Source organism: Arthrobacter sp. 05L417, from assembly GCF_056397865.1.
In genome coordinates this window covers 284,723-340,918 of sequence record NZ_JBFTOG010000001.1, presented here as the reverse complement: position 1 = coordinate 340,918, position 56,196 = coordinate 284,723, and the positions used below count along the sequence as shown (strand labels likewise).

The 56,196-nt window shown below is 62.2% G+C and carries 56 protein-coding genes (2 of these 56 only partly in view); 33 read left to right on the top strand and 23 right to left on the bottom strand.

Going from position 1 to position 56,196, the window contains the following annotated elements:
* The 6 genes from rpsE to map all read left to right on the top strand — a co-directional run.
* Positions 1-284 carry the final stretch of a 30S ribosomal protein S5 gene (gene rpsE, locus AC1DJW_RS01565; RefSeq protein WP_171983517.1) on the top strand. 388 nt of this gene lie to the left of the window's left edge, so only the last 284 of its 672 coding nucleotides appear in the window; the start codon falls outside the window, past its left edge; the stop codon is at positions 282-284.
* Between the two features lie 2 nt (positions 285-286).
* Positions 287-493: a 50S ribosomal protein L30 gene (rpmD, locus tag AC1DJW_RS01560; RefSeq protein ID WP_059387371.1), complete on the top strand. Its 207-nt coding sequence runs from the start codon at positions 287-289 to the stop codon at positions 491-493.
* A complete protein-coding gene (gene rplO, locus AC1DJW_RS01555) occupies positions 493-987 on the top strand; it encodes a 50S ribosomal protein L15 (protein ID WP_284755150.1) in 495 nt (164 codons plus the stop codon). The genes rpmD and rplO overlap by 1 nt, the downstream gene beginning before the upstream one ends.
* A 189-nt stretch (positions 988-1,176) precedes the next feature.
* The gene (gene secY, locus AC1DJW_RS01550; protein ID WP_059387373.1) at positions 1,177-2,487 is read left to right on the top strand and encodes a preprotein translocase subunit SecY; all 1,311 of its coding nucleotides are present in this window, start codon (positions 1,177-1,179) and stop codon (positions 2,485-2,487) included.
* A gap of 5 nt (positions 2,488-2,492) precedes the next feature.
* Positions 2,493-3,062, top strand: a complete 570-nt coding sequence (locus AC1DJW_RS01545) for an adenylate kinase (RefSeq protein ID WP_284755208.1) — start codon at positions 2,493-2,495, stop codon at positions 3,060-3,062.
* Between the two features lie 223 nt (positions 3,063-3,285).
* A complete protein-coding gene (gene map / locus AC1DJW_RS01540) occupies positions 3,286-4,113 on the top strand; it encodes a type I methionyl aminopeptidase (RefSeq protein ID WP_476900562.1) in 828 nt (275 codons plus the stop codon).
* A gap of 82 nt (positions 4,114-4,195) precedes the next feature.
* On the opposite strand, the gene AC1DJW_RS01535 is transcribed toward map, so the two are convergent.
* The 5 genes from AC1DJW_RS01535 to AC1DJW_RS01515 all read right to left on the bottom strand — a co-directional run bounded on the left by AC1DJW_RS01535 (position 4,196) and on the right by AC1DJW_RS01515 (position 9,946).
* Complete coding sequence (locus AC1DJW_RS01535) at positions 4,196-5,545, bottom strand: ABC transporter substrate-binding protein (RefSeq protein WP_390278701.1); 1,350 nt, start codon at positions 5,543-5,545, stop codon at positions 4,196-4,198.
* 59 nt (positions 5,546-5,604) lie between these two features.
* Positions 5,605-6,492: a carbohydrate ABC transporter permease gene (locus tag AC1DJW_RS01530; RefSeq protein WP_476900587.1), complete on the bottom strand. Its 888-nt coding sequence runs from the start codon at positions 6,490-6,492 to the stop codon at positions 5,605-5,607.
* Between the two features lie 47 nt (positions 6,493-6,539).
* On the bottom strand, positions 6,540-7,490 hold the full coding sequence (locus AC1DJW_RS01525; protein ID WP_476900561.1) for a carbohydrate ABC transporter permease: 951 nt from the start codon (positions 7,488-7,490) through the stop codon (positions 6,540-6,542).
* 239 nt (positions 7,491-7,729) lie between these two features.
* The gene (locus tag AC1DJW_RS01520; RefSeq protein ID WP_476900560.1) at positions 7,730-9,190 is read right to left on the bottom strand and encodes a chlorohydrolase family protein; all 1,461 of its coding nucleotides are present in this window, start codon (positions 9,188-9,190) and stop codon (positions 7,730-7,732) included.
* 36 nt (positions 9,191-9,226) lie between these two features.
* Positions 9,227-9,946, bottom strand: a complete 720-nt coding sequence (locus tag AC1DJW_RS01515) for a FadR/GntR family transcriptional regulator (protein ID WP_476900559.1) — start codon at positions 9,944-9,946, stop codon at positions 9,227-9,229.
* A 97-nt stretch (positions 9,947-10,043) separates the two neighbouring features.
* Here AC1DJW_RS01515 and AC1DJW_RS01510 point away from each other — a divergent pair, with 97 nt between their 5' ends.
* The 15 genes from AC1DJW_RS01510 (at position 10,044) to AC1DJW_RS01440 (ending at position 23,144) form a co-directional block, all read left to right on the top strand.
* Positions 10,044-11,135: a sugar phosphate isomerase/epimerase family protein gene (locus AC1DJW_RS01510; RefSeq protein WP_476900558.1), complete on the top strand. Its 1,092-nt coding sequence runs from the start codon at positions 10,044-10,046 to the stop codon at positions 11,133-11,135.
* On the top strand, positions 11,132-12,019 hold the full coding sequence (locus AC1DJW_RS01505; protein WP_476900557.1) for an ABC transporter permease: 888 nt from the start codon (positions 11,132-11,134) through the stop codon (positions 12,017-12,019). Before AC1DJW_RS01510 ends, AC1DJW_RS01505 begins: the two co-directional genes overlap by 4 nt.
* Before the next feature lie 9 nt (positions 12,020-12,028).
* Positions 12,029-13,045, top strand: a complete 1,017-nt coding sequence (locus AC1DJW_RS01500) for an ABC transporter permease (RefSeq protein ID WP_476900556.1) — start codon at positions 12,029-12,031, stop codon at positions 13,043-13,045.
* Positions 13,045-14,100, top strand: coding sequence for an ABC transporter ATP-binding protein (locus tag AC1DJW_RS01495; protein ID WP_476900555.1), 1,056 nt, complete (start codon positions 13,045-13,047; stop codon positions 14,098-14,100). The genes AC1DJW_RS01500 and AC1DJW_RS01495 overlap by 1 nt, the downstream gene beginning before the upstream one ends.
* A complete protein-coding gene (locus AC1DJW_RS01490) occupies positions 14,097-14,942 on the top strand; it encodes an ATP-binding cassette domain-containing protein (RefSeq protein ID WP_390278718.1) in 846 nt (281 codons plus the stop codon). The genes AC1DJW_RS01495 and AC1DJW_RS01490 overlap by 4 nt, the downstream gene beginning before the upstream one ends.
* Position 14,943: 1 nt before the next feature.
* Positions 14,944-16,563, top strand: coding sequence for an ABC transporter substrate-binding protein (locus tag AC1DJW_RS01485; RefSeq protein ID WP_476900554.1), 1,620 nt, complete (start codon positions 14,944-14,946; stop codon positions 16,561-16,563).
* Positions 16,564-16,650: 87 nt separating this feature from the next.
* Positions 16,651-17,691 (top strand): sugar phosphate isomerase/epimerase family protein, encoded by a 1,041-nt coding sequence (locus AC1DJW_RS01480; protein WP_476900553.1) that lies wholly within the window; start codon positions 16,651-16,653, stop codon positions 17,689-17,691.
* A 108-nt stretch (positions 17,692-17,799) separates the two neighbouring features.
* A complete protein-coding gene (locus AC1DJW_RS01475) occupies positions 17,800-18,750 on the top strand; it encodes a P1 family peptidase (RefSeq protein ID WP_284755167.1) in 951 nt (316 codons plus the stop codon).
* Positions 18,751-19,007: 257 nt separating this feature from the next.
* On the top strand, positions 19,008-19,229 hold the full coding sequence (gene infA, locus AC1DJW_RS01470; RefSeq protein WP_009358723.1) for a translation initiation factor IF-1: 222 nt from the start codon (positions 19,008-19,010) through the stop codon (positions 19,227-19,229).
* Between the two features lie 74 nt (positions 19,230-19,303).
* Positions 19,304-19,417 (top strand): 50S ribosomal protein L36, encoded by a 114-nt coding sequence (gene rpmJ / locus AC1DJW_RS01465; protein WP_011775570.1) that lies wholly within the window; start codon positions 19,304-19,306, stop codon positions 19,415-19,417.
* 191 nt (positions 19,418-19,608) lie between these two features.
* Entirely contained in the window at positions 19,609-19,986 is a 378-nt protein-coding gene (rpsM, locus tag AC1DJW_RS01460) for a 30S ribosomal protein S13 (RefSeq protein WP_011775569.1), read from the top strand.
* Positions 19,987-20,037: 51 nt separating this feature from the next.
* Positions 20,038-20,439: a 30S ribosomal protein S11 gene (rpsK, locus tag AC1DJW_RS01455; RefSeq protein ID WP_028265083.1), complete on the top strand. Its 402-nt coding sequence runs from the start codon at positions 20,038-20,040 to the stop codon at positions 20,437-20,439.
* A 144-nt stretch (positions 20,440-20,583) separates the two neighbouring features.
* Complete coding sequence (locus AC1DJW_RS01450; protein ID WP_011692778.1) at positions 20,584-21,594, top strand: DNA-directed RNA polymerase subunit alpha; 1,011 nt, start codon at positions 20,584-20,586, stop codon at positions 21,592-21,594.
* Between the two features lie 66 nt (positions 21,595-21,660).
* Positions 21,661-22,221 (top strand): 50S ribosomal protein L17, encoded by a 561-nt coding sequence (rplQ, locus tag AC1DJW_RS01445; protein ID WP_390278728.1) that lies wholly within the window; start codon positions 21,661-21,663, stop codon positions 22,219-22,221.
* A 32-nt stretch (positions 22,222-22,253) separates the two neighbouring features.
* Positions 22,254-23,144, top strand: coding sequence for a tRNA pseudouridine synthase A (locus tag AC1DJW_RS01440; RefSeq protein ID WP_476900552.1), 891 nt, complete (start codon positions 22,254-22,256; stop codon positions 23,142-23,144).
* A 150-nt stretch (positions 23,145-23,294) separates the two neighbouring features.
* Here AC1DJW_RS01440 and AC1DJW_RS01435 read toward each other — a convergent pair whose 3' ends face one another.
* From AC1DJW_RS01435 to AC1DJW_RS01400, 8 genes are all read right to left on the bottom strand, one after another.
* Positions 23,295-23,456 carry a Flp family type IVb pilin gene (locus AC1DJW_RS01435; RefSeq protein WP_476900551.1) on the bottom strand — a complete coding sequence of 54 codons (162 nt, stop codon included), beginning with the start codon at positions 23,454-23,456 and terminating at the stop codon, positions 23,295-23,297.
* Between the two features lie 60 nt (positions 23,457-23,516).
* Positions 23,517-24,392: a type II secretion system F family protein gene (locus tag AC1DJW_RS01430; RefSeq protein ID WP_284755179.1), complete on the bottom strand. Its 876-nt coding sequence runs from the start codon at positions 24,390-24,392 to the stop codon at positions 23,517-23,519.
* 12 nt (positions 24,393-24,404) lie between these two features.
* Entirely contained in the window at positions 24,405-25,106 is a 702-nt protein-coding gene (locus tag AC1DJW_RS01425; RefSeq protein ID WP_476900550.1) for a type II secretion system F family protein, read from the bottom strand.
* Positions 25,107-25,354: 248 nt separating this feature from the next.
* Positions 25,355-26,683, bottom strand: a complete 1,329-nt coding sequence (locus tag AC1DJW_RS01420) for a TadA family conjugal transfer-associated ATPase (RefSeq protein WP_284755210.1) — start codon at positions 26,681-26,683, stop codon at positions 25,355-25,357.
* 149 nt (positions 26,684-26,832) lie between these two features.
* Positions 26,833-28,038: a CpaE/TadZ family protein gene (locus AC1DJW_RS01415; protein ID WP_284755182.1), complete on the bottom strand. Its 1,206-nt coding sequence runs from the start codon at positions 28,036-28,038 to the stop codon at positions 26,833-26,835.
* Positions 28,035-28,802, bottom strand: a complete 768-nt coding sequence (cpaB, locus tag AC1DJW_RS01410; protein ID WP_284755183.1) for a Flp pilus assembly protein CpaB — start codon at positions 28,800-28,802, stop codon at positions 28,035-28,037. Before cpaB ends, AC1DJW_RS01415 begins: the two co-directional genes overlap by 4 nt.
* Positions 28,803-28,841: 39 nt before the next feature.
* Positions 28,842-29,816 (bottom strand): TadE/TadG family type IV pilus assembly protein, encoded by a 975-nt coding sequence (locus AC1DJW_RS01405; RefSeq protein WP_476900549.1) that lies wholly within the window; start codon positions 29,814-29,816, stop codon positions 28,842-28,844.
* Positions 29,804-30,118, bottom strand: coding sequence for a TadE family protein (locus AC1DJW_RS01400; protein WP_476900586.1), 315 nt, complete (start codon positions 30,116-30,118; stop codon positions 29,804-29,806). The genes AC1DJW_RS01405 and AC1DJW_RS01400 overlap by 13 nt, the downstream gene beginning before the upstream one ends.
* On the opposite strand from AC1DJW_RS01400, the gene AC1DJW_RS01395 reads away from it, so the two are divergent.
* Positions 30,072-30,389: a hypothetical protein gene (locus AC1DJW_RS01395; protein ID WP_476900588.1), complete on the top strand. Its 318-nt coding sequence runs from the start codon at positions 30,072-30,074 to the stop codon at positions 30,387-30,389. The two genes, AC1DJW_RS01400 and AC1DJW_RS01395, sit on opposite strands and share 47 nt — an antisense overlap.
* Here the strand turns inward: AC1DJW_RS01395 and AC1DJW_RS01390 are convergent.
* From AC1DJW_RS01390 to AC1DJW_RS01380, 3 genes are all read right to left on the bottom strand, one after another.
* On the bottom strand, positions 30,294-30,491 hold the full coding sequence (locus AC1DJW_RS01390) for a Flp family type IVb pilin (RefSeq protein WP_284755186.1): 198 nt from the start codon (positions 30,489-30,491) through the stop codon (positions 30,294-30,296). The two genes, AC1DJW_RS01395 and AC1DJW_RS01390, sit on opposite strands and share 96 nt — an antisense overlap.
* 41 nt (positions 30,492-30,532) lie before the next feature.
* Positions 30,533-30,733 (bottom strand): Flp family type IVb pilin, encoded by a 201-nt coding sequence (locus tag AC1DJW_RS01385; RefSeq protein WP_284755187.1) that lies wholly within the window; start codon positions 30,731-30,733, stop codon positions 30,533-30,535.
* Between the two features lie 268 nt (positions 30,734-31,001).
* Positions 31,002-31,655 carry a prepilin peptidase gene (locus AC1DJW_RS01380; protein WP_284755188.1) on the bottom strand — a complete coding sequence of 218 codons (654 nt, stop codon included), beginning with the start codon at positions 31,653-31,655 and terminating at the stop codon, positions 31,002-31,004.
* A gap of 295 nt (positions 31,656-31,950) precedes the next feature.
* Here AC1DJW_RS01380 and rplM point away from each other — a divergent pair, with 295 nt between their 5' ends.
* Positions 31,951-32,394 (top strand): 50S ribosomal protein L13, encoded by a 444-nt coding sequence (rplM, locus tag AC1DJW_RS01375; RefSeq protein ID WP_024817563.1) that lies wholly within the window; start codon positions 31,951-31,953, stop codon positions 32,392-32,394.
* Positions 32,395-32,431: 37 nt separating this feature from the next.
* Positions 32,432-32,938, top strand: coding sequence for a 30S ribosomal protein S9 (rpsI, locus tag AC1DJW_RS01370; protein ID WP_284755190.1), 507 nt, complete (start codon positions 32,432-32,434; stop codon positions 32,936-32,938).
* A gap of 286 nt (positions 32,939-33,224) precedes the next feature.
* Here the strand turns inward: rpsI and AC1DJW_RS01365 are convergent, their stop codons facing one another.
* From AC1DJW_RS01365 to AC1DJW_RS01355, 3 genes are all read right to left on the bottom strand, one after another.
* Positions 33,225-35,153, bottom strand: a complete 1,929-nt coding sequence (locus AC1DJW_RS01365) for an ArnT family glycosyltransferase (RefSeq protein ID WP_284755191.1) — start codon at positions 35,151-35,153, stop codon at positions 33,225-33,227.
* Positions 35,119-36,753: a glycosyltransferase family 39 protein gene (locus AC1DJW_RS01360; RefSeq protein ID WP_476900585.1), complete on the bottom strand. Its 1,635-nt coding sequence runs from the start codon at positions 36,751-36,753 to the stop codon at positions 35,119-35,121. Before AC1DJW_RS01360 ends, AC1DJW_RS01365 begins: the two co-directional genes overlap by 35 nt.
* 251 nt (positions 36,754-37,004) lie before the next feature.
* Positions 37,005-38,243, bottom strand: coding sequence for a bifunctional glycosyltransferase family 2/GtrA family protein (locus AC1DJW_RS01355; RefSeq protein WP_284755192.1), 1,239 nt, complete (start codon positions 38,241-38,243; stop codon positions 37,005-37,007).
* Between the two features lie 160 nt (positions 38,244-38,403).
* Here AC1DJW_RS01355 and glmM point away from each other — a divergent pair, with 160 nt between their 5' ends.
* Entirely contained in the window at positions 38,404-39,768 is a 1,365-nt protein-coding gene (gene glmM, locus AC1DJW_RS01350) for a phosphoglucosamine mutase (protein ID WP_390278762.1), read from the top strand.
* A gap of 100 nt (positions 39,769-39,868) precedes the next feature.
* On the opposite strand, the gene mscL is transcribed toward glmM, so the two are convergent.
* The 3 genes from mscL to coaA form a co-directional block, all read right to left on the bottom strand.
* Positions 39,869-40,258: a large conductance mechanosensitive channel protein MscL gene (gene mscL / locus AC1DJW_RS01345; RefSeq protein ID WP_476900548.1), complete on the bottom strand. Its 390-nt coding sequence runs from the start codon at positions 40,256-40,258 to the stop codon at positions 39,869-39,871.
* Between the two features lie 88 nt (positions 40,259-40,346).
* On the bottom strand, positions 40,347-41,210 hold the full coding sequence (locus tag AC1DJW_RS01340; RefSeq protein ID WP_476900547.1) for a M15 family metallopeptidase: 864 nt from the start codon (positions 41,208-41,210) through the stop codon (positions 40,347-40,349).
* 5 nt (positions 41,211-41,215) lie between these two features.
* Positions 41,216-42,226, bottom strand: coding sequence for a type I pantothenate kinase (coaA, locus tag AC1DJW_RS01335; protein ID WP_284755196.1), 1,011 nt, complete (start codon positions 42,224-42,226; stop codon positions 41,216-41,218).
* 133 nt (positions 42,227-42,359) lie between these two features.
* On the opposite strand from coaA, the gene glmS reads away from it, so the two are divergent.
* From glmS to AC1DJW_RS01295, 8 genes are all read left to right on the top strand, one after another.
* Positions 42,360-44,252: a glutamine--fructose-6-phosphate transaminase (isomerizing) gene (gene glmS / locus AC1DJW_RS01330; protein ID WP_284755197.1), complete on the top strand. Its 1,893-nt coding sequence runs from the start codon at positions 42,360-42,362 to the stop codon at positions 44,250-44,252.
* 4 nt (positions 44,253-44,256) lie between these two features.
* Entirely contained in the window at positions 44,257-44,604 is a 348-nt protein-coding gene (locus tag AC1DJW_RS01325; protein WP_284755198.1) for a holo-ACP synthase, read from the top strand.
* A gap of 14 nt (positions 44,605-44,618) precedes the next feature.
* Positions 44,619-46,163, top strand: a complete 1,545-nt coding sequence (locus AC1DJW_RS01320) for an NAD(P)H-hydrate dehydratase (protein WP_390278772.1) — start codon at positions 44,619-44,621, stop codon at positions 46,161-46,163.
* Between the two features lie 74 nt (positions 46,164-46,237).
* Entirely contained in the window at positions 46,238-48,598 is a 2,361-nt protein-coding gene (gene glgX / locus AC1DJW_RS01315; protein WP_476900546.1) for a glycogen debranching protein GlgX, read from the top strand.
* A complete protein-coding gene (gene treY / locus AC1DJW_RS01310) occupies positions 48,595-50,913 on the top strand; it encodes a malto-oligosyltrehalose synthase (RefSeq protein WP_476900545.1) in 2,319 nt (772 codons plus the stop codon). Before glgX ends, treY begins: the two co-directional genes overlap by 4 nt.
* A 59-nt stretch (positions 50,914-50,972) precedes the next feature.
* Positions 50,973-52,736, top strand: coding sequence for a malto-oligosyltrehalose trehalohydrolase (treZ, locus tag AC1DJW_RS01305; protein WP_476900544.1), 1,764 nt, complete (start codon positions 50,973-50,975; stop codon positions 52,734-52,736).
* Between the two features lie 78 nt (positions 52,737-52,814).
* Positions 52,815-53,852, top strand: a complete 1,038-nt coding sequence (gene mgrA / locus AC1DJW_RS01300; protein WP_476900543.1) for an L-glyceraldehyde 3-phosphate reductase — start codon at positions 52,815-52,817, stop codon at positions 53,850-53,852.
* Positions 53,853-54,017: 165 nt separating this feature from the next.
* Positions 54,018-55,103 (top strand): inositol-3-phosphate synthase, encoded by a 1,086-nt coding sequence (locus AC1DJW_RS01295; protein ID WP_284755206.1) that lies wholly within the window; start codon positions 54,018-54,020, stop codon positions 55,101-55,103.
* A 157-nt stretch (positions 55,104-55,260) separates the two neighbouring features.
* On the opposite strand, the gene AC1DJW_RS01290 is transcribed toward AC1DJW_RS01295, so the two are convergent.
* Positions 55,261-56,196 carry the 3' portion of a DUF559 domain-containing protein gene (locus AC1DJW_RS01290; protein ID WP_459341117.1) on the bottom strand. The gene runs 24 nt beyond the window's last position, so 936 of the gene's 960 nt are visible here — the last part of the coding sequence; the start codon falls outside the window, past its right edge; the stop codon is at positions 55,261-55,263.

Sequence of the window (56,196 nt, the reverse complement as noted above, 5' to 3'; positions counted from 1 at the left end):
GTGAGGCCGCAGCAGGCGTTGTCATGCTGCGTCCGGCTTCCCCGGGTACCGGTGTTATCGCCGGTGGTCCGGTCCGCGCGGTACTGGAATGCGTCGGTATCCACGACGTTCTCTCCAAGTCGCTCGGTTCCTCGAACGCCATCAACATCGTTCACGCGACTGTTGACGCCCTGAAGCGACTGGAAGAGCCCGCTTCCGTGGCAGCCCGCCGTGGCTTGCCGCTGGACGAGGTTGCTCCTGCTGCTCTGGTGCGCGCACTCCAGAACCAGAAGGCAGGTGTTTAGTCATGGCTAAGAACCTGACTCCCTCCGACGCTCAGTTGGAGATCACCCAGATCAAGGGCGTCATCGGCGCCAAGCAGAACCAGCGTGAAACCCTGCGGTCCCTCGGCCTCAAGCGCATCGGACACACTGTTGTCCGTACCGCTGACGCCGTGACTGTTGGAATGCTCAACACGGTTCCGCACCTCGTGAATGTAGAGGAGGCGAAGTAATGGCTGAGAACAAGACTGCCGATAAGGCAGAGAACGTGGCTGCCGACAAGCAGAACGCCCTGAAGGTCCACCACCTGCGTCCTGCCCCCGGTGCCAAGACTGCCAAGACCCGTGTTGGTCGTGGTGAAGGCTCCAAGGGTAAGACCGCCGGTCGCGGTACCAAGGGTACGAAGGCCCGCTACCAGGTCAAGGCTGGCTTTGCCGGCGGCCAGCTGCCGCTGCACATGCGCCTGCCGAAGCTTCGCGGCTTCAAGAACCCGTTCCGGGTTGAGTTCCAGGTTGTAAACCTGGACAAGCTCAACGAGTTGTTCCCGGAAGGTGGCGCTGTCACCGTCGAGTCCCTGGTTGAGAAGGGCGCCGTTCGCAAGAACCAGCCCGTCAAGGTGCTGGGCACCGGCGACATCACCGTCAAGGTTGACGTCACCGCCCACGCTTTCTCCTCCAGCGCAGCTGAGAAGATCGCAGCAGCAGGCGGAACCACCACTGCCCTCTAAAGGGCTCTGGGGCTATCGCCCGCTGTGAAAGGACTCCCGGTGTGGAGGGCTTCGGCCCCTCGCACCGGGAGTTTTTTCACATGGCGCGCACCCCTCGATTGTTCGCATGGCGCATCAAACCGTTAGACTCGGGTGTTGGGTTTCAATGACCCCTTTCGACACCCTTGGACTTTTAACTCAGGAGGACGCTTGCTAAGCGCATTCGGCCGGGCATTTCGGACGCCTGATCTGCGACGCAAGTTGTTGTTCACGCTGGGAATCATCACAATCTTCCGCTTGGGAGCTTTTATCCCCTCGCCTGGTGTGAGCTACCAAAATGTTCAGCAATGTTTGTCAAGCAATCAGGACCAGGGCGGCCTCTACCAGCTCGTCAACCTGTTCAGCGGTGGTGCACTGCTGCAGGTTTCGATCTTTGCCCTGGGGATCATGCCGTACATCACGGCCAGCATCATCGTGCAGCTGCTCCGCGTGGTCATTCCGCGGTTCCAGCAGCTCTATGACGAAGGTGCCTCTGGCCAGTCGAAGCTGACGCAATACACGCGTTATCTGACCATTGCGTTGGGCCTTCTGAACGCCACTACTTTGGTGTCCCTGGCGCGCTCCGGGCAACTGCTGCCCAACTGCCAGCTGCCGATCATCCCCGACACGAGCATCATCGCCACGATTCTTGTAGTCATCACTTTGACGGCCGGTACGGGCCTCATCATGTGGATGGGCGAACTGGTTACCGAGAAGGGCGTGGGCAACGGCATGTCGCTGCTCATCTTCACTTCCATCGCTGCCGGCTTCCCAACCTCGCTTGGTGCCATCTGGAACTCCAAGGGACCGGGCACCTTCTTCACGGTCTTGGCGATCGGCCTCGTGACCGTCGCACTCGTGGTCTTCGTCGAGCAGTCCCAGCGGCGCATTCCGGTCCAGTACGCCAAGCGTATGATCGGCCGGCGCACCGTGGGCGGCACCAGCACCTACATCCCTATCAAGGTGAACATGGCCGGCGTCGTGCCCGTCATCTTCGCATCCTCCATGCTCTACCTGCCGGGGCTGATTGCGCAGTTCAACCAGCCGAAGGCCGGAGAGTCCATCGCCCCGTGGGTTGAGTGGATCAACAACAACCTCACCAAGGGCGACCACCCCATCTACATGGCGCTGTACTTCGTCATGATTGTGTTCTTCACCTACTTCTACGTCGCGATCACCTTCAACCCTGAAGAGGTCTCGGACAACATGAAGAAGTACGGCGGGTTCATTCCGGGCATCCGGGCGGGCAAACCGACCGCGGACTACCTGCAGTACGTGCTTTCCAGGATCACCCTCCCCGGCGCCTTTTACCTGGGCTTCGTGGCGTTGATTCCGCTGGTCGCACTCGTCCTGATCAGCGCCAACCAGAACTTCCCGTTCGGTGGCACATCAATTCTGATCATGGTGGGTGTGGGCCTGGAAACCGTCAAGCAGATTGATGCGCAGCTACAACAACGTCACTACGAAGGGCTTTTGCGATGACGAGAATGCTGATCATTGGACCTCCGGGTTCTGGCAAGGGAACCCAGGCTGAGCGGATTTCCGAGCGCTTGGGCGTAGTCGCCATTTCCACGGGCGACATCTTCCGTGCGAACGTCAAGGGCGAAACCCCGCTGGGTATCGAAGCCAAGAAGTACATGGATGCCGGAGATTTCGTTCCGGACAGCGTCACGAACAAGATGGTCCGTGACCGCCTGAGCGAGAACGACGTCGAGAACGGCTTCCTGCTCGACGGGTACCCGCGCACCACGGCCCAGGTGGAATACCTGGACCAGATCCTCGCCGACACGGAAGAGAAGCTCGACGTCGTGCTTCAGCTGACGGCCGACGACGAGGAACTTGTTTCGCGCTTGCTGGGCCGTGCCAAGGAGACCGGACGCTCGGACGACAACGAAGGTGTCATCCGCCACCGCCTGGACCTCTACCACGAGCAGACCGAGGCCGTTGTGGCCAAGTATGCCGAACGCGGCATCCTCACCCAAGTCGATGGCATTGGCGGCATCGACGAGGTCACGGATCGTGTGTTGCTGGCCATCGAGGCGGCCAAGGCGGTCTAGTCAGCTGCATGACTGTTGAAAGGGTGTGTCCCGCGCCGGAGCGAACTGCTCCCAGGCGGGACACACCCTTTTCTGTTCCCCTTCTGCCGGACCGAGACCAGTGACGCTTCCGTGTCGTTCCCGGCTCCGGTTTCGGGCATGGCCGCTGATGCGGGAAAATAAGAGATCAAAGGGTGATCTGGTTCCGCAGCCCACCATAAGCAGTGCACGACAAGAGGAGACCATGGCGTTCGGCCAGCCCCGCATCGAATACAAGACCAATGAGCAAATGCGCAAGATGCACGAGGCCGGCTTGGTCCTCAGCAGAGCGCTCGACGCAGCCGTTGAGGCAGCGAAACCGGGCGTGACCACGCGTGAGATCGACGCCGTGTTCGCGGCGGTCCTCATCGACGCTGGGGCAAAGTCGAATTTCCTCGGGTACCACGGCTTCCCGGCCACCATCTGCACTTCCGTCAACGAGGAAGTAGTCCACGGCATCCCCGGCGACCGCGTCCTCCAGGACGGGGACATCATTTCGATCGATGGCGGAGCGATCGTTGATGGTTGGCATTCCGACTCCGCGCGCACCGTGATAGTCGGTGCGGCCGATCCTGAAGACCAGCGGCTCTCGGATGTCACCCAGGCCGCTATGTGGCGTGGAATTGCTGCCTTGGCCAAGGGAAAGTTCGTGGGCGACATCGGCAACGCCGTGGATGACTACGTCTCCTCCGTCCCGGGAAAGCCGCTGGGTATCCTGGAAGACTACGTAGGCCACGGCATCGGTTCCGAGATGCACATGGCCCCTGACGTGTTGAACTATCGCACCACGCACCGCGGCCCGAAGATCAGGCCGGGGCTGTGCCTTGCGATCGAGCCCATGCTCGTCCGTGGCAACATCGAAACAGCAACCCTCGACGACGACTGGACCGTGGTGACCACCGACGGGAAGCGTTCGTGCCAGTGGGAGCACTCGGTCGCCGTCCACGAAAAGGGCATCTGGGTGCTTTCCGCGCCCGACGGCGGTGCGGAGCAGCTGGTGCCGCTCGGCGTCGTACCCGTTCCGATTCCCTGACCCCCAAACTGGGAGCCGATACAGAAAATCCCTGGCGACACCGGAATTCCGTTGTCGCCAGGGATTTTTCGTTTCGGGAGCTTTAGCTAGCTTTGAGCTTGGGCTTCACGTCCTTGGTGTAGATGCCATCGAGGGTTGCCTTGAGGTCCGTCATGGTGGCCTTCACGTCGCCCTGCTGCGTGAGGATCTTCGCGGCAGCCTTGGCCATTTCCTGGTCGGCACCGGGCAGGAATACGCGGGCGTTGTCCTGCACCTTGGTGACGGCGAGCTGGTCCATGGCCGTCTTGATCTGCGGAGTCTTGGCGAGGACTGCCGTCATGTCGGCGGAGACGCGCGTGGGCATGTAGCCGGTCGCGGCGGAGAATGCCGCGGTGTTCTCCGGTTCGGTCATGAATTTCAGGAAAGTGGCAGCCGCGAGCTGGACTTCCTTGCTGACACCGCTGGGAATCCCGAGTCCCGCGCCGCCGGTGGGGCAGACGTTGGTCTCGGCCTTGGGGCCGCCCGGAAGGAAGCCGACGCCGACGTTGAACTTGGCGGACTTCAGCACGCCCAACAGGTCTCCCGTGGAGGAGATCGTGGTGGACGTGATGCCTGCGGAGAAGTCGTCCGCAGCGTTCTTGGAGGAGACGCCGGCCCACTTGTCCTTGTAGATGGAGTCCTGGGCCCACTGCAGGGCCGTAACGGACTCGGTGGAATCGCAGTTGAAGGTCCAGCCGTTGGACCAGCTGCCGCCCCAGCCCCACAGGTTGTTCTGCAAGGTCCAGCCGGCGTATCCGGCAAGGGCAGGGTAGATGTAGGCGTACTTCGCGCCCGAGCTGGCCTGGAGCTTGGGGGCCCACTCGGCGAACTCCTGCCAGGTCTTGGGAGCCCGGTCCGGAAGGCCAGCGGCCTTGAAGTGGTCCTTGTTGTAATAGAACAGCGGGGTGGAACGGCCGTAGGGGAGTGCCCACTGCTTGTTGGCGTATTGGTAGTCCGCTACGAGGGACTTCTGGAAGTCGTCGATTTTGACGTCCAACTGCTTGATGAGTCCGTCCAACGGAATGATGTTGCCGTTGGTGTAATAGCGGAACCACCAGACGTCGGAGAGCACTACGAGGCCGGGGAGGGCAGACTTCGCTGCCTGCGAGGTCTGGAACTTCTGCGCGATTTCCTCGTAGTTGGCGCCTGCCGTCACGAGGTTCACCTTGATGTCCGGGAACTTCGCCTGGAACTTGTCGATGATGGATTGCTCGACGGCCTGGGACTGCCCGGGGTGGCTGGTCCAAAAGTCGAACGAGCCGGCCGGCTTGACGCCCGTGAAGTCGATGTCCGAAGGGCTGGTGCTCGCTGCACTGCCGCTCGTCGACGGACCGCCGCATGCTGCCAGGGCGGCTGCGCCGACTCCGAGTCCGGCGAGCCCCAGGAAGTTTCTGCGATCAAGATTCATTGCCATGGTTGGTCCTCTCAAGGATGCAAAGGTGGTGATGGGGGTTGTGTGGAAGTGCTGTGTTATTAGCCGGTGACGCTGCCCTGGGTGAGCCCGGCAACTATGTAGCGTTGCAACGCTGCGAAGACCAGGAGGATGGGGATGATCACCAGGACGGCTCCAGCCATCAAGATCCCCCAGCCCGCGCCGTTGCCTTCAGAGTTCTGAAGCAAGGTCAGGCCGACCGGGAGGGTCATGGTTTCCGGCCGGTCCGTGATGATCAGCGGCCAGATGTAGTCGTTCCATTCGCTGACCACAGTGACGAGGGCAACCGTGGCGATGGAGGGGAGTGATACGGGGACGACCACTTGCCACAGCCTGCGCCAATGGCCCGCGCCGTCGATTTCCGCGGCCTCGAGGATGGACCCCGGAAGGGTCTTGAAATGCTGGCGAAGGAGGAAGGTCCCAAAGGCCGTGCCGAGTCCCGGAAGGATGATTCCCCACAGGGTGTTCTTCCCGCCGATTCCCGCAATCAGGATGTAGTTGGGGAGGATCGACACCTGCGGCGGCACCATCAGGGCCACGAGGATCACGACGAAGATGATGTTCTTGAACGGGAAACGGACGAAAACCAGGGCGTACGCCGTCAGGATCGCCAGGATCACCTTGACCGTGGAACCGACCGTGGTGACGATCAGGCTGTTCAGGAAGAACTGTGCGAACGGCACTGTGGTCATGGCCGTGTGGTAGTTCTCCAGGTTCAGGCCCTGCGGAAGGATCCTGAGGTCCGTGGTGACGATCTCGCCGGGCTGTTTGAAGGAACTAAGCAGCATCCACAACAGCGGCAGGACCACCACGAGGGTGGCCACGATCAGCGGGATGTAGCCGCCTGCCAGTGTCTGGACAAGGTTCGAGCGGGAGAGCGGCTTGTCGCGCCGCGCCGGGAGCTCCGGACCGGCGTCGGGAGCTTTCAGGGTCCCGACGCCGCTTGCGGAGTTGGGGCTGACGGGGGAGAGCGTGCTCACGAGTAGTGCACCTTCCGTTCGACGAACCGCAACTGGAGCACGGTGATGATGAGCAGGATGGCGAAGAGCACTACCGAGATGGCGGCGGAGTATCCCGCGCGGTTGTAGGCTCCGAAGGCCTGCAGATAGGCCTCGTAGATCAGCGTGCTGGTGCCGTTGCCCAGCGGCGTCATGATGCGGATCAGGTCGAAGGCTTGAAGCGAGCTGATCATCGTGGTGATCAGCAGGAAGAACGTGGTGGGCGAAAGCAGGGGAACGGAGATGCTCATGAAGCGGCGGAAGCCGTTGGCGCCATCCAGGGAAGCCGCCTCCATGACGTCCTTCGGGAGCGACTGGAGCCCGGCGAGGTAGACGACCGCGCAGTAGCCCAGGTTCTTCCAGACGTAAACGATGATGACCATCACGAGGGAGAGTTGTGGATCGTTGATCCACTGGGGGCTTTGCTGGCCGATGCCCCGGAGCAGCCATGACAGCACGCCGTATCCGGGGTCGAAGATGAACAGCCACACGAGGCCGACGCCTACGCCGCTGAGGACGTAGGGGGCGAAGACAGCAGAGCGCGCAAAGGTGGTGCCCCGGACCTTCGCGTTCAGGGCCAGGCCCACCAAGAGGCCCAGCACCATGGAACCGCCGACAGTGACGACAGTGAAGATAAGGGTGGTGCCGAGTACTTGGGGGGCGTCGGAACTGGTGAAGAAGGTGACGTAGTTGTCGAGGCCCACAACGGTGGCCGAGGTGGAGCCCAAGGTCCAGTCAAGGGTTGAGTAATACATGTTGTTGATCAGGGGCAGATACGTGAATACCGCGATCAGCGCCAGGTTCGGCAAAGCCAGTGCCAGGAACACAAAGAAGTCGCGTCGGGTTCGGCCGGACCAACGTCCCCGGCGCTGAAGGGCCGGGAGAGCCTGCGCGGGGGCCGCAGGGCTGCCAGTCAGTTGTCTTGTCATGGGAGGTCTCTAACGGTTCGCAGATATCGGGGCGCCCCGGACCCGAACTGTTGGGTCAAGGGGGGCGGCTAGTTTTACCTCACCACACGGAAACACCTGTCAAGTCAAAAAACGGACCGTTCGCGGGATTGTTGGACAAGCCTTCTGCGTTCGTTTACTCGATGTTTCGTGGCGGATAGGGCCGTGTTTACATTCGAGGCACGACTACCGTTTGTGCGGAATCCGCATGCTGTGCTCGTTCAGCGCAGGGGAAAGCTGGGTGGAAGGAGTTCGTGGATGGGGCGCCGGGCGTAATCCGAGGCGGTCAGGGACGCAATGTAGTGGTCCAGGAAATCCTGGGCGCGTTCCCGGTAGTCGCTCGTATCCACGGTGACGATTTCTCCCTTGTCAACGATGGTCCGTCCGGCCACCGCCACCCGCGTGATGTCCCGTCCGTCCGTGTTCATGATCAGGGTGCGGATGGGGTCGGCGTGCGGGCCGATGTGACTGCGAGTCAGGTCCAGGATGAAATAGTCGGCCTGCGCCCCCGGCGCCAGGCGTCCCAGGTCGGAACGGTCGAGCGATTCGGCCGGGTCCAGGGTGGCCGAGCGAAACAAGTCCGCGGCCTGGGCGCTTGTACGGTCCCCCGTGAGGGTCTTGGTCATTCCCATCGCCAGGTCCATGGCCCGGATCATGTTGGGCGGGGCAGAGTCGGTGCCCAGTACGATCCGCACTCCGCGCTCTCGGTAGGAGTCATAGTTGTCGAGCATCCCGCCGTAGTGGGCCATGGGGATGGGACAGAGCAGGACCGACGTTCCGGACCCGGCGAGCAACGCCAGGTCGTCCCCCGCGCCCGCGGCCGCAGGCATGTGAGGATGTCCGGGGATGGTCCACGCGTGGGGAATGTAGGTGCGTTCCGCGAGGAAACCGAGATCGGCCAAATAGGGGAGTGGACGCCGTCCCGTGCGGGCGATCACGGTCTCGACTTCGAAGAGCCCCTGGGCGGCGTGCAGGCGCACCGGAACCCTGAGCTCATCGGCGGCTTGCCGGGTGAGGCGGAGGGTCTGTTCGGTCTGCGTTTCGATCCGGGCGGGTAGCAGGGCCGTCCTGATCAGCCCTTGGGCCCGCCCTTCGTAATCCTGGGCGAAGCGGACAGCTTGATCCAGGCCATCGAGGCCGCGCCGTTCGTCCTCGTGGAGCATCACCCGCTTGCCGTCCGTATAGGGGACCGCGGTGCGGTAGCTCGGCCCCAGGTAGGCCCGGAGGCCGAGGGCCTCCACGGCGGCAGCGGTGTCGGCAAGGTCCTCGTAGTCCTCGCACCATTCGTGATAGCTCTCGGACGCAATGGGCATGAGCGTGGTGATGCCGTTGCGGACCAATTGCGATAGGGCAAACTCACGTCGGAACCGTGCCTGCTCGCGGGTGAACACGGCTCCGTGGTTCCGTAGGTAGGACTCGGACCAGACGAGGCCCAGGCGCCGATCGGGATCCGGCCACGAATCGAAGAGAGCGTGGTCGATATCGGCCAAGGCGTTCAAGTCGATGAATCCGGGGGAGACGATTGCCTGTCCGGCGTCGACGTCGATGTCCACGACTCCGGGGTAGTCCCGTCCCACGAAGACAATGGTTCCGTCTTCGTGGACCAGTTCCGCGTCGGGCAGGATGCAGTGGTCGCCGTCGGCATAGCCAATGATGAAGGCGGCTTTGATGCGCGTGATCACGGCTCTCCTTGAGGGTGTTGTCGCGGTTCGGAGATCCTAGGTGCCGGTGGAGCCCGCGGCCTTGCCCTCCAAATCCGAAGCCTGGTTGTCCAGGATCGCTCCAGCCACAAGCATGGCGTCCTGTGTGGAGCGGTCGCGAATGGCGTCAAAAAGCTCGTTATGGCTATCGTGCTCGGCGTGGGCAGCACGGTTCAGGCCCTCGGGCGATGTCCAAGAACCGTCGATGCTCTCCGCGAGGGAACCATAGATGCCGGCCAGGAGCTGGTTGTGCGCGGCGCCCACCACGGCCCGGTGGAAGTCGATGTCTGCCAGCCGGAATCCGTCTTCGTCGTGGGCTTCCGCGGCGGCGCGGCGTCGATCGAGCGCGTCCTGGAGCTTGTCGAGGTCCTCCTGGTCCCGGCGCTGCGCCGCGAGGGCGGCCGCAGGAATGTCAAGGCTGCGGCGGACTTCGATGGCCTCGAGCCTGTCCGCTCCCTGGAGGCCTTTGCGCAAGGCGACTTCTTGCTCGTCCACGGCGGCGACGAAGGTTCCGTCACCTTGACGCGTCACCAGAAGGCCTGCGTGTACCAAGGCGCGGAGGGCTTCCCGGAGGGGTGCCCGGCTGAGGCCCAAGGCCTTTCCAAGCTCCGGCTCGGGGGGAATGCGGTCTCCGAGGCCCCATTCGCCCTCCCGGATCCGCAGGCGGATGTCATCGATCGCATCGTCGACGACGCTGCGCCGGCCATTCACCGTCATGGTGCCCTCCTTGCTAGGCATGCTGTTCGCCGATCCACTTCCGTCAACGAAGCGTCTCACATGGTGTTCGAAAAATCTACTCTTTCGTAAGACGTCTTACGAGTGTATCTTGGCCAACATGACCCAGATCACACACCTGCTACCTGATTCACGGGCCGTCGGCACCGGCGAACTGCCCGAGACGCGGCTGGGAGTCCAGTTCACCCGCTACCCGGGCCATGAAGACCGGCCACTGGTCGAATCGCTGCGGGCCGCCTTGGAAGATGGCTTCACCCTCGTGGTGCTCAACAGCATCGCGGCGGAACTTTCCGGTGAGGCTCCTGACGAACTGAACGAGGTGGCGGAGGAAGCCCGGCGCGCAGACGTCGAGCTCCAGCTTGGCCTGGGCTGCGCGGGACCGTTCGATGATCCCGCCAGGATTCGGGCCGGGCTGAACAGGACCCTGGCCCGCGGCCTGGAACTAGGCGTCACTGAGTTCTTTGTTTACACACGATCAGTTCGCGAAGGGGCCGTGGAACAAGGCAGGTTCCTCGACCACCCTGCCCAGCTCCGGCTTATCCGCGCGAACCTAGAGGCACTCGCACCCGCGGCGCGTGACGCCAAGGTCCGCATCAACGTCAAGACGCACGAAGACTTGGCTTCACCGGAGGTGCAGACGCTTGTCCAGGCATTGGATCCTGCAGTCTTCGGAATCGGATTCGATGTAGCCAACCTGGTGGTTCGGGGAGAAGACCCGGTCGAGGCAGCCCAGGTGCTTGGACCTCAGGTCAGGATGACCCATTTGGAGGACGCGGTCCTGTTCCCCTTGCCGCACGGCTACCGGCGTCGCTTGCGGGCAATCGGCGAGGGGGTCTTCGATTGGGAAGCGATCCTTGGCCACCTGTTCCGTGCCGGGGTACGCGACTTCACCCTGGAACAGCACCGGGGAAAGTTCGACGCTCCGGTTTTCGACCGTTCGTGGTTCACCCACGAACCCCACCTCGACGCCGCGGGGCTGGGCCAGTTGGCCCGGCTCGGTGTTGCGACGCATGACGGCGTGGCGCGCGGGCATATCCCGGCGCTCGCCGATTGGGACGACGAACCCGCCCCTGCCGAGCGCCGTCGCCAACTGCTCCACAGTGCCGCCACCGTGCGGACGATCCTCACATCGATCGGTGCCGGCGTGAAAAAGCCGGCCACGATCCTTTCCGGAGAGGAAGGACTCTCATGACAGCCATTGCCGCCCCACAGATCGTTGTCCCGGCCAGAAGGAGACCCTTCAGGAGCTTCCTTCGGCGGGACAGGGCGTTGACCTTGACCTTGTCGTTCTTGGCCGCCCTCATTATGGCCACCCTGATTGGCCCCTTGGTCTGGCGCGTCCAGCCCGATGCCATCAACCTCGGCGCCGTCCTTCAGGCTCCCAGCCTGGGACATCCCATGGGCACGGACGACACAGGCCGTGACGTGTTGGCCCGCGTCCTGGCTGGTGGCCGGACATCGATCCTGGCGGGCCTGACCATTGCGTTGATCGGCGCGGTCGCCGGGTGTATCGCGGCCCTTTTGGCGGGATCCATGCGCGGCTGGGTGGACACACTCTTCACGTGGCTGACCAACTCCATCCTCTGCTTCCCGGCCATTCTTCTGGCAATGGCGATCGCGATGGCACTGCAGCCGGGCGTGACGGCGGTGGTCATCGGGCTTTCGCTGCACTCGTTCCCCTGGTACATGCGGACCCTTCGCGGCGAGGTGATGCGCTTGTACGGCCAGGATTTCGTTCGCTCCACCGTCGCACTCGGAGCACACCCCGCCCGCGTGCTGTTCCGCCACGTTTTCCCGCACCTGGTCCCGATCATGATCCTGCAGATGGCCGCCGTCTTCGGCGCGGCGGTGCTCTCCCTGGCTGCCCTCGGCTACCTGGGCCTCGGTGCGCAACCCCCGACGGCCGAATGGGGAGAAATGATCACCGACGGCCAACAATTCTTCCTGACCGGTCAATGGTGGATCGCGGGTTTCCCCGGCCTGGGCCTGCTCCTTGCCGTCAGCCTGACCACCATGATCGCCGACAGGGCCCGGGAAGTCCTGGACCCACGCGGTGAATTTATCCAGGCGAAATGAGGTTTCCCGATGATTAACACCATTTTCAAACGGCTCGGAGTAGCACTGGCCACGGTCTTCGGGGCTTCGATCTTCGCCTTCATCCTCCTTCGCAAGGTTCCCGGCGACCCGGCCCGCGCCATTGCCGGCGATGCGGCCACCGACGACGCCATCGCCGCGCTGCGCAAGTCGATGGGACTGGATGACAACCTGTTCGTCCAGTACGGCAACTACATGGGCTCGCTCCTCCGCGGCGACTTCGGTTTCTCGTACAGCACCGGCAACAGCGTGGGCAGCCTCCTTGCCCAACGGCTGCCGGCGACGATCGAACTGGGGCTGCTGTCGGTCATCATTGCCATTGTGGCGGCGGTCCTCGCCGCGAGCATCGCCGTCTACTCACGACGCCGCTGGCCGGACCGGTTTCTTCGAATCGCTTCCTCCCTGGCCATGGGATCGCCACCCTTCTGGATCGCCCTTCTCGCCTTGCTGGTTCTCTCGATCCAGCTCGGGATATTCCCGGGTCCCGAGGGCCGACTGTCACCAGGGACCCTCCGTCCGCCGAACGTCACCGGCATGTTTACCGTGGACGCCCTGCTTGCGGGACAGTGGGGAACCTTCGTCAATGCGGGCTGGCACCTGATTCTGCCCGCGATAATTATCGCCCTGGGTCCGTTCGCCTTCCTCAGCCGGCTGTACCGGAACCAGCTCCGCGGCACGCTGCGCGAAACTTTCGTCACCGTCGCCCAGAGCCATGGCCTGCGCAGGTTCCCGGTCTATTCCCGCCACGTGGCTCCGCACGGGCTGTTGGCACTGTTACCGGCTGCTTCGCTGTTGTTCGCCGATCTCCTGGCGGGAAGCCTGCTGGTCGAGAAAGTGTTCGGGTGGCCGGGCATCGGTTCCATGACCGCAGACGCCATCATCCAGAAGGACTTTGCCGTGGTCCAGGCCGTGCTCCTGCTGGCCGCCATCCTCTACGTGGTGGTCAGCCTTGCCGCGGACCTCATCATGACCGCGGCAGATCCCCGCACCCGAGTAGGAGCCCGCTAATGTCGCACACCAACGCACTTCCTTTTCCTTCCCGGAGCATGGCCCGCGACGTGATCACGGACCAGGCGCCCGTACTGAGCGTCAACGGACTAACCACCAACTTCGATACAGCCTCGGGAACCGTCCACGCGGTGCGGGAGGTATCGTTCGACCTCTACAAGCGGCAGAGATTGGCGATCGTCGGTGAATCGGGCTCCGGGAAATCCGCCCTCGCCATGTCCCTCGTGGGGCTCGTTCCGCCACCGGGACGCATTGTCGGCGGCAGCGTCAAGCTCAACGGGACAGAGCTCGTGGGCCTTGACGACGCCGGGATCTCCAAGATCCGGGGCCGCGACATCGGCTTGGTGTTCCAAGACCCGATGGCTGCCCTCGATCCCCTCAAGACCATCGGAACCCAGTTCGTGGAAACCATCCGGGTGCACCAGGACGTGTCCGCCAAGGTGGCCCGGCGGATGGCCTGCGAACTCCTCGCCGAAGTGGGCGTCAACGATCCCGAACGGAGGATCGCCGACTACCCACACCAGTACTCCGGGGGCATGAGGCAGCGCGTGCTCATTGCCATGGCCATCGCGAACGACCCCGCCGTGGTCATCGCCGACGAACCCACCACGGCCCTGGACGTCACCACGCAGGCGCAAGTCCTCGACCTCCTGGCCAAGATCTGCGACGAACGCGGCAATGCGCTGGTGATGATCACCCACAACCTGGGGATCGTGGAAGAACTCTGCGACAGCGTCAACGTCATGTATGCGGGACGGTTCGTCGAATCCAGCAGCACCCGGTCCCTTTTCGGCTCGCCGGCGCACCCCTACTCGAAGGCGCTCCTCGACTGTGTCATCGACCCCGCCACTGCCAAGCGTGGAGCGTTGCCGGCCATCCCCGGCTCGCCCCCGGACCTTTCCGTGGATGAGCCCGGATGCCCCTTTGTGTCCCGATGCCCGATCGGCCGGGACGAACTACGGTGCGCAACTGAACGGCCCGAGGCGCGCGCCTTGGCGGGCGGCGCCGTCGTCCGCTGCCATTTCGCAAGCGACACTCCAGGAGATGCAGCATGAGCAACGCAGCCACAGCCCCGCTCTTGCGGGTGGAGAACCTCAATAAGTCCTACGGCAGGGGTGTCGGTTCCCGGAACCGGACACAGATCCTGCGGGATGTCTCCTTCGAACTGCGCCGCGGACAAACACTGGGGCTCGTGGGGGAATCGGGCAGCGGCAAGTCCACCACGGCTGCGTGCGTCATGGGCCTGACCGCAGTAGACAGCGGACTGATCGAGTTCGACGGCGTCGACCTCACGTCCTTGTCGAAGCCGGAGATGCGGCGGATGCGCAAGCGCATCCAGATGGTGTTCCAGGACCCCAACGGATCCCTCGACCCCCGCTTCACAGTTGCCGACCTCGTGGAAGAGCCGTTGGTCATCCACGGCGTCTCGGACCCGGCGGAGCGCTCGCGCCGGGTCGAGGAAGTGCTTGACCGCGTGGGGATCACCCTCAAGCAGGCGCAACGCTATCCGTTCGCGTTCTCCGGCGGTCAACGCCAGCGGATCGCGATTGCCAGGGCACTGGTCCTCAATCCGGACCTCGTGGTCTTGGACGAACCCGTGAGCGCGCTGGACGTCTCCATCCAGGCCCAGGTCCTCAACCTCCTGAGCGACCTCCAGGATGAGCTCGGGTTGACCTATTTGTTCATCGTCCATGACCTGGCGGTGGCGCGGCTCATGAGCCATCACATCGCCGTCATGAATTCGGGACAGATCGTCGAGGCCGGAACTTCAGCGGACGTCTTCGACAACACCACCCATCCCTATACCCGTGCGTTGCTTGACGCGGTGCCGGGCGCTCGCCGTCGGGCAAATGCGCTTGCGGCGGCCGGGACGGCCGCAGCCATGGAAGGAAAGTGAAATGAGGACCCTGCCCTCCCTGCGCACCCTGACGAAGAGGACGACGGCGTTCCTCGCCGCGGCGGGCCTGCTCGCCCTGGCGGGCTGTGCCAGTCCGGCTGCTTCGTCGGCCCCGAGCAGCCGGCCCTTCACCGTAAACTGGGCCACGACGCTGACCAACATTGATCCGGCTTTCGTCTGCGCGGGCAATGAGAACAGCTTTGCTAGCAACTTTTACGCCCGGCTGGTCAAGCTCGACGAGGATCAACAGCCCGACGGCACGCTCGTGGCCAATACTGATCCTGCCCGCGTCAAAGGGGACTTGGCCACATCCTGGACGGTTTCCCCCGACGGGAAGGCCTACACGTTCTCCTTGCATCCGGGAGCCAAATTCGCGAACGGCAACCCTTTGGACGCCGAGGCCGTCCGGTACTCGATCATGCGGAACCTCACCATCGGAGGGTGCGGATCCCTTGGCCTGCAGATCGGCCTGACGGACCCGCCCCTGATTAGCAGCGTCGTCGTGGTGGACCCAGAGACTGTCCGGCTCCAGCTATCACGTGCATACCCCGCGATCCTGGTGACGTTGGCGCAGAGCCGCGGGTCGATCTATGACCCGAAAGTCATCAAGGAACATGGCGAGGACAAGAAAGGCGTGCCGAATCAATGGTTGTCCGCGCACACAGCCAGCAGTAGCGGCCCCTACGTCCTGGACGAGTACGTGGCCAACAACTACGCGGTCCTCAAGCGCAATCCGAACTACTACGGCCAAGCCGCCAAGGAACCGGTGGTCCGCGTCAACTTCATCACCTCGATCCCGACCCTGATGCTGCAGGCCCGCCGTGGAGAGGCGGATGTGACCCTGGGGCTGCCACCCTACGTGGTTCACGAACTAAGCCAGAACGACTGCTGCACGGTCACCGCGGCCCCGGCATTTGCTCCGGTCACGGTGTCATTCGACAACTCCTCCGGCGTGACGTCGAATCCAAAATTGCGGGAGGCGCTGACGTACGCGGTGCCGTACGAACAAATCAAGGCCAGCGTGGCTTACGGATACGCGGACAGCTACTACGGTCCCTTCGTTCCAGGAACACCCGGCTTCGACGCGCACCGCTCGGCCGCGCGCCCGCTCGACAAGGACAGGGCACGGGCCTTGGTCAAGGAGTCGGGCCTGGTGAACCCCCAGATCGACCTCATGATCAACCCGACATCGCCAGGGGTCTCCACGCTTGCGACGATCCTGAAAGCCTCGTGGGAAGACATAGGGGTCACGGTCAACATCGACTCGCAGACGCCCACGGCCTTTGCCACGAAGTTCAACACGGGCAAATACCAGTCTGCGCTGCTTTTCGAGAGCGCCGGTGCGGTGGCTGCCTACGAACTCCGCAAGAAGATGACCTGTGGCAGCAGCTTCAACAACCAGCACATCTGCATTCCAGGCACGCCGGATCTCATGAAGAAGCTCGACAACGCCCCGGATCTCCAGGCGCAGCAGCCGTACATCAATGCCCTGGTGGACGCGTGGCGGGCCAGTTCGCCCACCATCATCCTCTACCGTGCGCAGTTCACGGCGGTGCTGGCCCACTCGGTAAAGGCCTTTGACTACGCCTCGTCAACCACTTTCTACAACTGGGGACGCTAGGGGCGACCTCTCTGGGTACCGCTCGGGGCTCCGGAGAGCACCCGCGGCGGACAAGACAAACACGAAGAACTAGCTAAGGACGCGAAAATGCGAATTGGTGTCGATGGAAGCAAAATCCCCCACGAAGCGGACGACTCGGCGATCCGTATCCTTGAGCGGGCGCACGGCATGGGGATGGAAGGGGTGTATTTCCGTAGCGTCATGGACGTCTCCCCAACCCTGGACCGCGGCTTGCTCGCAGAAGTCCGGGACTGTGCGGACTCACTCAACCTGTACCTCCAGATGGGTCTGGCCAAGGTCAACCCGTACGCGACGGCCGAAGCGCCCCAGGTTCGCAGGCTCGGCGACGGCGACTACACGCGCGGCATGATCAAGATGATCGAGGCCGCCCACGAAGCCGCCGGAGTGACCGACTTGTGGGTGGCGTGTGCCAACTACCAGCGCGGCATGCCGGGCTACTACGTTTTCGACCGCTTTCGGACCGACGCACCGTGGGCCGACCAGCTCGTGGCGATCGAGAAGTTCCTGCGGCTGCTTGCGCCGGTGGCCCGGGATCACGGCGTGCACATGAACATCGAGACCCACGAAGAGATCACGAGCTACGAAATCGTCCGCTTGGTGGAAGCCGTGGGGCCGGACGTCCTCGGGGTTACCTTCGACACGGCCAACGTGGTGGTGCGCGGGGAAGACCCTGTGGCCGCTGCGCGTCGCGTGGCACCGTACACCCGGGCCACGCACTTGCGGGACTTTGTCCTGGGCGAACAAGACGGCGTGTTCGGGCGGGTCTTCGCACCGATCGGCCAGGGCTCGATCGATTGGGATGCGGTTCTCGGCATCCTGCGCGCCGAAAACCCGGACCTGCCGCTCTCCATCGAGAACGCAGGCCCCACCCTGCACTTGCCGATCGGCATCGACGATCCTGAATGGATTGCCATGCACCCTGACCTGGACCCCGAAGAGGTGGCCAGCATCCGGAACATGGCTGCGGACTACGCGGAACGCGCGGAACGGGGCGACGCGCCGCGGCTCGGCGACTTGCGCGCCGCCCCGTACGACGGCGCGCACTTCATCGACGTCTCGGCGAAAGCCTTGAGGGACGCGCTGTCCCGGATCGGAGCAGCGGTGTAGGCACGACTGCACCGTTCACACCCAACTGGCTCGCAGTTGTTGTCGTTATGAGCCGCCATAACGACAACAACTGCGAGCTACTTGGGTGGGGAGGAGCAGAATAGGCCCATGACTTCCAAGATCACTGATGTGCCAGGAATCCGGGTGGGACATGTCCAGCGGATCGGCGGTGGCTGGCTGAGCGGGGTGACCGTTGTCCTTCCGCCGCCGGGGACGGTGGGATCGGTGGATGTGCGTGGCGGCGGCCCCGGCACGCACGAGACGGACGCCCTCGACCCCACCACGCTGGTGCCCACGGTCGACGCCGTTGTGCTCACCGGCGGTAGCGCCTTCGGTTTGGTCACGGCCCACGGCGCCCAGCGATGGTGCGAAGAACAAGGGCGCGGTTTCGCCGTGACCGGGGGAGTAGTACCGATCGTCCCGGCCGCCGCGATCTTCGACCTGGGTCGCGGCGGTGACTTCGCAGCCCGCCCCGACGAAGCCATGGGTTACGAAGCCGCCGGTGCGGCTGCGGCGTCAAGCGAGCACGCCGACGTCGTGCGCGGAAACGTCGGTGCCGGTACCGGTGCCGTGATTGGGCGCGGCGCGTTCAAAGGGGGAGTTGGCACCTCGTCCATCACCCTGGACAGCGGCGTGGTGGTGGGTGCGCTCGCAGTGGTCAACGCTCTGGGAATGCCTTTCGGCACATCGTCCCGTCGGACGGAATCCGGCAGCTCCGAACCGGCGGGGCCTCCGGCGCTGAACACCACGCTCGTCGTCGTCGCCACCAACGCGGTCCTCGACCCGGCCGAATGCAAGCGCACCGCGAGTGCCGCACACGCCGGCCTCGCCCGGGCGCTGAGTCCTTCCCATACCCTCGCCGACGGCGACACCGTGTTCGCGCTGGCGACCGGCGCCGTCGGGCTTGACCGCAGTTCGGAACAAGCAAGGCAGGTGTCGCTCATCACCCTGCAAAGCGCAGCGGCAGACGCCGTCCGCCTGGCTGTCCTCGACGGTGTCGCGGCCGCGGAATCCATCACGACGGCGGCAAGCACCTTCCCTGCCTACGGCGCGGTTTAGCGGGATCCAAGGCAGTTCCCCGGCCAGGGGAAGGGTGACACCGTGCCGGTGTCTGCGCTAGCATGGGCGGATTTAACTTTCGCGCCGTCTTGGCGTAGAGTTGTCTGTTGGTTGTCTGCACAGCCACGCCCATTTAACAGGTCGCGAGTCCTGCTTCGTGGAGTGGCAGGAGCCGGACGGCCAAACAAACAAAAAACGTCCGCAGATTTTCCGGTGCCTAACCGGAGGGCTGCGGCAAACAACAGTTAGCGGAGGATATGGCCAAGAAGGACGGGGTCATTGAGATCGAGGGCGTTGTGACTGAGGCGCTGCCCAATGCGATGTTTCGCGTTGAGCTCACCAACAAGCACATCGTTCTTGCACACATCTCGGGGAAGATGCGACAGCACTACATCAGGATTCTCCCTGAGGACCGCGTAGTGGTGGAGCTGAGCCCTTACGACCTCACACGTGGTCGCATCGTCTACCGCTACAAGTAATTGCTGGGCGGCAGCCTCGGGAAACCCGGGTATAGCCGTTTCAGCCGACCAACTGCAACACGCAAAGGAACGCCATGAAGGTCAAGCCGAGCGTTAAGCAGATCTGCGACAAGTGCAAAGTGATCCGCCGTAATGGCCGGGTCATGGTGATCTGCGAGAACCCGCGCCACAAGCAGCGCCAGGGCTAATTCCCCGCAAGGGAACTAGCGCCCGCGAGGGCAACCTGGGTTGCTAACCCACGCAAGTAAATAAAGGCAGCACAAGCTGAATTGGGACGTATGGAGCCCGGACAGCTAACCCCCGGTCGGAGGCTGGGGCCGCACTGAAAGTGCGGGTGTACTGCCTACGACCTCCGGTTTATTCAAGGAGTACTGCCACTATGGCTCGTCTCGCTGGCGTAGACATTCCCCGCGAAAAGCGGTTGGAAATTGCGCTTACTTACATCTACGGCGTGGGCAAGACCCGTGCACACGAAACCCTGGCTGCCACCGGCATCAGCGCTGACGTTCGCGTCAAGGACCTGACTGACGCCGAGCTGGTCCAGCTGCGTGACTACATTGAAGGCAACTACAAGGTTGAGGGTGACCTTCGCCGCGAAGTAGCAGCAGATATCCGCCGCAAGGTTGAAATCGGCAGCTACGAAGGCCTGCGTCACCGCAAGGGCCTGCCCGTACGCGGTCAGCGTACGAAGACCAACGCTCGTACCCGCAAGGGCCCGAAGCGTACCGTCGCCGGCAAGAAGAAGGCCGGACGTTAATCCCTTGGGATTAGCTCGGTTTTCCCCCGATAACTTTCTGTAGGAGAAATAATGCCCCCGAAGACTCGTGGCGCGGTTCGCAAGCCGCGTAAGAAGGACAAGAAGAATATCGCGCTTGGCCAAGCGCACATCAAGAGCACCTTTAACAACACCATCGTGTCCATCACGGACCCGAACGGTGCTGTAATCTCCTGGGCTTCCGCCGGTGAGGTTGGATTCAAGGGCTCCCGCAAGTCCACCCCGTTCGCCGCCCAGATGGCTGCTGAGGCCGCTGCAAAGCGTGCCCAGGAGCACGGTCTGCGCAAGGTTGACGTGTTCGTCAAGGGACCGGGATCCGGACGCGAGACCGCAATCCGTTCGCTGCAGGCCGCTGGCCTCGAGGTTGGCTCCATCCAGGACGTCACCCCCAGCGCCCACAACGGTTGCCGCCCGCCGAAGCGCCGCCGCGTCTAATTGGATTCTTGGCCTTTGCCGGCCGGGTTCGCCACGGAACAGTCTGACTGTTCCGTGGCGCCCCGGCCGGCAAAGCCGGAACCAAGCCGATTTCCACCACCTGTGTTGCGTCATATAGCGGATGCTCGCCGAAAGGAAACCTAAGTGCTTATTGCACAGCGCCCCACTCTGTCTGAAGAAGTAGTCTCCGAGAACCGCTCGCGTTTCATCATTGAACCGCTGGAACCGGGCTTCGGTTACACCCTCGGAAACTCCCTCCGCCGTACCCTGCTCTCCTCCATCCCCGGTGCCGCTGTAACCAGCATCCGGATCGATGGCGTGCTGCACGAGTTCACCACGGTTCCGGGTGTCAAGGAAGATGTCACTGAGATCATCCTGAACATCAAGAACCTCTCCGTGTCCTCCGAGCACGATGAGCCGGTTGTTGCATACCTGCGCAAGCAGGGCCCCGGAGTCGTCACCGCCGCGGACATCGCTCCGCCGGCCGGCGTCGAATTCCACAACCCGGATCTGCACATTGCCACGCTGAACTCGAAGGGCAAGTTCGAACTCGAACTGACCATCGAACGCGGTCGCGGCTACGTTTCGGCAGCTCAGAACAAGTCCGGCGACTCCGAGATCGGCCGTATCCCGGTCGACTCGATCTACTCGCCGGTCTTGAAGGTTACCTTCCGCGTGGAAGCTACCCGTGTTGAGCAGCGCACTGACTTCGACAAGCTGATTGTCGACGTCGAGACCAAGCAGGCTATCGCCCCGCGCGACGCTGTTGCTTCGGCAGGCACCACGCTGGTGGAACTGTTCGGTCTTGCACGTGAGCTGAACACCGCAGCTGAAGGTATCGAGATTGGCCCGTCGCCGACGGATGCTGCCCTGGCAGCTGACATGGCACTGCCGATCGAGGATCTGGACCTCACCGTCCGTTCCTACAACTGCCTCAAGCGTGAGGGCATCCACACCGTGGGTGAACTCGTTGCCCGCTCCGAGGCTGACCTGATGGACATCCGTAACTTCGGTGCGAAGTCCATCGACGAGGTCAAGGCAAAGCTGGTTGAACTGGGTCTGTCCCTCAAGGATTCCCCTCCCGGTTTCGATCTTGCAGCCCGCGCCGCAGCCATCGAAGAGGACGACGCCGCGTTCAGCGACGACGAGCTCTAACAAGCAGATCTTGGCCACCGAGTCCACGTTCGGACCCGGACGGCCTTCATTACAGGAGAAATTACTATGCCTACCCCCACTAAGGGTCCGCGCCTCGGAGGCGGTCCGGCTCACGAGCGCCTGATGCTCGCGAACCTGGCAGCATCGCTGTTCGAGCACAAGCGCATCACCACCACGGTCACCAAGGCCAAGCGCCTGAAGCCGTACGCAGAGCGCCTCGTGACCTTCGCCAAGCGCGGCGACCTGTCCTCCCGCCGTCGCGTGCTCGGCCTGATCAGCGACAAGGGCATCGTCCACGAGCTGTTCACCGACATCGCCGGCGCCGTTGCCAACCGCGATGGTGGCTACACCCGTATCACCAAGATCGGCAACCGCAAGGGCGACAACGCTCCCATGGCTGTCATCGAGCTGGTTCTTGAGCCGGTTTCCCCGAAGCAGGCTGTAGTTGCCGAGGCAACTGCTGCTGCCAAGAAGGACGCTGAGAAGGCTGCTCCGGTTGCCGAAGAAGCCGCACCGGTTGCCGAGGAAGAGGTCGTTGAGGCTGAAGCCGCAGAGACCGAAGCCGAGGCTCCTGAAGCTGAAGCTGCTGAAACCGAAGAGGCTCCGGCCGCTGAGGAAAAGAAGTAATTCACTGAATTCTTCACAGTAGACTTAAGTCTATGAACGAACGAAAACCCGCTGCCCCCGTTTTGGGGGGCGGCGGGTTTTTGCGTGTCCGGATGGATCTTTCGTACGACGGCGGCCCTTTCAACGGGTGGGCGCTCCAGCCCGGTCTTCGCACAGTGCAAGGATCGCTGGAAGAGGGGTTGGCGCTGATCGTCCGGCGCCCTGTCCGGGTCACCGTGGCGGGGCGGACAGACGCCGGCGTCCACGCCCGCGGACAAGTGGCGCACATTGATCTCTCGGAGGCCGAGTGGGGTGGACTGCCGAGGGGCCACGAAATCGACCCTGCTGCGGCGCTGCTCCGGAGGCTTCGCGGAGCCTTGAGCCGGGTCCTGCATGATGAGACCGGCGCCATCGAGGTGCACGACGTCGGACTGGCGGCTGACGGTTTCGACGCTCGCTTCTCAGCGTTGTGGCGCCGCTACAGTTACCGGATTGCCGATGGCCCCGAACGCTGGGATCCCGTCTTGCGCAGGCTCACCCTTTGGCACAAGGCGGAGTTGGACGAGGACGCGATGAATTCCGGGGCGGCGTCGCTCCTTGGGCTTCAGGACTTTCGCGCCTATTGCAAGCCTAGGGAAGGTGCCACGACTATCCGCGAGCTGCAGCGGCTTGAATTCGTCCGCGGCAGCGACGGTGTATTGGTCGCCAACGTCCAGGCCGACGCATTCTGCCACAACATGGTGCGGGCCCTGGTGGGATCGGCATTGCGCGTGGGGGAGGGCCTGGAGAGTCCGGAGTGGCTGCATGAGCGCCTGCTCGCTGGGGTCAGGGACGCCAAGTCGGTCCTCGCCGCGCCACACCCCTTGGTGCTTGAGGAAGTGGCCTATCCCTCTGACGACCAACTGTTTGCGCGGGCTGAACTGACCCGGGCCCGGCGGGAGTAGGTTCGGGGGCCGTCCAAACGTTCCACCCTTGGAACGTTTGGACGGCCCCCTCCCGGCTCTGGGTACCGTGGAGGGGGCCTGCGAAGACCACCCGCGGTTCTGGGTTCGCGGGTGGCCGGTCGGTAGCGCCCCAGATGCGCCGGTCCTGGATTATGGCAGTCCCAGAGCGGTTTTCACTCCGGTGACCAGGGTGTCGAAGTAGCCGTTCAGGGCAGTCCCGAACAATCCGACTCCTGCCACGATGACCATCGCGACGAAGCCCACCAAAATTGAGTACTCAGTGGCCGTAGCTCCGTGTTCACTGGCCAACATCCTGATTAGGTGCTTGAACCTTCTTTTCATATCGATCACCGTCTGTTCGTTAGGGTGACATTAGGAAAACGCAGCGATGATGTTCATGACGGCTGGTCCCAGGAGGATGATGAACAGCGTTGGAAAGATGCAGAAGATCAGCGGGAAAAGGATTTTCACTGGAATCTTCATTGCATACTCCTCGGCCCGCTGACGGCGCTTGGTCCGCATTTCCTGAGCTTGGGCTTTGAGGACCTTGGCGATGGCGATGCCGTAGGCGTCCGCCTGGACAACCGCCCTGATGAAGCTGCGAACGTCTGGAACATCTACGCGCTGGGACATGTCCTCGTAGGCGTCCTTGCGGCTGCGTCCCACCTGAATGTCCTGGAGCGTCCGGATGAACTCGTCTGCCAGCGGCCCTTTACCGTTCTCGGCGGTTCGTGCCATCGCCGCTTCGAAGCCCAGGCCTGCCTGGACGGAAATCAGCATCTGATCGAGCGAGTTTGGCAGTTCTAGCCTGATTGCGTCCCGCCGTTTCTGAGCATTGGAACGAATGAGGATGTCCGGTACGAAATAGGCGACTCCGATGACGGCGATGCCAAGAATGAACTTGCCAACTGATGGATCGCCGAGGAACAACAGCAATCCGAAGACGCCGCCACCGAGTGCCAGCAGTGGTTTGATCATCAGGATCCGGCCCAGAGGCCAATCCTTGGGACGACCAGCCCCCGCCAGTTGCTTGTCGAGCCAAGCGACGTAGCCCCCAGGTGCAAGTTGGCGTGAAATGCTCGTCAGACGATCGCCAAGGTTGCTGGATTGTGTCGCAACTGCCGTGCGGACACCGAGATTCGTCCGAATGTTGCGTATTCCTGCTCGGTCGCCGGTGAAAGCGAGCCAAACCATCCAAGACACTGGGGCCACTATGGCCAGCATGGCTGCGTATGCGAAGAATTGCATGGCGGATCCCTCCTAGTACTTCGGCTTGATGAGTCGGCTCAGCCAGAATGCACCAAGGCTGAGCATGACAACCGCCGCCGCGAGCATCAGATAGCCGGGCAGAGTGGACGTGAAGGTATGGGCGTAGCTCGGGTTAATGAACAGGAGCGCGATGAACATAACCACGGGCAGGGCGAGAAGCACGAGCGCGGACATCCGCCCTTCGGCGCTCAGCGCCTTGACCTGACGACGGATCTGGTTCCGGTCACGGATGGTTTCGCCAACGTGATCCAATACTTCCGCCAGGTCTCCGCCAACTTCCCGGTGGATCTCGATCGCCTGTGCTATCCAACTGAAGTCCTCGCTCCTGGTCCGTATGGCGACATCGCTCAGGGACTCACCAAGATCGCGCCCGATCCGGGTTTCGTTGACGATCCTGCTCATCTCCTCGGCCATCGGCGCCTCGCTCTCCTGGGCGACAGCGTCCACCGCCCTCAAGAGGCTGTGCCCTGCCCGCATCCCTCCGCTTAACATCTGGAGGGCATCGGGCACTTGTTCGTCGAATTTCGCCGTCCGCCGGGCGGTGAGAACGCTCAGGAATGCCACCAGGGAAACCACAGCGATGAGGCACATCAGGATCGTGAAGACGAGGCCACCGAGAAGGAAGCCGATCGCGCCGGCAAAAACCACCACGATTCCAGCAATCAAGATGTAGTCGGCCGGTTGCTTCTTCAAACCCGCCGCATCCAGCCTCGCCCGCGAAAGATACCCGCCAGATCGCGAATGAACGCGTGTTTGGATGGCATCTCTCGCGCCATCAGTAAGCCGCGTCAAGGCAGACGTCCGGATCAGTGATTCCGGGCGGCGCCTTTCGGCATCGAGGGTTCTTTTTGACTTTAGTACCACCAACACGAGCAGAAGCAAAGCAACGTACACCAAGCCCAAGCCCGCCGCCAGAAAAACGGACTGCGCCCCCGATTCGCTCATCGCAAGCCTCCCACCATCGGGGCGCCGAACACTGCAGGAGAGATGGGAATCCCCAGTTCTGCGAAGCGGTCTGTGAAGCGGGGACGTACTCCCGTGGGGATCGGCTTGCCCAGGAACCGGCCGTTGGCATCGACGCCGGCCGAGTAGTCGAACACGAAGGCGTCTTGGAGAGTCACGATGTCGCCTTCCATGCCCTGGACCTCGGTGATGTGCGTGACCCTGCGTGTTCCATCCCGCAGGCGGCTGATGTGCACGATCAGGTTCACGGCGGATGCCACTTGTTCGCGGATGGCCCTGAGTGGAAGGTCCATTCCGGCCATCAGCACCAGGGTTTCGAGGCGTGCAACCGCGTCCCGTGGGGAGTTGGCGTGGACCGTGGAAATGGAACCGTCGTGGCCTGTGTTCATGGCTTGAAGCATGTCGAGGGATTCTCCTCCACGAACTTCGCCCACCACGATGCGGTCAGGACGCATACGGAGGGAGTTGCGCACGAGATCCCGAATGGTGACCTCACCGCGTCCCTCTATGTTGGCTGGCCTGCTCTCCAGGCGCACCACATGCTCTTGTTGGAGCTGCAGTTCGACGGCGTCCTCAATGGTGACGATCCGGTCCTCTACGGGAATGAACGACGAGAGGACGTTCAACAGGGTCGTCTTCCCGGTGCCGGTACCGCCGGACACGATGATATTCATCCGAGCTAGGACACAAGCCCTCAGCAGCTCCGCCATTTCCGGAGACAGGCTGCCAAACTCGATGAGTTTGTTCACCGTGAGTGCTTCGCGGCCAAACTTTCGTATGGTCAGCGAAGGTCCATTGACGGCGAGCGGCGGAATGATGGCATTCACACGGGAACCGTCGGGGAGCCGTGCGTCGACGAGTGGAGACGACTCGTCGATTCGCCGCCCGACCCTGGACACAATGCGTTCAATGATCCGCCGTAGGGCCTCGTCTGAGGAGAATTTGGCCTCGGTCTTGTACAGCCGGCCATACCGTTCAACGTAGATGCTGTCGTACCGGTTAACCATGACTTCCGTAATTTCCGGATCGTCCAGGAACCGCTGGATAGCGCCATGGCCGAGGACGTCGTCGATGATCTCTGCCGTGAGGCGCTGCCGTTCTGCTGAGGTCAGGGGCACCTGCTCTTCGTCGACAACAATCTTCAGCTCGTCGCGTACGTACTGGTGCAGTTCTGTCTCGTCCAGGGAGGAGTCAGAGAGTCTCGAGCCGAGTCGCTCAAACAGGGCCTTGCTTGCCCGCTCCTTGAGGTCACCGAGTGCTTCACTCGCCAGAATCGTCGACGGCGTGTTTTCATCGGCATGAGCCATGGTGTTCGAGGACTCGGCCGCTTTTGCTTCTTGGATACGGCCGAGCGTGGTTGCTGTTGGCGCAGCCATTTCCGGCGGAACGGTCGCAGCGTCCTGTGCTGCTCCGGAACCCGCGTCGTGCCGACGACTTTCGAGTCTGCGTGAGAGGTTCACCGGACTACCGCCCTTCTGTGCATCTGCTTGTGTGTTCGCTCGTCCCAATTGGGCTTAAACCGGTTCACCAGCAGGCGTAGTCCTTTGGTGGCGGCATCTCGCGTCCCGTCCTGCAAGAGCGGGACGCCCTTGTTCGTGGAGAAAGGAAGGGTCCGGGATCGAGGAATAGCAACATCCACTGGAACCCCAATAGTCGCTTCCACGTCCTTGAGGACCAGTCCGCTCTTGGGATCGGCCATGTTCAGGACGACGTGACGGTGCTGAGGAAGCAATTGCAATTCGTCGAGGATATTCAGTCCCGTCCGCAACCCGCGGATGCTCGGAATATCCATGCCGCAAACCCACACTGCATCAGTGGCGTTCTCCAAAGCGGCGAGCACGTGCTCGCCGAGCCCAGGAGCGGTATCGATGACGACATATTGGAATTCGTGCCGCAACTGTTCCAACAACCTGCTGACGTGTTGGGCTGTGATGCGATCCATTTCGACGGGATTGCGAGGGGCGCACAGCGCATAGATGCTGGCCGGGTGAACGCTCAAATAGGTCTTGAGCACCATGGAATCCTGGCTGGCTGGTCCAAGCACGGCGTCCGTGATGGTGTGTTCGGGGTTCAAGAGGAGGCCGCTGGCCACATCGCCAAACTGTAGGTCCAGGTCCACGATCACCACGCCCATCGGCGCCAAGGTACCGAGGCCTACTGCCAGATTCGTGGCCACCGTAGTCTTGCCCACGCCGCCCTTAGGTGACATGACCGCAATGATGCGGCCGCCCGAAGCCTGCGACGGGGTCTCGATGGCGTTGGGGGCGAGGCCCCGTCGCCTGCCGGCGGCTGCAAGGCTTGCCCGCTCCACCATCACGCGGATGGTGTCCGAGTCCGCTGCGGGGGAGAGCAGGTCTCGCACCCCGGAGCGCATTGCTGCCAGGACCAATGACTCGCTCTGTTCCGCGGCCAGCACCACGCTGATTTCCGGGAACTGGAGATCCAGCAGGGAAGCGTGTTTGAGAGAGTCATTGATTTCCAGCCCCGGGCCCAAGATCAGCACTTCAGGTGGTTCTCCCAGGAGCTGGTCCAGGATCTCACGTGGCCCTGCCGGCAAGTAGTCGGCCTGGAACCACTGGAGACTTCCGCTCATTCCTGCAGTTGCAGTGCGGACCTTTCGTTCGAAGTCAGGTTCCGGGGTGATGAGAACGAAGCGGCTCATTTGAATACACTTCCCCGATCGATGACGCCAGTTGCGCCTGCGGCGGCGTCTGAAGGCTCTTTGCTCAGGTAGATGGTGCCGAACTCAACGGCGTACACGATCTTTTGGACGTCGACGGCGGAGCGGGCCACTGTGACGAGGTAGCCACTTCCTGAACCCGCAGTCTTGTTGGCGTTCAGGGCACCGCTGCTTGCCTGAGCGGCGGAGCTTGAGTTGTCCGCGATCGCTCCACTTGCGTCCTGAACTGCGGTGACGAGGACTTTGTGAAAGGTAAAGCTGGTTTGATCAGGGGCGCTGGCTTTGTCATCGGCTTTGAAGGACAGCATCACGCCGACTGTGTCGCCGGCCTTCACTGTCCCGCCGACGACGCGTTCGATCGGCAGTTTGAGCGTGATTTCTTGGAGGCCCGTGGGTACTTGAACACGGCCCGGACCGGCCAAGCTGGTTGGATCGACCATTCGGGTCGCAAGCAATTGCTCACCGGGCATGAATTCAATCGAAGAAACCTTGGAGCCGAGGTCCCCAAGATTGGTGACGCTGTCAGCCGCAATGGCTGACTTTGGCACAGACTTTTTGACGACGGAATCCCCGAAACCGGCGGTCGGGGTGCCAGCGGGAATTTCTTTTTGGATGACGTAGACGTCTTCGGTCTCCGTATTTGCCAGAGCGCGCTTGTCGGCGCCTTGGACGTAGAACACGAGCATCACTGTTCCAATGATGGCTACGACAAGCGCAGCGATGCCTCCCAGTAGGCGTGTTTTCACTGTTCTTCCTTCCCAGATGCGCTCGTCCAAGAGCGCGATTTATTGGATGAGTTGCGGCGGCAGATTGGCCCCGCCTTGCGTGTATCCCCCTCCTTGGTACACAGAGGGATCGGCAATCCAGCTGACGAAATACCCGCGGATACCGTTGTTGCTGCCTCCAAGGCCTGTTTGATCGCCGCCCGACATGCCGGGGAAGTTGTACCCAGTCAGATAGAAGGCGGCATATCCCTTGATGTAGTACTTACCTCCGGCGCCGCTTGCCGAGGCTTGCGTGAAAACGGGGAATGCGACCACGGTGTTCAGATAACCGTTGATGAGGGACTTGCACGTTTTGGGCATGCTCAGTCCCGTGTTGGTCTGAGCGTAGGGATCCACTACTCCACTCGTGGACGGATCATCTGGATAGACCTGCGCGGCGCACTGGCCGGGCACGGGCGTAAGCCACTCGAATCCGCCCGGGATGACCTGGCCCGATGGGCTGTCACTCACGCAGGTTGTGCTGCCGTGGGTCAAAATCGTCTGCGTGGCACCATTGATGTCGAACTGGCAAGGCGCGAAGGTCAGAGGCAGGGTCGCGGGGCCGGAGCCAGGGCCGCCCCATGTCGCAGTGGCTTTGGCGCCGACCGTCACTGGGCCAGTGTTGAGAGCGTTTGCGAACATCTTGCTCAGGTATCCAGCGCCGGTAGTGCCGTCCTTGGTAGATGTTGTGACTGTTACCTTGCCTGGGACGCTTAGATCCACTGACTTCACAGTGCTGGCGCCATCGTTGGCGTTGGAGTTAGCGAGGGGGCCGGCCAACGAAGTATTGCAGGAACCTTTGGCGCAGCTGCGCGCAACGGCGAGGGCTCCGGCGTCGGCTCCGTTCTGAAGTTGGGCGCGTTCTGCGTAGATTTGGCCGACGTCAACCGCAACTGCGCCCACCCCGATGAGCACCAGCATCATAAGCGCGACCATCACGCCGGCAACACCGCTTTCCCTGTCCTGAGGGTCCCAACGTCGGATCAGCCGTTGCATTGCATTGCTCCTTTGCCGGTGACCGTGAGGCTGGAACCGAAGAACCCGGTAAGGGATTTGCCACTGTAGGTGGTGGTCACAGTGATGGTCGGAGGGGGGCTGCCTGCACTACAGGCGCCCGAGTAGCTGAAACTCAGCTTGGAGGTGTCCAGCGAGGGCGCGCCGGCCTTGCCGGCCGCGGTTGCCTTGCTTGTGTCGTTGGTGATTGCCATTGTGCGAGCAGCTTCACGCGAGGCTTGAGTCACTGAAACCTGGATGTTGTACGCGTTTGAAAACTCGACAACAGCGATGATCAGAGACACAAGGATCGGCGCGACGAGCGCGAATTCGACAGCAACTGCGCCCCGCTCTTTGTTCCTGGAAGACTTGATCCTGCGTTTCAAAGGATCCCCCTGGGTAGATATGCTGCCGACGTTTGCAGCGGGAAAGGTCGACGGTGTGCTGCGCCGTAGGGCGCAGCACACCGCGATTGCCTGGTTACCAGGTTCCGACCGTAGTGGCGAGGCTGCTGAAAAAGGTGTTCAGGTTGCCGCCGAAAAGGCCGACGCCGCCAACAATCACAAGGGCTATTAGGCCCACCAGCAATGAATATTCTGTGGCGGTGGCTCCCTTTTCGGTGGAGATTCGTGCGAGAGCCAGACTGATTCTTTTGAATTTTGTGTTTATATTGAACATTTCGTAACCACCTGACGGCTCTTGAGACCAGCCGCTGGCGGCTACCAGCCCCCGACGGTTGTGGCGAGGCTGCTGAAGAAGGTGTTCAGGTTCTTGCCGAACAGGCCGACGCCGGCGACGATGACCAGTGCAATGAGACCGACCAGCAGCGAATATTCCGTCGCTGTTGCGCCCTTCTCGGCGGTGAACTTGTCTTTGATGCCGGCGATGAATGCGAGGGTGGAGATCATGAGAGTTGACATTGGAAAAACCTTCCCAGATAAGTGAATTTGTCTACGAATTCCGGTTGCCCACATATTCTGTTTGGCGTTCGGATTTCGATAGGACAAGAATTGCTCTTGGGAGGGTTAACAAACAATGCGTAGTGGTACTCGTCTTTTCTAGTGCGAGTGGGTTGGACTACTCGAAGAGCCCCGGAGCGGTACTCGGTTTTTCTGCCTAAGTACCACCTAGCTACTGACACGGATGGGTCTCGTGGGGACTGAGGGGAACTCGGGAAGCATGCCGTGCTTACGTGACGAGAAGGACCACTCCAATTGCCGCAGCGAACATGGCCGGCCCGTGGGCAACTTCAGATCGCTTGGTTTCGCGCTTCAGGCGCAACAACAGCACCGTCATCACCCCGCCCACCACGAAGCCCAGCAGTCCCCCATAGAACACTTGGGTCCAGCCCAAGTAGCCCAAGTACAAACCGAGTGGTGCTGCGAGCTTTACATCGCCCATTCCGAGGCCGCCCGGAGAAATCAATCCAAGAATTAAGTACCCGAGGAACAAAATGACGGCGCCGGCGGCCGCCCGCAGCAGTCCGGACCAGTCGAGAGTCAGCGTGGCGGACATAGTTAACAGACCAAGGCCGGCAGTAAGGAGACCCAGGACCAGCGGGTTTGGCAGCAAATGGTGCGCCACGTCTACGCGTGATAGCTGCACAGCCATTACCCCTAGTAGTAGGTAGGCAGGGAGTACTGGGGAGTACCCGAACCGGAGCGTCAGGAGGGCAAACAACACGGCGGTGGCCACCGCCGTCGTGATTCGGATGGCGGGGGAGGGGAGCCCGCCAAGCCGCGGCAGGGATCGGGCTATCAGGACCTCAGCCAGGGGGCTCGTGAGAAGCCCCAGGAGCCCGAAGGAGGCCACGAGCAAGGGCTGGGCGGCAGTTGCTGTCATGGCATCTCCTAGGAGCTTAGAAGCGGTCTCAGTTGTTCACGTTGGTTGACAGCCTATTTTGACCCTGAAGCTCCTTGCCGCTATTGTTGATAGTCGTTGTGCGTGTCCTTTCTCGATGACACATGCCCGCTTGGGGATCCAGTTGCAGGATCGTTAACTCGACAGGCATATCGGGACCTCGGGATGACTGGTACATAGAGCCCTCACCTCTGCTCCGGTAACGCATACCTAGTAGGCACACGTTTCAAGCGTGCCGCCTAAAACATGAACGCCAGAACAAGAACGAGGCAAAACCGTGCGTACGTACACCCCGAAGCCCGGCGATATCAACCGCCAGTGGCACGTCATTGACGCCACCGATGTTGTCCTTGGTCGTCTTGCCAGCCAGACCGCAACACTGCTGCGCGGAAAGCACAAGCCGACCTTTGCGTCCCACATGGACATGGGCGACTTCGTCATCATCATCAACGCTGAAAAGGTTGCCCTGACCGGTGCCAAGCTGGAGCAGAAGCGCGCATACCGCCACTCCGGCTACCCGGGCGGCCTGACCTCCGTCAACTACGCGGAGCTGCTGGAATCCAACCCGGTCCGCGCTGTTGAGAAGGCCATCAAGGGCATGCTGCCGAAGAACTCCCTCGCTGCACAGCAGTTGGGCAAGCTCAAGGTCTACCGTGGCGCTGAGCACCCCCACGCTGCACAGCAGCCTAAGACTTTCGAAATCACCCAGGTCGCCCAGTAGTCCTGGCCACCAAACAACTTTTAATACAAGGAGAATCGTGGCTCAGAACGAAGAACTGACCGCCGAAGCCGTCGAGGCCGAGGAAACCCTCACCAGCTACACCTCTGAAAGCTCGGCTGCCGAAGCCGCGCCGAAGAAGGAGCGCCCGGCACTGACCGTTGCCGGTGCTGCTGTTGGCCGCCGCAAGGAAGCCGTTGCACGCGTTCGCGTTGTACCCGGCTCGGGCAAGTGGACCATCAACGGCCGCGAGCTGTCGAACTACTTCCCGAACAAGCTGCACCAGCAGGACGTCAACGAGCCCTTCAAGATCCTTGACCTTGAAGGCGCCTACGACGTCATTGCCCGCATCCACGGCGGTGGCCCCTCCGGCCAGGCCGGTGCACTGCGCCTCGGTGTCGCTCGCTCGCTGAACGAGATCGACGTCGAGAACAACCGCGCCACCCTGAAGAAGGCCGGCTTCCTGACCCGTGACGCACGCGTCATCGAGCGTAAGAAGGCCGGTCTCAAGAAGGCACGCAAGGCTCAGCAGTACTCCAAGCGCTAAAAATGCGCCTACCCGTGGTGTTGCCGCTGGCGCGACATCACCACGGGGCCCTCGGCGCTTTTTAGCGCTCGGATCCACAAGCGCTAAAAATGCGCCTACCCGTGGTGTTGCCGCTGGCGCGACATCACCACGGGGCCCTCGGCGCTTTTTAGCGCTCGGATCCACAAGCGCTAAAAATGCTTTCGGGCGCTTCCAGCGTCCAGACAAGGCCTGTTCCGCCGTTTGGCGGGGCGGGCCTTGTTTCGTTTCGGAGGGCGTCTGCGGAGGCGCTACTTGCAGCCGGGTCTCACCTCAGCGGAGTATTGCTCTGCGGTTTTCCTAGATCGTAGATCTTGTTCCCATCGATTTCTTCCGATTGGAATGTATCAGCGACCCATTTCTGGATCGCAAGGAGCTCCGGTCCAGCCTCTGGAGCTTTCAATTGATCAGGCTGTTCCACCAAGTAGCAGATTTGTCCTTCTGCGACCCAATCCCGGAATTGCCTTAAGGTTGGGCTGGGGTCCGTCGCAGTGAAGCCCCCGATCGGCATGATGGCGCGGTTGGACTCAAGCTGAAAGCGCGCAGCGGTTTCGCCCGGATAAGTCGCAGCAGTCCAGACACACCTTGCCGGAGCATTACGGAGTCGGTCAAGGAGTGCGGTCCCTGGGCTATTGCCGTATGTAAGTCCATGGATCCATGCCGGATCCTGTTGCTTGACGCCTGCGAGGAAGCGGCTCAGTGAGTTTGGAGACTTGGTAAGACCGCCCGATATGGGGTTGTACCCGGATTGGGGAGAACCTAGGGTCACCAGCGAACAGAAGACGGGTCCGATCAGCAGCGCCCCGATTGCCAGGAAAGCGCTGCTTCGCTCTACCCATGGCCACGGTGCCCGGACGGCGGAAATAGCGGCGGCCAGCAATCCAGCATAAAGAACGCCTTTTCCCAGCCATTCGGGAAACACGTCGCTTAGCTGCCACATTGCATTGGCGAAGACGAAACTTGCTATCAGGGTAAAGGCGATCCACAAACGCCCGGATATTGTTTGGGCTCCGGCCAGCAACAGGCGGGCGCCAACGCCGATGCAAAGTGCCAATGGCGGCGCCAAGGATGCGGCGTAGTAGGAATGGAATCCTTGGCCCATAAAGCTCAGTATCAGATACGTAGTTGAGAACCAAAGGACTGCCGCAGAAGAAAGAATTGCTTCATTCCGATCGAGCCGTTTCCTTACGATGGCCCAGGCCATTGCCACGCAGCAGAGTATAGCTGCCATGAGTAGCCAGCCAATTTCCTGGCCATTATTTGCGTTGAAGAGCCGGAACAGGCCCGCGTCTGTGTCCACGCCCTTGAATTCTGGTGGTATTAGCGCCGCCGAAGCGTCATCCTGACCCTTCATCACACGGTCGATTCCGTTATACCCCAGCGTCAGCTCAACCATGCTGTTATGCGTTGAGCCGCCAACAAAGGGGCGGGATTGGGCCGGGGTGAGATCGACGACGAGAGGCCAAGCCAAGGAAACAACTGCCACAACGCATGCGGCAAGGCCCAGGCCGATAAACCTCTTGCGCCAAGCCAAGGGGGCGAAAAGCAGAAAGACGAGCACGATGGCGGGCAGAACCAGAAATGCTTGAAGCTGTTTCGTTAGAAATCCGAGTGCCAACAGACCGCCCATCAGAACCATCGGTTTGAGCCGGCCGGTCTCAGCGGCCCGGACGCCGGAGTACAGAGCCGAAATCATCAACAGGACCATCAACGGATCAGGGTTGTCATAGCGGGCTAGAAGAACGCTGACTGGGGTCAAGGCAAACACTGTCGCCGCGATTAGGGCGCATACGGCAGGGAAATACCTACGCATAAGGGTGAAGATGAGCAACGTGCTAGTCAACGTGATGATGACTTGGGGAACCAGCAAACCCCAGGAGTTGAGCCCGAACAAGCGAACGGACACGCCCATGACCCACAGGCTGAGTGGGGGTTTGTCCACAGTGATGGAGTTACCCCAGTCTGAGGACCCGAAAAACAATGCTGTGAAGTTATGTTCACCAGACTGCACAGCGGCCGAATAGAAGGGGTTCGCCCAGCCATTCTGATCCAACTTCCACAGGTAGAGAAAGGCCAGACAGATCAACAGCACGGCCAACGTTATCTTTTCCCAGCGCGCAACCGGGGTTGGATTCAGGCCCGTGCCTTGAACGGCGGGAAGACTAGTGCCGGAGGCGGTAAATCCGTACGCCGTCAAGGGACTCCTCCTTGAAATTCTCCTGCACCCAGTTGGTGATTGCCAAAGCTTGGGGGCCGAGTTCGCCCAGATCCACTATGTCCTGCTGCCAGATAAAGTAGCCGACTCTACCCTGAGCTACCAGAACCTTGAATTGCTCAAGAGTTGGCGCCGGATCCATCCCTAGCCAGCCGCCCACAGAAATAACCGGTCTCAAAGTTGCAAGCTGGTACTTCGAAGCATTTTGGGCCGAGTACGTTGCCGCCGGCCATGTCACGGTCGTGTCCATGCTGGTCAGCAATTGGACGACATTGGGAGATGGGTCCGTGCCGTACGCGACTTGAAGGGCCCATGCTGGTCTACCGGCATGAATATCTCGAAGGTGACTCGAAATGGCGTCGGGGTTGTTTGAAACAGGACCGGACACAGGGTTCGTTCCCTCCTGAGGGGAGCTGATCGTGAAGAGGTTGGTTGCGACAGGGCCTGCGATTAGTGTGAGGGCCACCAAGATGGCGGTGATTCTCTTGACGCGACTTTGAGCCGAAAGCATCCATAGGACGGTTGCGAGCACCCCAAGCAACACCACCAAAGGAGCTAGGTATGGTGGCCACTCGTTGCTGTACGCCAAAATCCTGACGACCATGTAGGTCGTGCTGGCTACTACTGTGGCCCCGATGATTCGGATAATTGGGCGCGCACGGTTCATCCAAAGGACGTGGAGGCCCAGCGGTACGAGTAGGGCGACCGGGGCGGCCAAGGAATATACGTAATAGGTGTGAATCATGGTCCCCATAAAACTGAGGACAAGATAGCTCGTGAGGAACCAGGCTCCTGCAAGCGCCACGAGGGCGCGGGCCCGTTTGTTCTCTGGCAGCAGGTAGCGCAACACCGAAACGACGAGGAGGCACATGACTGCGGTGGCGAGCATCCAACCCGCTTCTGGAGCAAAGTTGCCGTTTAGCAAGCGTGAGAATCCGCCGTCGTAGGGTGCTAGGTCTGCGCTATTAGCCGCGGCCGGGCCGCCGCCTTTGGCAATGGGAAATTGAACAAACCGGGCTAGCCCGTTGTAGTCCAGTGTGAGTTCCAAGACGCTGTTCGTCTGGGATCCGCCGATGTATGGCCGGACGCTTTCTGGCGTAAGGTCAACAACAGCCATCCACCAACCACCGCACGCGACGAGCGCCGCCAAGGCAGCAAGCAGACGCGTTATCCGAGCCATGAGGCTTCCGACTCCAAAGACAAGGATCACTAATATCAATGCCGGAATCATGATGAATGCTTGGATTTGTTTGGCCATGAATCCAAAACCCAAGGCAGCCCCGGCAAGTAGGTACCACCGCCAACGGTTGTCTTCCAGCGCCCGCATGACGAAATAGCACGCAACCACCATCAAGAGGCCCATCACGGGTTCCGGGTTGTTGTAGCGCGACATCAGCACTACGACGGGCGTGGTGGCATATATCAGACCGCCCAGAAGTGCCGGAGCTGCAGGATAGCTCCGTCGGATGATCTTGTAGATCAGCCAGACGGTAGTTACGCCCATCAGCGCTTGGGGAACAAGGATGCTCCAGGAACTCAGGCCGAACAACCGGACCGAAAGAGCCATGATCCACAGGCTCAACGGCGGCTTGTCGACGGTGATCAGGTTTCCGGCGTCGGTTGAACCATAGAAAAAAGCTTCCCAATTAACAGATCCCGCTTGAACGGCAGCGGAATAGAACGGGTTTGCCCAGCCATTGTGGTCAAGCCCCCATACGAAGGAAACCAGGGTTCCAAGTAGTAGAACACCGAGGCCGGTTTTCTCCCAAGGGAAGTCCCTCGACCTGGGCGTGTTCTCGTTGTCGGATGTCCGTCCCGCCTGGGACAACAGGATCAAAGTAACGACTCTTTTGGCTGGTTCAGAGGAAGACCAATGCGCCGCGCCTCCGTCCGCCGTACCCGGAAAACCCAGATCCGGAGCAGAACGAAGCGCACCAGGGTGGCGAAGATGTTTGCGCAGGTCAGGACGAACAGCTCAGCACTGGGCGATGCGTCCGGGTGGATGGCATGTAGTAGAAGCAGGGAAGAAGAAGTGATTCCCCAGGCGGCCAGGAAGACCACAAGGCCTTGAAACTGTTGTGTGAACTGCCGCTCGGGTCCGTGGATCCTGAAGGTGAAGCGACGGTTGGCAGCCGTGTTCGCGATCGCCGTGATCAATAGGGCCAGAAAGTTTCCCTGCTGTGGGCCGAACGGGCCCTGGAATAGAAGATACAGCAAAGCAAAAGCGAGAGTGGAGAACGCTCCGACGATTCCGAAACGCACCACTTGGCCGAAGAAACTGGGACGCGTTGGCGCGGCGATAGGTCCTCGCCCCAGCTCCGCATATATCGCTTGCAAAGGGATATTTCCCTTCATCATGGAACCGGCGACGCGCACCAGGCCCCTGATATCGTCGACGGCCGTTTGGCGGATATCCACCCGGCTGTCAGGATCGTCGATCCAGTCGACTGGAATCTCGTGGATACGAAGCCCTGCCCGCTCCGCCAAGATCAACAGCTCGGTATCGAAGAACCAGCAATTGTCCTTCACGTAGGGAAGCAGCCGATGTGCGACTTCCGCCCTGACAGCCTTAAAGCCACACTGGGCATCGGAAAACTGTACCTGCATGGTCCGTTTGAGAATCAGGTTGTAGCTCCGCGAGATGAATTCCCGTTTGGGACCCCTGACTACCCTGGAAGTCCGGCCAAGCCGCGTGCCGATGCTGACATCCGAGTGTCCGGAAAGCAGGGGAGCGATAAGCGGCGGCAACGCCGCCAAATCGGTCGAGAGGTCTACGTCTACATATGCCAGAACTTTGGCTTCCGACGATGTCCACGCGTCGCGGAGCGCGAAACCCCGCCCTTTTGTCTCAAGGCGCCGATAACTGACATTGGGAACCTCATCGGCGAGCTTCCGCGCAATTAAACCGGTCGCGTCCGTGCTCGCGTTGTCGGCAATCGTGATTTTCCAGCTGTACAACAATTCCCGCGAAAGGTAGTCGGCAAGCCGGTAAATGCTTCTTTCGAGTATGGCGGACTCGTTGAAAACGGGGACAATTATTTCGAGCGCCAAGCCCCCAGAGCTAGGTGTCATGCGGTAATCGTAGAGACTTGTTAAGGTGCATTACTAGAGTGGAGCGGAAAACGCAAGTCAAGTAGTTCCACTCTTGCGCTCGCGCGGCTGAAGGAGTAGTGGCAGGGCCGCCGGCACTCCTTCGCTCGGCCCCTGCAGCCGTCGTCTAGACTGGGACGCGATGGCTAGATTATTTGGAACAGATGGCGTGCGTGGTCTCGCCAATGGATTGCTCACCGCGGAGCTTGCTCTTCAGTTGGCCCAAGCTGCCGCAGTGGTCCTCGGCCACGAGCGTGCAGCTGACGGAAAACGGCCTCGTGCCGTGGTCGCCCGGGATCCCCGCGCGAGCGGCGAGTTTATCGCTGCAGCTGTGGAAGCCGGACTTTCGAGCTCCGGCATTGACGTGTACGACGCCGGAGTGCTGCCGACGCCGGCAGCGGCCTATCTCATCGCGGACCTCGATGCCGATTTCGGCGTCATGATCTCGGCCTCGCACAACCCTGCACCGGACAACGGCATCAAGTTCTTTGCCCGCGGGGGCCAGAAGCTCCCGGACGAGGTTGAAGACGCAATCGAGGCCCAACTCGGCAAGGAACCTTCACGCCCTGTGGCTGGCGACGTCGGCCGCATCCAACGCTTCTCGGACGCCGAAGACCGTTACATCGTCCACTTGCTCGGCACCCTGCCGCATCGCCTCGAAGGTCTCAAAGTTGTGCTGGACTGCGCCCATGGTGCGGCCAGTGGCTGTTCCCCACAGGTCTTCGCGAGCGCCGGCGCCGAAGTTGTGGTGATCGGTGCGGAACCCGACGGCCTGAACATCAACGACGGCGTCGGTTCCACCCACCTTGGCCAGCTCAAGGAAGCCGTCGTCAAGCACGGTGCGGACTTCGGCATCGCGCACGACGGCGACGCCGACCGCTGCCTGGCTGTGGACCACGAAGGCAACGAAGTTGACGGCGACCAGATCATGGCGATTCTGGCCCTCGCGCTGAAGAAGTCCGGAAAACTGAAGGACGACGTCCTGGTAGCCACCGTGATGAGCAACCTTGGACTCAAGATCGCCTTGCGTGAAGCCGGAATCACCCTCCGTGAGACCGCGGTGGGGGACCGGTATGTCCTGGAGGCCATGCGCGCCGGCGGCTTCAGCCTTGGTGGAGAGCAGTCGGGCCACGTGATCTTCTCCGATTACGCCACCACTGGCGACGGCGTCCTGACCGGTCTGCAGATCGCCGCCCAGGTAGCCGGCACCGGACGGACCCTCCAGGACCTTGCCCGCGCCATGACCAAGCTGCCGCAACTCATGATCAACGTGAAGGGTGTGGACAAATCACGCGCCGCAACGGACGAAGGCGTAGCCGCTGCGGTGGCTGCCGCCGAGCTCGAACTTGGTGATACCGGCCGCGTGCTCCTGCGGCCATCGGGCACCGAAGCGTTGGTACGCGTGATGGTGGAGGCCGCGGACATGGAAACCGCTACCCGCATATGCACCGAACTCGCCGGCGTCGTCGAAAACCGCCTCGCCATTCCACGCGAACTGGCTCTCTAAGACCGGAAGCAGCAAACAACTGTGGCCCGTCTCCGTGAGGAGGCGGGCCACAGTTGTCTCAAATGCTTACCTTTGAACAGTGCTTACCGTTGAAGCACGCTTACCTTTGAACCAGGCTGTCCCGGATCTCGGTGAGGAGCGTGACCGCGGGGTCGGCAGCCGGCTCATCTTCCGTGATGCCCAACTTGGCGTTGCGGCGCTCGATGAGGTGGTTCATCGGAGCCACCACGACGAAATAGATGGCGGCTGCTACCAGGACGAAGTTAACGATCGCGGTCAGCAAAACCCCGAACTGTAGGTCATTTCCGTTGATGGTCACTTTCGCAAAGCTGTCAAAGTTGGGGGATCCAACCAAGGCAGCGATCAGCGGCATGAAGACGTTCTTGACGAGTGCATCAACAACTGCACCGAAGGCGGCACCCATGACGACGGCTACGGCAAGGTCTACGACGTTGCCCTTCAGAATGAAATTCCTAAATCCACTCAACATGGCACCAAGCTAGTGCATGCTTGTGAATTCAAAGTGAGCAGCCGTTCAATTCCGCGGGGTGTCGGGAACTTCCCCGGTTAAACAACCGCTAAAGGTAGCCTGGCGCCGCTTCGAGTCCAAAGTATTCCTCGAGGGTGCCGATTCCCCGGGTGGCCATATCCGTTGCGGCCTCAACCCCGATAAAGCGCAAATGCCACGGCTCGTAGTAATAGCCGGTGATGTCATTGAGCATCCACGGATACCTGACAACAAAGCCGTATGTGTGCGCGTTGGCCTTGGCCCAAACGGCGGCCGGCTGATCAGCGAAGCAGGGCTCGAAGCTGCACGCCCCGCCGCCGTCGCCGATGTCGAACGCCCAGCCAGTCTGGTGTTCCGAGAAGCCGGGACGTGCGGAGGCCGTGTCCGCCGAGGCCTGGCCACGTGTGTTTACGTAGCCGTTGTACGTGGCGGTTTGGGTTTGGAAAGAACGGTAGCCGGACGCCAGAGTCATGGTGGCGCCGGCCGAGGCGGCTGCCGCGAAGAGCTTTTCGGCTGCTCCGGCGGTTGTGCTGTTGAGAAGGGAGGCTTCCCCGCTGACTGCGAGTTGAACGCGGGGCTGTACCAAGTCGGCGGGGACAAACTGCAAGGGGGCCAGCGGCCGGTGCTTGTTCACGATGACCCACTGGCTCGTGGGGTCGCTCAGTGAAAACTGCCGGGACAGGACCCCTGACGGCGGAGCTTTCGACGGCGGGGCGCCCGACGGCGGCGGCTGGCTCCCCGCTGTGGCGGGAACCGGCGTCGTGGTCGCCACGGTCGGCGTCGGCGTTGCCGTTTGGGGACCTGAGGGGGACGGTGCGGCCGTGGGCGAGGCGACCGGGGTATCCGGGGTGCAGCCCGCCAAAGCAGCCATTCCCACGCCTGCCGCAAGTAAGGTCGTGAAGGACCTTCGGCTGGGGCGGCAGTGGTAGCACATCCGTGCTAGACCTTTCGGAGCAGCATGCGGCGGATCGAATGGTCGGCATCCTTGGTGAGGACAAGTTGCGCCCGGCCGCGGGTAGGAAGGACGTTTTCCTCAAGGTTGGGCTCATTGATGCGCTTCCAAATGCCGCGCGCAGTGGCCTCCGCCTCGGCGTCGGAGAGCGTCGCGTAACGGTGGAAATAGGATTCGGGCTGGGCGAAGGCGGTGCTTCGAAGCTTGCGGAAACGGTCCACGTACCAGTCTTCGATGTACGACGTCTTGGCGTCGACGTAGATGGAAAAATCAAAGAAGTCGCTCAGGGCCAAGCCTTGGCGGCCGTCCTGGCGTGGACGGGCGGGCGCCAACACGTTGAGGCCCTCAACGATGAGGACGTCAGGCCGTCGGACCACCACTTCCTTGTCCGGGACGATGTCGTAGGTGACGTGCGAATACCAAGGAGCGCGGACCTCTTCGGCGCCGCCCTTGATCGCACTCACGAAACGAAGCAAAGCCCGGCGGTCGTAGGACTCCGGAAAACCCTTGCGTTCAAGCAAATGCCGGCGCTTCAACTCAGCGAGGGGATACAAGAACCCGTCGGTGGTGATGAGTTCGACGTTCGGAGTGCCGGGCCAACGGCGGAGCATTTCGCGCAACACACGGGCAATAGTGGACTTGCCGACCGCCACCGAACCTGCCACCCCGATCACGAAGGGCGTGCGCTGGGTCTGCTCGCCAAGGAAGGTGGTTGTGGCGGCATGAAGCTGTTGTGATGCCTGGACATAGAGATGCAACAAGCGGGAGAGCGGAAGGTAGACCTCTCGGATTTCCTTCATGTCCAGGGGGTCACCGAGGCCGCGAAGGCGAACGATGTCCTCTTCGTTGAGCGGCTGCTCCATCTGTGCAGCCAGCCGGGACCACGTCTGCCTGTCCAGTTCCACGAACGGAGAGGAGCTGTCGCCGTTCGCTTCATTGCGTTGCAAAGTCACTATAGAGATTCTGCCCCTCCGTTGGCTGATCCGGAAATACAGCATGAACGGCGGGAAGAATTCGTGTGAGCATGCTCTCCGGAAAATGTCCGCGATCGGGCATTTCCCGCGGCCTGGCCTGCTTGCGCGGCCGGATATCCTACGTCCATTTCGCGGGGCAACCGCTACTCTTGTAGGCATGTGTGGAATCGTAGGTTACGTTGGCAATTCATCCCGCCGGGCAGAAGCCGGGCACTCGGCTCTCGACGTCGTGCTTGAAGGACTCCGGCGGCTTGAATACCGCGGCTATGATTCAGCCGGAGTCGCAGTGGTGGCTAATGGAACCATCACAGCCCGGAAGAAGTCCGGAAAACTGAGCAATCTGTTGAACGAGCTCGAAGGCAATCCGCTCCCGGACTCGCTGACCGGCATCGGCCACACCCGCTGGGCAACCCACGGCGGACCCACCGACCAGAACGCCCATCCGCATCTGGCCGATGGCGGACGCTTGGCCATGATCCACAACGGAATCATCGAAAACTTCGCAGAGCTCAAGCAGGAACTCATCGCCAAGGGTGTCACTTTCGAGTCGGAGACGGACACCGAGGTCGCAGCAGCACTTCTGGGCGATATTTTCCGCAACCAGCTCAATGGGGACTCTTCCAACGGCAAGCTCACCAAAGCGATGCAGCTCGCCTGCCAGCGGCTCGAAGGCGCTTTCACGCTCCTCGCAGTGCACGCCGAGCGGCCGGACGTCGTCGTGGCCGCCCGTCGCAACTCCCCCCTTGTTGTGGGACTGGGGGAAGGCGAGAACTTCCTTGGCTCGGACGTTTCCGGCTTCATTGATCACACGCGCCGCGCCGTGGAGCTTGGCCAGGACCAGATCGTCACCATCACAGCCGACACCGTGGAGATCACGGACTTCTTCGGCGCCCCGGCGCAGGGCAAGGAATACCACGTCGACTGGGACCCGGCTTCTGCGGAAAAGGGCGGCTTCAGCTCCTTCATGGAGAAGGAAATCCACGACCAGCCCGACGCCGTCACCCAGACCCTCCTCGGACGCTCGGACATCAACGGCCAGCTGACCTTGAGCGAGCTCCGGATCGACCCCGAGCTGCTGAAACAGGTCAACAAGATCATCGTCCTGGCTTGTGGCACGGCTGCCTACGCCGGGATGGTCGCCAAGTACGCCATCGAGAACTGGTGCCGCATCCCCACCGAGGTGGAACTCGCGCATGAATTCCGCTACCGCGACCCGATCGTTGACGCAAACACCCTGGTGGTGTCCATCAGCCAGTCCGGCGAGACGATGGATACCCTGATGGCCGTCCGTTACGCCCGTGAACAGGGCGCCAAGACGATCTCCATCTGCAACACCAACGGATCCACTATCCCGCGCGAATCCGACGCCGTTCTCTACACCCACGCCGGTCCGGAGATCGCCGTCGCGTCGACCAAGGCGTTCCTGGCCCAGATCACGGCTGCCTATCTTCTTGGTCTTTACCTCGCCCAGCTGCGCGGAAACATCTTCACCGGCCAGATCAAGGACGTCTTGGCGGACCTTGGCAAGATCCCCGCCCACATCCAGAAGATCCTCGACAACGCAGGTCCCCTCCGCGAGCTCGCCCGCAGCATGAAGGACGAGAAATCGGTGCTGTTCCTGGGCCGCCACGTGGGCTTCCCTGTGGCACTTGAGGGCGCATTAAAGCTTAAGGAAATCGCGTACATCCACGCTGAGGGGTTCGCAGCCGGCGAGCTCAAGCACGGTCCGATTGCCCTAATCGACGAAGGACAGCCGGTCTTTGTGGTGGTTCCCTCGCCGCGTGGCCGCGATTCCCTCCACGCGAAGGTTGTCAGCAATATCCAGGAAATCCGTGCCCGCGGTGCGCGCACCCTGGTGATCGCCGAAGAAGGCGACGAAGCCGTGCGGGCTTACGCCGAGCACGTTTTCTACGTGCCCCAGACGCCTCCGCTCTTGATGCCGCTCCTCACCACTGTTCCGCTGCAGATTTTTGCGGCGGAGCTGGCGAAGGCGAAGGGGTACGACGTGGACCAGCCGCGTAACCTCGCCAAGAGTGTGACCGTAGAATAGCCGCATGATTGTTGGCATAGGCGTAGACGTCGTAGACATTGAGCGCTTCGGGCGCCAACTTGAGAGGACCCCGGGCCTCCGAGACCGCTTGTTCGTTCCCGCGGAACGCGAGCTCAACACGCGGTCCTTGGCCGCGCGTTTCGCGGCCAAGGAAGCTGTGGCAAAGGTCTTGGGAGCGCCGGCGGGCATGAACTGGCAGGACTGCTGGATCGGCCTGGACCAGTACGGTCCCACCATCAAGGTGAAGGGCACCGTGCTGGCAGTGGCCGAGTCCAAAGGCGTGAAGCACTGGCACGTGTCCATGAGTCACGACGGCGGAATCGCCACTGCCATGGTCATCGCCGAAGCCTAGCAGCGCAAGCAACCATGATCAGCGCCTTCACCGGAACACAGATCAGGGCAGCGGAACAACCGCTTCTTGATGCCGGCGGGGGCGCTGTCCTCATGCAGCGCGCAGCGCACGGACTAGCGCACGCCGTCGTCCGTGAACTCCGATCGGAAGGCCGCAGCCTTTACGGCTCGAGCGTTACGGTGCTGGCAGGCAAGGGGAACAACGGCGGGGACGGTCTCTACGCCGCGGCAATGCTCGCGAAGCGTGGCATGCGCACGACGGCGGTGCTCACCGCCGGTTCCGCCCATCCTGACGCCCTCGCGGCCTTCGAGTCCGCCGGCGGACGTGTCCATGTTTTAGGCGGGGACAACGCCGAAGAACTAGCTGTGCTGGTTGCAGGCGACGATGTGGTCATTGACGCCATCCTCGGTACGGGTGCGCGGGGTGGCCTTGGCGGTTCCGCCGCGGAATTGATTGCTGCCTTGCAGGACCTGAAGCCCGATTTGGTCGTAGCCTGCGATACCCCGAGCGGAGTCGACGCCGACACCGGCGAGGTCCACTGGCCCGTCTTGACGGCGCGGCTGACCGTGGCCTTCGGGGGCGTCAAAGCCGGACTGATGGCCGATCCGGGTGAGGGCTGTGCCGGCAGGGTGATCCTGGTACCTATCGGCATCGAGGAATATCTTCCGGCACCTGCCCTCCGCCGTTTCTCTGCCCGTGACCTGGCTGCCGTTCTGCCGGACCCGGGGCGGCGGGCCCACAAGTACACCCGGGGAGTCCTGGGCATAGTGGCAGGTTCCGAGCGTTACACCGGGGCCGCGGCGCTCTGTGTCGAAGCCGCCTCCAGGGCCGGCGCGGGAATGGTGCGGTACCTCGGCCCGGAAGTCGTGGCGCGACAGGTCCTGACGCGGACCCCCGAGGCTATCTGGGAGCCAGCCGAGCCCGGCCGGGTCCAGGCGTGGTTGCTCGGTCCTGGCCTGGACGGGGCCGAACAACTCCATCGAGCCCGCGACGTACTGGCCGCGGCGTCCGACGCCGGCCAGCCCGCCGTCGTCGACGCCGGAGCCCTGGAGCTCCTGCCGGAACGCTGTCCGCCCAACTGGATCCTGACCCCGCACGCGGGGGAGCTGGCGGCCCTTCTTGGCCGAGGCGAAGTGCGTGTGACACGGGAGGACGTCGAATCGCGGACCGTGCACTTCGCCCTGCTCGCGGCCGAGCACACCGGTGCGGTCGTCCTGCTCAAAGGTGCCACAACGGTGGTTGCTTCCCCTTCCGGGGCGGTCTTCAGCCAGTCGGATGGATGCCCGTGGATGTCAACGGCAGGCAGCGGGGACGTCCTTGGCGGGATAATCGGTGCTCTGGCTGCAGCGTACGCGGAGTCCGGGCTGGACGACGACGGCCCATTCGCTGCACTGGGAATCGCCCCTGGAGAGCGCTGGGCTGCGGTAGCCGCGGTCGGCGCAAGCATCCACGGATTGGCCGGCAGCGAAGCCTCGGCGGGCGGCCCATTGACCGCTTCCGATATCGCCGGGGCGGTTCCCGGCGTCTTCCGATTTCTTAGGGAATATCGCGCCGGATGATCCCGGATGTTCCGTGAATGTCACATAGTCTGGCTAGGCTGGCAGGAAGTTATCCGGCACGTGAAGGAGAACACATGGACGTTTGGCCAGGAGCCGCTTACCCGTTGGGAGCCACTTTCGATGGCACGGGAACCAACTTCGCGCTGTTCAGCGAGAAGGCCGAAAAGGTGGAGTTGTGTCTCTTTGACGACGACGGGGAAGAAATTTCCTACACCGTCAGCGAAGTGGACGGGTATGTATGGCATTGCTACCTTCCCCACGTCCAGCCCGGACAGAAGTATGGCTACCGCGTGCACGGTCTCTATGACCCTGCCTCCGGGCAGCGCTTCAACCCGAACAAGCTTCTCCTGGATCCTTACGCGAAGGCCATCCACCGGCAGATCGACTGGGATCCGGCGCTTTTCTCTTACAACATGGGGGATCCGGACTCCCGCAATGACAAGGACTCCGCACCCCACATGATGATGGGCGTGGTCATCAATCCGTTCTTCGACTGGGCAGGGGACCAGTTGTTGCGGATCCCGTACCACCGGTCCGTGATCTACGAGGCCCACGTCAAGGGCCTGACCCAGCTCCACCCTGAGGTTCCGGAAGAGCAGCGCGGTACGTATGCCGGAGTGGCCCACCCGGCCGTGATTTCCCATCTGCAGAAGCTCGGGGTGACGGCTATCGAGCTCATGCCGGTGCACCAGTTCACGAACGACGGCATCCTGCAGGACAGGGGGCTGAACAACTACTGGGGCTACAACACCATCGGGTTCTTCGCCCCGCACAACAGCTACAGCTCCAAAGGCGATACCGGCCAGCAGGTCCAGGACTTCAAGGCCATGGTCAGGGCGTTGCACACGGCAGGCATCGAGGTCATCCTCGACGTCGTGTACAACCACACAGCCGAGGGCAACCACTTGGGCCCCACATTGTCCTTCAAGGGGATCGACAACGCCGCGTATTACCGTCTGATGGACGGTGACGAGAAGCACTACATGGACTACACGGGTACCGGGAACTCGCTGAATGTGCGCAGCCCTCACTCGTTGCAACTGCTCATGGATTCCCTGCGCTACTGGGTCACCGAAATGCACGTGGACGGTTTCCGCTTCGACCTCGCCTCCACGCTGGCCCGTGAGTTCTATGACGTGGACAAGTTGTCGACCTTCTTCGAACTCATCCAGCAGGATCCTGTAGTCTCCCAGGTCAAGCTGATCGCCGAGCCGTGGGACGTCGGTCCCGGTGGCTACCAAGTGGGCAACTTCCCGCCGCAGTGGACGGAATGGAACGGCCAGTACCGGGACACGGTCCGTGACTTCTGGCGTGGCGAGCCCTCCACCCTGGGCGAGTTCGCCTCGCGGTTGACCGGATCGGCGGACCTTTACGAGCACTCCGGCCGCCGCCCGGTAGCCTCCATCAACTTCGTCACGGCCCACGACGGCTTCACCTTGGCCGACCTGGTGTCCTACAACGAGAAACACAACGAGGCGAACGGCGAAGGCAACAACGACGGCGAATCCCACAACCGTTCCTGGAACTGCGGCGTGGAGGGCCCCACCGAGGACCCGAAGGTCCTTGGCCTTCGTGCCCGCCAACAGCGGAACTTCATCGCCTCGATGCTCCTGTCCCAGGGTGTTCCGATGCTCCTGCACGGTGACGAGCTCGGCCGCACCCAGCGGGGCAACAACAATGGCTACTGCCAGGACTCCGAGCTGACGTGGATCAACTGGGAGAGCGTGGACCAGCCGCTCGTGGAGTTCACGGCCGCGGTCAGCGCATTGCGCGCCAAGCATCCCACCTTCCGGCGCAGCCGCTTCTTCGACGGACGCCCGGTACTGCGAGGCGAAGGCGAGAGGCTTCCGGACATCGTCTGGCTCGATGTCGACGGAACCACCATGACGCCGTCGGATTGGGACAGCGGCTTCGGCCGCTCCGTCGGCGTGTTCCTCAACGGTGACGGCATCCGCGGCCGGGACAACCAGGGCCGGCGGATCACGGACGTCAACTTCCTGCTCTACTTCAACGCCCACGACGACGAAGTCGGTTTCAAGGTGCCCTCGGACGAATACGCACCTGCGTGGGACATCATCATCGACACCGCCGGCGGCGGAGCGGACACTCAACCTGTGCCGGCGGAATCCGTCCTGGGCGTTGGGGCCAAATCGCTCGTGGTATTGCGGGCACACAGCATCCCGGACACGGATCCGGACCATTCCGTAGCGGCGTCCCTCGCCGCCTTGTCGCAGACAACCACCACCGAAACGGCTTCCTTGACTGCGCCGGCCACACCGGCACCGTCCACCCGGAAGCTCCAGGTTGTACCGGAAACCGCAGCCGAACCGAAAAAGCACCACGCTCAGGAGCCGAAGGCTGCCCCCGAAACCGAGCCTGCCGCTGCGCCGAAGAAGCCCAGAAAGCCACGCGCCCACAAGAACGGGGGATCATGAGGACACCCGTCTCCACGTACAGGCTGCAGATCAGGCCTTCGTTCACGCTCCAGGACGCGGCGGCCCTCACGGGTTATCTACGCGAGCTCGGAGTGGATTGGGTGTACCTGTCGCCTATCCTGACGGCGGAGGAGGGCTCGGACCACGGTTACGACGTCACCGACCCCTCCACCGTTGATGCTTCGCGCGGCGGAGCCGAAGGGCTCGCGGCGCTCTCCAAGGCGGCACGGGAAGCCGGCCTCGGGGTCCTGGTGGATATCGTCCCGAACCACATGGGCGTTGCGTCGCCTCCGCAAAATGCCTGGTGGTGGTCCCTCCTCAAAGAGGGCAGGACCTCCCGCTATGCGGAAGCGTTCGACGTCGACTGGGACTTCGGTGGCGGAAGGCTCCGGATCCCGGTCCTCGGCAGCGACGACGACGTCGACAAGCTGGAAGTGGTCGACGGCGAATTGCGCTACTTTGACCACCGCTTCCCGCTGGCCGAAGGCAGCTACGTCGCCGGTGACGACGCCAGGGACGTCCATGCGCGCCAGAACTACGAATTGCTCGGCTGGCGCCGGGCTGACGACGAACTGAATTACCGCCGCTTCTTCGCGGTCAATACACTGGCCGGGATCCGTGTCGAAATCCCGTGGGTCTTCGCGGAAGCCCACGCGGAGGTCGCCCGGTGGTTCCGAGACGGGCTTGTGGACGGGCTGAGGATCGATCACCCGGACGGGCTAGCGGACCCTGCCGGGTACCTTGAGCGCCTCAAGGAAACCACGGCCGGTTCCTATCTGCTCGTCGAGAAGATCCTCGAGCCAGGGGAGGAACTTCCGGAGAACTTCGACTGTGAGGGGACCACAGGCTACGACGCGCTCGCCGACGTCGATCGCCTTTTCGTGGATCCCGACGCCGAAGCGCAGCTTGACGCCTTGGATGCCAGGCTCCGGGGCATCGTGGGGCCCGCCGATTACCAGGCCATGATCCACGGCACCAAGCGGCGCATTACGGACGGCATCCTGCATTCGGAAATCCTGCGGCTCGCGAGGCTCGTCCCCGAGTCTCAGGAACTGCCCCGCCACAAGGCGGCCGACGCCCTGGCTGAGACCATTGCCTCGTTTCACGTCTACCGAAGCTATCTCCCCTACGGCAAAGACACCTTGGTTGACGCCGTTGAACGGGCCGCCCGGACCAGGCCGGAACTGGACCAGGTCCTCAAGGAGCTGCTTCCGCTGCTGCTCGACGCCAGCAGTGAACTCGGCCGCCGCTTCCAGCAGACCTCCGGCATGGTCATGGCCAAGGGCGTGGAAGACACCGCGTTCTTCCGTTACACGCGCCTTGGCACGCTGACTGAAGTGGGAGCGGATCCCACCGAATTCGCCTTGTCCACGGCTGGATTCCACGAGCGCATGGTACGCCGCCAGGCACTGCTGCCGCTGTCCATGACCACACTGACCACGCACGACACCAAGCGCAGCGAAGACACCCGGGCCAGGATCTCCGCTATCTCCGAGGCCGTCCCCGAATGGGAAGCATTCGTGGATCGCATGCAGGAACTGGCTCCGATTCCCGACGGGCCACTCGCAGCCCTCGTATGGCAAGCGATCACCGGTGCTTGGCCGGCCAGCCGTGAACGCCTCCAGGGGTACGTCCTCAAAGCGGCACGCGAAGCGGGCAACTCCACGAGCTGGACGGAGCCGAACGAGGCGTTCGAAGCAAAGCTCGCCTCCGCCGTCGACGCCGTCTTCGACGTGCCGGAGGTGACGGCCGCCCTCGAAGAGTTCGTTGCCCTTGTGGACCCTTATGGAACGTCCAACTCACTGTCGGCAAAGATTGTCCAGCTGACCATGCCGGGCGTATCGGACGTCTACCAAGGCACCGAGTTTTGGGATCGTTCACTCACCGACCCCGACAACCGGCGCGCGGTCGACTTCGAACGGAGGAGGGCCGCCCTCGCAGCCCTCGACGCCGGTGTCCGGACAGAAGCGCGGGACGAGCTCGCCAAGCTGCTACTGACATCCCGGGCATTGCGTTTGCGCCGGGACCGGCCGGAGCTCTTCGGTGGTTACAGTCCCGTCAATGCCGAGGGTCCCGCAACTGAACATCTGATCGCCTTCGACCGTGGAACCCCTGCCGCCGGGGGCGGAGCCATCACTTTGGCCACGAGGCTCCCGCGGAAGCTTGAGCGAAACGGCGGGTGGCAGGACACCTCCATTCGTCTTGGGAGCGCGGTCCAGGATGAGCTCACCGGCAACAGCTACCCACCGGGCGAGGTTCACGTCGCAAGGCTTCTGCAGCGATATCCGGTGGCCTTGCTCGTACCCATTAGCTAGCCAGAGCAAGCAACGACGGCGGGCCAACGAAGCCCGGACGAGACGATTGAGGGGGAGCGATGGCCGAGAAGACCAGCGCCGGGAAACGGTTCGACGTGTGGGCCCCGTTTGCAGAGTCTGTCACCCTGCTCGCGGCGGGTCAGCACCACGAAATGAGGTCGCACGACGGCGGCGCCGCCGGCTGGTGGACGGCTGACGTACCACGGCCGGCCGGCACCGACTACGGATATCTGGTGAACGGCGAGGGGCCTTTTCCCGATCCGAGGTCGCAGCGCCAGCCGGACGGGGTCCATGCCCTTTCCCGCACCTTCGACGCCTCGTCGTATGCCTGGAACGATTCGGACTGGGAAGGGCGCGGGCTCGGCGGCGCAGTCATCTATGAGCTTCACCTCGGGACCTTCACACCGGAAGGCACACTGGACGCGGCCGTGGGAAAGCTGGATTACCTCGTTGAACTGGGAATCGACTTCGTGGAGCTCCTGCCGGTCAATGCGTTCAACGGCCCCCACAACTGGGGCTACGACGGCGTGCTGTGGTTCGCCGTCCACGAGGCCTACGGCGGACCGGAGGCTTATCAGCGATTCGTGGATGCCGCGCATTCTGCCGGACTCGGTGTGATCCAGGATGTGGTCTACAACCATCTGGGACCCAGCGGGAACTACCTGCCGAAATTCGGCCCCTACCTGAAGTCCGGCGAAGGAAACACGTGGGGCGACTCAGTGAACCTGGATGGCCCCGGTTCCGATGAAGTCCGTCAATTCATCCTGGACAACGCAGCTATGTGGTTGAGCGACTTCCACGTGGACGGGCTGCGCCTCGACGCCGTGCACGCCCTTCGCGATGAGCGTGCCGTCCATATCCTTGAAGACCTGGCAAGCCTTGCAGATGGCATCGAAGCCGAAACAGGCGTCCCCAAGACGTTGATTGCGGAATCGGACCTGAACAATCCGCGCCTGATCTACCGTCGGGACACCAACGGCTATGGCCTGGAAGGGCAGTGGAGTGACGATTTCCACCACGCCGTGCACGTGAACCTCACCGGCGAAACAGCCGGCTACTATTCGGACTTCGACTCCTTGGGCGCATTGGCAAAGGTGCTTGAGCACGGTTTCTTCCACGACGGGAGCTACTCAAGCTTTCGTGGCAGGCATCATGGCCGCCCCATTCGCCCGGGGCTGGTTCATCCTGCCGCTTTGGTGGTCTGCAACCAAAACCACGATCAAATCGGCAACCGCGCCGCCGGTGACCGGCTGAGTGCGAGCCTGTCTTACGGCAGGTTGGCGCTGGCCGCGGTGCTGACCATGACGTCGCCGTTCACTCCGATGCTCTTCATGGGCGAAGAATTCGGCGCGTCCACTCCTTGGCAGTTCTTCACATCGCATCCCGAGGAATGGTTGGCCGAGGCCACCGCAAAGGGCAGGCTCAAGGAATTCGAACGGATGGGCTGGGACCCGGCATTGGTGCCCAACCCCCAGGACCCGGAGACGTTTGAACGCTCCAAGCTCAATTGGGAGGAAGCGCACGACGGCGATCACGCCCGATTGCTGGAACTTTACCGGGCGCTGGCGAACCTCAGGCGCTCGACGCCGGAGCTTGCGGGCGGCGGATTCACTGACACCCACGTCGACTTCAGCGAAGAGGACAAATGGCTGGTTCTTAGCCGGGGCGCTGTGATGGTTGCGTGCAACTTTGGTGACCTGACGCTGACGCTGACGAAGGCCATGGATGGCGAAGTCTTGCTCGCCACGGACTCCGCGGCCGCCGTCGGGAATGGAAAGCTGACCCTCCCGGGGGAGAGCGCCGCCGTCGTGCGCTTTAAGTGACTGTTCCCTTTACAGTGACCTCGACCACATGACGGACATCGGCCTTTGAGCCTCGAAGGCGGTGGCAGGATGGTAGGTATGACTTATTCGGCTGCGGAGAACCGCTATGAAACCATGCCCTACCGCCGCGTCGGACGCAGCGGCCTCAAACTTCCCGCGATCTCGCTGGGACTGTGGCACAACTTCGGCGACGACAAGCGTTTCGAGGAACAGCGGGCCATCCTGCGCCGGGCTTTCGATCTTGGGGTCAACCACTTCGACCTCGCCAACAACTATGGTCCGCCGGACGGTTCCGCTGAAACGAACTTCGGCCGCCACCTGAAGGACGATTTCAGGCCGTACCGCGACGAACTCGTCATTTCCACCAAGGCCGGCTACTACATGTGGCCCGGTCCCTATGGAGAGTGGGGCTCCCGCAAGTACCTACTCTCCAGCCTTGACCAGTCGCTCCAGCGCATGGGACTTGACTACGTAGACATCTTCTACAGCCACCGTCCCGACCCCGAAACCCCGCTGGAAGAAACCATGGGCGCCCTGGACTATGCCGTCCGTTCCGGCAAAGCGCTCTACGCCGGAATCTCGTCCTACACCCCGGATCAGACCCTCGAGGCAGCCCGGATCCTCAAGGAGATGGGCACGCCGCTGCTTATCCACCAGCCCAGCTATTCCATGCTCAACCGCTGGACAGAGAACGGTTCGCCCAACCTCTACGAAACGCTTGACCAGGTGGGAGCAGGATCCATCGCTTTCTCCCCGCTGGCACAGGGGATGCTCACCAACCGGTACCTGAATGGAATCCCCGCGGATTCCCGCGCCGCCAAGGAGCGGTTCTTATCCGAATCAGCGTTGACCGAGGAAAAGCTGAGCCGGGTGCGTGGTTTGAACGCCATTGCCGAAGGACGCGGCCAGACCCTCGCCCAGATGGCTATCGCCTGGATCCTGCGCGATCAGCCCAAGGGTTCGCCTGTAACCTCGGCCTTGGTGGGCGCGTCAAGCGTCGCGCAGCTGGAGGACACCGTGTCCGCGATCAACAACCTCGGCTTCACGTCAGAGGAACTGACAGCGATTGACGAGTTCGCCGTCGAATCCGACATCAATCTGTGGGTGCAGAAGTAGATTCGGAAACTTAACACAGGTGCGGGGCCGGGCGGGAACAAAGCCGGCCCCGTTCGGGTTGGTTACAATGCAAAGAGCGCCGAATGGCGCTGTGCCTTTAAGACGCCGTCGTACATTCAGGTACCGACGCGCTAGGCACCTGAGGTTAGTTCTCAAAGGAGTTCCGTGTCTTCACATCCGATTCGTGTCGCCATTGTCGGCGTAGGTAACTGCGCCGCTTCGCTGGTCCAAGGTGTCCACTACTATCGCGATGCCGACCCCCAGGCCACGATTCCGGGTCTGATGCATGTTGAGTTCGGCAAGTACCACGTCAACGACGTCCAGTTCGTCGCTGCGTTCGACGTCGACAGCAAGAAGGTCGGCCTCGACCTCGCTGACGCCATCGGCGCCAGCGAGAACAACACCATCAAGATCGCCGATGTCCCTTCCACTGGCGTGACCGTGCAGCGCGGCCACACCCTGGACGGCCTGGGCAAGTACTACCGCGAAACCATCATCGAGGCTTCGGAAGAGGCAGTGGACATCGTCGCCGCACTGCGCGAAGCCAAGGCCGACGTCATGGTCTGCTACCTGCCCGTTGGTTCCGAGGAAGCCGCGCACTTCTACGCCCAGTGCGCGATCGACGCCGGTGTCGCCTTCGTCAACGCCCTGCCGGTCTTCATCGCGGGTACCAAGGAATGGGCCGACAAGTTCACCGCCGCTGGTGTGCCGATCGTCGGCGATGACATCAAGAGCCAGATCGGAGCCACCATCACGCACCGCGTCATGGCCAAGCTCTTCGAAGACCGCGGCGTCACGCTGGACCGCACGTACCAGCTGAACGTCGGTGGCAACATGGACTTCAAGAACATGCTTGAGCGCGACCGCCTGGAATCCAAGAAGATCTCCAAGACCCAGGCCGTGACCTCCAACGTCGAGGCCGTTCTGCACGCCGACGACGTCCACATTGGCCCCTCCGACTACGTCGCCTGGCTCGATGACCGCAAGTGGGCGTTCGTTCGCCTCGAAGGCCGCAACTTCGGCGATGCCCCGGTTTCGCTCGAGTACAAGCTCGAGGTCTGGGACTCCCCGAACTCTGCCGGCGTGATCATCGACGCCATCCGCGCCGCCAAGATCGGCCTGGACCGCGGCATCGGAGGCCCGCTGCTTTCGGCTTCCAGCTACTTCATGAAGTCCCCGCCGGAGCAGTTCAACGACGACATCGCCCGCGAAAAGGTCGAAGCCTTCATTCGCGGCGACGTGGAGCGCTAACCCGGCGCCTTCCTGCCATCCCGCCCTCCTTCTCTCTCCCGACGCTCGCTCACTTGCGTCGGGTTTTCGACGGACGCTCGCTCACTTATATGTGAGCGGGCGTCTGTGGTTTAACCCTCGCTCACTTTAGGGGCGTGTTGGGCGGACGCTCGCTCACCTATACGGCGCTTGCAAAGCCGGATGCGACGGCGGGATCGACCCACGCTGATCGCAGTGCCTTCTTGATCTCCTTGGTTGCCAGTTCGAAACCATCTGCCAAATCGTCCTTGCGGAACACGAGGACGGTCCAGCCGGCTGCCTCGAAGGCTTTGTTCCGGCGTCGATCACTGAGTGTCTGGGCCTCAGCGAGGTGATGGCCGCCGTCGTACTGAATGGCGATCCGCTTTTGGCGGAAGCCCAAATCCGCCGACGGCGAGAACGGATCGTCACTTCGCAACTTGAGTTGAAGTTCGGGTTCTGGGATTCCGGCGTCCAGCATGGCCAAGCGAAGAAGCGACTCTGGCGCGGAATCCGCGCCCACGCGCATCAGTTCGAGCGCCTGCCTGGCACGCACGACGCCTTGTAAATTTGGATGTCGCTCTACTAGGGCACGCAGTTCTTCGAGGGTCGCAAACGGGGTCTCCCGTCCTTCCAGTGCCTGGCGGGGCACGCGGATCAGCTCGTCGCCCATACAGACGAGGTCGTTCAAAGGCAGGAGCCGGGCCATGTCCAGCCAAGTGCGGGGGCGCGTGCTGATCCGTATTCCATCAACGGATTCAACCTCGTCGGCGGCCGCCATCACCCTGTGCCCGATCACGCCTTTGCGGCGGGCTCCAGGCAACGATCGCGGCTTGCTGAGGTGCAGCTCCGTCGAATCGGCAAGCCAAGGCGGAAGGCAGGAACATCGAAGTCGCGCTGCCGTTACATGCGAGATCCAGGCGCCGGGCGTGGCTGCCGACAGCGCACGCGCTGCGGACTCAAGGTCGAAGTCCCAGCCGATCGGACGGTAGAGGCTACGGCTGACGCGTTCGACGTCGGCGCGAAGCAGGCGACCGCGCGGGACACCCTGGGCTTGGGCCTGGGCGAGCGTGAAAGGTCCAGAAAGCAGTTCAAT

Excerpts from the sequence above, each read along its gene's own strand:
- rpsM (WP_011775569.1), top strand. The coding sequence starts at position 19,609 with ATGGCTCGTCTCGCTGGCGTAGACATTCCCCGCGAAAAGCGGTTGGAA.
- AC1DJW_RS01385 (WP_284755187.1), bottom strand. The coding sequence starts at position 30,733 with ATGTCAACTCTCATGATCTCCACCCTCGCATTCATCGCCGGCATCAAA.
- AC1DJW_RS01440 (WP_476900552.1), top strand. The coding sequence starts at position 22,254 with ATGAACGAACGAAAACCCGCTGCCCCCGTTTTGGGGGGCGGCGGGTTT.
- AC1DJW_RS01405 (WP_476900549.1), bottom strand. The coding sequence starts at position 29,816 with ATGCAACGGCTGATCCGACGTTGGGACCCTCAGGACAGGGAAAGCGGT.
- AC1DJW_RS01525 (WP_476900561.1), bottom strand. The coding sequence starts at position 7,490 with ATGACAAGACAACTGACTGGCAGCCCTGCGGCCCCCGCGCAGGCTCTC.
- treZ (WP_476900544.1), top strand. The coding sequence starts at position 50,973 with ATGGCCGAGAAGACCAGCGCCGGGAAACGGTTCGACGTGTGGGCCCCG.
- glgX (WP_476900546.1), top strand. The coding sequence starts at position 46,238 with ATGGACGTTTGGCCAGGAGCCGCTTACCCGTTGGGAGCCACTTTCGAT.
- AC1DJW_RS01340 (WP_476900547.1), bottom strand. The coding sequence starts at position 41,210 with ATGTGCTACCACTGCCGCCCCAGCCGAAGGTCCTTCACGACCTTACTT.
- AC1DJW_RS01495 (WP_476900555.1), top strand. The coding sequence starts at position 13,045 with ATGTCGCACACCAACGCACTTCCTTTTCCTTCCCGGAGCATGGCCCGC.
- AC1DJW_RS01395 (WP_476900588.1), top strand. The coding sequence starts at position 30,072 with ATGTTGTACGCGTTTGAAAACTCGACAACAGCGATGATCAGAGACACA.
- map (WP_476900562.1), top strand. The coding sequence starts at position 3,286 with ATGGCGTTCGGCCAGCCCCGCATCGAATACAAGACCAATGAGCAAATG.
- AC1DJW_RS01545 (WP_284755208.1), top strand. The coding sequence starts at position 2,493 with ATGCTGATCATTGGACCTCCGGGTTCTGGCAAGGGAACCCAGGCTGAG.
- AC1DJW_RS01325 (WP_284755198.1), top strand. The coding sequence starts at position 44,257 with ATGATTGTTGGCATAGGCGTAGACGTCGTAGACATTGAGCGCTTCGGG.
- glmS (WP_284755197.1), top strand. The coding sequence starts at position 42,360 with ATGTGTGGAATCGTAGGTTACGTTGGCAATTCATCCCGCCGGGCAGAA.
- rplQ (WP_390278728.1), top strand. The coding sequence starts at position 21,661 with ATGCCTACCCCCACTAAGGGTCCGCGCCTCGGAGGCGGTCCGGCTCAC.
- AC1DJW_RS01515 (WP_476900559.1), bottom strand. The coding sequence starts at position 9,946 with ATGCCTAGCAAGGAGGGCACCATGACGGTGAATGGCCGGCGCAGCGTC.
- AC1DJW_RS01535 (WP_390278701.1), bottom strand. The coding sequence starts at position 5,545 with ATGGCAATGAATCTTGATCGCAGAAACTTCCTGGGGCTCGCCGGACTC.
- AC1DJW_RS01430 (WP_284755179.1), bottom strand. The coding sequence starts at position 24,392 with ATGCAATTCTTCGCATACGCAGCCATGCTGGCCATAGTGGCCCCAGTG.
- AC1DJW_RS01505 (WP_476900557.1), top strand. The coding sequence starts at position 11,132 with ATGACAGCCATTGCCGCCCCACAGATCGTTGTCCCGGCCAGAAGGAGA.
- AC1DJW_RS01480 (WP_476900553.1), top strand. The coding sequence starts at position 16,651 with ATGCGAATTGGTGTCGATGGAAGCAAAATCCCCCACGAAGCGGACGAC.
- AC1DJW_RS01380 (WP_284755188.1), bottom strand. The coding sequence starts at position 31,655 with ATGACAGCAACTGCCGCCCAGCCCTTGCTCGTGGCCTCCTTCGGGCTC.
- AC1DJW_RS01320 (WP_390278772.1), top strand. The coding sequence starts at position 44,619 with ATGATCAGCGCCTTCACCGGAACACAGATCAGGGCAGCGGAACAACCG.
- AC1DJW_RS01500 (WP_476900556.1), top strand. The coding sequence starts at position 12,029 with ATGATTAACACCATTTTCAAACGGCTCGGAGTAGCACTGGCCACGGTC.
- AC1DJW_RS01475 (WP_284755167.1), top strand. The coding sequence starts at position 17,800 with ATGACTTCCAAGATCACTGATGTGCCAGGAATCCGGGTGGGACATGTC.
- rpmD (WP_059387371.1), top strand. The coding sequence starts at position 287 with ATGGCTAAGAACCTGACTCCCTCCGACGCTCAGTTGGAGATCACCCAG.
- treY (WP_476900545.1), top strand. The coding sequence starts at position 48,595 with ATGAGGACACCCGTCTCCACGTACAGGCTGCAGATCAGGCCTTCGTTC.
- rpsK (WP_028265083.1), top strand. The coding sequence starts at position 20,038 with ATGCCCCCGAAGACTCGTGGCGCGGTTCGCAAGCCGCGTAAGAAGGAC.
- AC1DJW_RS01415 (WP_284755182.1), bottom strand. The coding sequence starts at position 28,038 with ATGAGCCGCTTCGTTCTCATCACCCCGGAACCTGACTTCGAACGAAAG.
- coaA (WP_284755196.1), bottom strand. The coding sequence starts at position 42,226 with ATGCTGTATTTCCGGATCAGCCAACGGAGGGGCAGAATCTCTATAGTG.
- infA (WP_009358723.1), top strand. The coding sequence starts at position 19,008 with ATGGCCAAGAAGGACGGGGTCATTGAGATCGAGGGCGTTGTGACTGAG.
- rpmJ (WP_011775570.1), top strand. The coding sequence starts at position 19,304 with ATGAAGGTCAAGCCGAGCGTTAAGCAGATCTGCGACAAGTGCAAAGTG.
- mgrA (WP_476900543.1), top strand. The coding sequence starts at position 52,815 with ATGACTTATTCGGCTGCGGAGAACCGCTATGAAACCATGCCCTACCGC.
- AC1DJW_RS01490 (WP_390278718.1), top strand. The coding sequence starts at position 14,097 with ATGAGCAACGCAGCCACAGCCCCGCTCTTGCGGGTGGAGAACCTCAAT.
- AC1DJW_RS01390 (WP_284755186.1), bottom strand. The coding sequence starts at position 30,491 with ATGTTCAATATAAACACAAAATTCAAAAGAATCAGTCTGGCTCTCGCA.
- rplO (WP_284755150.1), top strand. The coding sequence starts at position 493 with ATGGCTGAGAACAAGACTGCCGATAAGGCAGAGAACGTGGCTGCCGAC.
- glmM (WP_390278762.1), top strand. The coding sequence starts at position 38,404 with ATGGCTAGATTATTTGGAACAGATGGCGTGCGTGGTCTCGCCAATGGA.
- mscL (WP_476900548.1), bottom strand. The coding sequence starts at position 40,258 with ATGTTGAGTGGATTTAGGAATTTCATTCTGAAGGGCAACGTCGTAGAC.
- AC1DJW_RS01510 (WP_476900558.1), top strand. The coding sequence starts at position 10,044 with ATGACCCAGATCACACACCTGCTACCTGATTCACGGGCCGTCGGCACC.
- AC1DJW_RS01485 (WP_476900554.1), top strand. The coding sequence starts at position 14,944 with ATGAGGACCCTGCCCTCCCTGCGCACCCTGACGAAGAGGACGACGGCG.
- AC1DJW_RS01420 (WP_284755210.1), bottom strand. The coding sequence starts at position 26,683 with ATGGCTCATGCCGATGAAAACACGCCGTCGACGATTCTGGCGAGTGAA.
- AC1DJW_RS01355 (WP_284755192.1), bottom strand. The coding sequence starts at position 38,243 with ATGACACCTAGCTCTGGGGGCTTGGCGCTCGAAATAATTGTCCCCGTT.
- AC1DJW_RS01435 (WP_476900551.1), bottom strand. The coding sequence starts at position 23,456 with ATGTTGGCCAGTGAACACGGAGCTACGGCCACTGAGTACTCAATTTTG.